Here is a 57,671-nt window from a genome sequence, read left to right as displayed (position 1 = left end):
TCTGTCTGCTGCTGCGGCGCAACCGTATTTCCAGACGGCCACCATCGACCGGCTCACGGTGCACGAGCAATCACGGCGGTGGCACTTCTTCTTGAAGTTACCAAGTTTGATGCCGTTCACGGCTTTCGTTGATTTTCACAATCATTTACAAATGGCCTTTAAGGATATTGCTAAGGTCGAGGCGACCTTGGAAGTGGACCAGCCGGAACTGACGAACCGGGCGCTCGGGGACTACTGGAAGTGGGTCGTGGAAAACAGCGGCTTGACCAGTAACCTGGTGCAGGAATTATGTCAGTCACAGGTTCCGGGGCTGGACGAAGATAACCGGGTGCTGTTATACGCGCAAAATGAGGTCGTCAAAGACTTTTTGACCAACCAGGCCCTCGGCCCGTTGGAAGCCACGTACCGGGATGCCGGGTTCCCTAAGTTTAATATCAAGGTCATGGTCGACGAGTCTAAGTCGCAGGCCAAGATTGATGAATTCAAAGCCCGTCAGGAAAAGAACGATGCCCAGCTGGCCCAACAGGCGGCTGCGGCGATTGAAAAGGCCAATCAGAAACGAGCCGCCCAGGGCGATACGCCAGCTGCGGAGGGTCCCACTCAGATTGGGAAGACCATCAAGGGTGACCAACCAATTACGCGGATGGTGGATATTACCCAAGAGGAACGCTCCGTGGTGGTTGAAGGTTACGTCTTCGACAAGGAAGTGCGGAAGTTACGGTCAGGTCGGCAACTGTTGACCCTAAAGATCACCGACTACACGTCCTCGTTTGCCGTGAAAAAATTCTCTCGGGGAGCGGAAGATGAAGCCCAATTTGCTGGGGTCGAAGAAGGTAGCTGGGTCAAGGTTCGCGGGAGCGTGCAGGAAGATACCTACATGCATGACCTGGCCTTGAACGCCTACGATATCAACCAAGTTAAGCACGCTATGCGCCAGGATACCGCGCCGGCGGATGAGAAACGGGTCGAACTCCATTTACACACGTCCATGAGCCAAATGGATGCGACGAACCCCATCACGGATTACGTGAGCCGGGCGAAAAAGTGGGGGATGCCAGCGCTGGCCATTACCGACCACGCCGACGTTCAGGGATTCCCGGCGGCCTTCAATTCGGGGTCTAAGGCAGGAATCAAGATGCTCTATGGGGTGGAAGCTAACCTGGTGGACGATGGGGTCCCAATCGGGTACAACAGCGCTCACGAGGCCTTAGACGGGGCCACGTACGTTGTTTTTGACGTGGAAACCACTGGGTTGTCTGCCATTTACGATAAAGTTATCGAACTCTCAGCGGTCAAGATGCAGCATAAAAACGTCATCGAACAGTTTGAAGAATTCATTGACCCGGGGTTCCCTCTGTCCGAGCAGACCACCAATTTGACCAGTATTACGGATGATATGGTTGCCGGTTCCAAGTCGGAAGAGGAAGTCTTTAAGCTCTTCCGCGAATTCTGTGGGGATGCCATCATCGTTGGGCATAACGTCACGTTTGACGTGGGGTTCATGAACACCGGATACCAACGTCACGGGATGCCCGAAATCAGTAACCCGATCATTGATACCTTAACGTTGGCACGGTTCCTGTACCCAACGTTGAAGAGTTACCGGTTAAACACCTTGGCTAAACGCTTCCATGTCAGCCTGGAGCACCATCACCGAGCCGTTTACGATGCGGAATCCACGGGACACTTGAACTATCTGTTCCTGAAGGATGCCGAGGACCGCTACAATATTCAGTATCATGATCAATTAAACGATCACATGACCGACAACGATGCCTATAAGCACGCACGGCCGAGCCATGCCATTTTGATTGCCAAGACCCAGGACGGGTTGAAGAACATGTTTAAGCTGGTTTCGGCCTCGAACGTGGACTACTTTTACCGGGTGCCACGGGTGCCACGCAGCTTGCTGGACAAGTACCGGGACGGCATCATTGTCGGTTCAGCTTGTTCGTCCGGTGAAGTCTTTACGGCCATGATGCAAAAGGGCCAGGTCGAGGCGGCAGCGAAGGCCAAGTACTATGATTACTTGGAAGTCCAACCCAAGGCGGCCTACAAACCCCTGATTGATTCCGGCTTGATTGCTGACGAGGCCAACCTGGAAGAGATTGTGGGCAACATGGTCAAGCTGGGGCATGACCTCAACAAGCCCGTTGTGGCGACCGGGGATGTGCATTACCTGGATCCGGAAGACTACATTTACCGAAAGATCCTGATTCACTCCCAGGGGGGCGCTAACCCGCTGAACCGTCACGAACTACCGGACGCGCATTTCATGACAACTAATGAAATGTTGGACGACTTTGCTTACCTGGGACCGGAAACGGCCAAGGAAATCGTGGTCACCAACACGCAGAAGATTGCCAACGACGTGGACGAGGTTCATCCGTTAAAGGATAAGCTGTACACACCACGGATGGAGGGTGCCGAGGATGAAATTCGGCAACGGACCATGGATACCGCGCACGCGTGGTATGGCGATCCGCTGCCCGAACTGGTGCAGCACCGGGTCGACCGGGAACTGAAGTCCATCATCGGCAACGGGTTCTCCGTGATTTATTTGATTGCCCAACGATTGGTAGCCAAATCCAATAAGGATGGATACTTAGTTGGGTCACGGGGGTCCGTTGGGTCCAGTGTGGTGGCCACGTTCACCGGAATTACCGAAGTGAATCCGTTGCCCCCACACTACCGGTGCCCGAACTGTCAGTATTCTCATTTCTATACCAAAGGGGAATACAGTTCTGGCTACGATTTACCCGAAAAGAATTGCCCCAACTGTGGCACGTTAATGATCGGTGACGGCCATAACATTCCTTTCGAAACTTTCTTAGGGTTTAAGGGAAACAAGGTCCCCGATATCGATTTGAACTTCTCCGGGGACTACCAACCGATTGCCCACAACTATACCAAAGTCTTGTTCGGTGAGAAAAATGTGTACCGGGCCGGCACAATTGGGACGGTGGCGGACAAGACCGGTTACGGGTACGTCAAGGCTTACGAACGAGACACCGAGCAGAACTTACGGGGCGCCGAGATTGACCGGCTAGCCAAGGGTGTGACCGGGGTCAAGCGAAACACGGGGCAACATCCCGCGGGAATCATTGTTGTGCCGGACTACATGGATATTTACGACTTTACGCCGATCCAGTACCCAGCCGATGACCAGAACGCGGCTTGGCAAACGACCCACTTCGATTTCCATTCGATCCATGATAATATTTTGAAAATTGATATTCTGGGACATGATGATCCCACGATGATCCGGACGCTCCAAGATTTATCTGGGGTCGATCCGCAGACCATTCCAATGGATGATCCCGGGGTCATGGCGTTGTTCTCCGGGACGGATTCCTTAGGCGTGACGCCGGAAGAAATTCAATCCAAGACCGGGACGCTGGGTGTACCTGAATTTGGGACGCGGTTTGTCCGGGGGATGCTGGAAGAAACGCATCCGCAGAACTACTCGCAATTGCTCCAAATTTCTGGCCTCTCTCACGGGACCGATGTGTGGTTAGGAAACGCCGAGGAATTAATCAAGAACGGTACCGCCACCATTGCCAACGTGATTGGGTGTCGGGATAACATCATGACCGACTTGATCAACTTCGGTCTTGATTCCGAAACGTCCTTCCAGGTCATGGAACACGTACGGAAAGGCCGGGGTATCCCGGATGAATGGCAAGAGAAAATGAAGGAGACCGACTGTCCGGACTGGTACATTGATTCTTGTTTGAAGATCAAGTACATGTTCCCCCGGGCCCATGCTGCAGCCTACGTGCTGATGGCGTTACGGGTGGCCTACTTCAAGGTCTACTTCCCAATCATTTACTACGCGGCTTACTTCTCCGTGCGGGCCGATGACTTTGACGTCGTCGCCATGTCGCAGGGGAAGACGGCGGTTAAGGCGGCTATGAAGGCCATCAACGACCAGGGGATGGATGCGTCCACCAAGGACAAAAACCTCCTGACCGTGTTGGAATTGGCCAACGAAATGCTCGAACGGGGCTTCAACTTTAAGATGATCGACTTGGAACGTTCCGACGCTGCCGACTGGATCATTGATGGTGACACGCTGATTGCGCCATTCCAAGCCGCACCTGGTTTGGGATTGAACGTCGCCAAGCAAATCGTGGCTGCCCGGAACGACCGGCCATTCATTTCCAAGGAAGATCTGGCCAAACGCGGGAAGGTCTCGAAGACCATCATCGACTTTATGACTGAGAACGGCGTGCTGAAGGGCTTGCCGGACGAGAACCAACTCAGCCTCTTCGACGACATGATGTAACCGCTCCTGCCGCAAAGTTGTGCGTTGGCCGCGCCTTGCCAGGCGAGAAAAATGGGCCGGAACGCTGGTTCAACTCTCGCGGTCACGGCGCCTTACCGGGCGGTGAAAATAAACCGGAACGCTGAGGGCGGACAGCCGAAGCCAGAGAGCAGTCTTCGGCTTCGCTTTGAGCCTCAAAGGACGAGTCTCAAAGACGCTAATTGCCTTGGCGAACCGCCAAGGCAATTCCCACAGCTGAGTTTATTTTCGCCGCCCTCACGGCTGACACTAGTTGAACCCGGTTCACGGCAACATCAGGTTACTTTGTATGATATTGTGTATGACTTTGTGTTAAGAAGGTGGAATTCCCAAGAGGGGTTCTGCCTTTTTGTTTACGCTTATTTTTGTTTTTTAAAGTCAGCACTGAAAGTTTTGAGAGAGCAATGATGACGGAAAAAGTTCCTGGTCAAATGAGTTAGTTCGATGACCGTTAGATTGCGCGTTAGAATTTGCTAAAGGTATTTCCAGTTTACGTGACTGCCTATATGGGTAGCTAATCGTGATCTTGGGCTAAGACAGTGTGAGCCGCAGGTCTGGTGAAAATGGGCTCAGCCGTGGGAATGCCCTTAGTGGCGCACTTTGCCGCTTAGGGCATTGCTGTCTTTGAGACGCGATTCTCAGCGACTCAAAGTAAGACCGGAGACCGTAATTTGGCTCCGGTCGTTCGCCCACCGCGTTCCGATTTATTTTCGCTTCCCGGTAAGTCGTAGACAAAGAGCAAATGCCTAAACAATCGAACTGTAAACGCTTACAAGACCCGCTAACTATGGTATAATTTACTTAAGGAAAACGTAAACCATTAATAAACTTTAGCGAAAGCGGGTGTTCACCATGTTACGGCGGTTCGTGAGATTACCAGATGGGTGGATTTTTCTGGCAGGTTATTGTTTGCTTGGCTTAGGTTACATTTTGTTCGGTATCATGGCGAGCGTGGGTGAGGCCACGTTCTTGGCGATGGTGTTAGCCTACTTCGTGGTGGCTTTCATCCTCACGTTAATTAAGGCCATTAGTTTGAAATCGATGGCGACGACGCGTTTGAATTTCTTAGTCTTTGAATTTATCACGATTGTCGGTTTCATTTTGCTCCTGTTGACTTGTGAAGCGTAAGGGGCACCACGGTTGCAATCACGCGGTAGCTGTAGTAAACTAGCTCTTGTAGTTAAACTCGTTTTTTAAATGAGTGAGCAGTCATTGCTCACTCTTTTTAATGGAAAAATATAGGAGGCGGAATTCTTTGAGTACTGTCGTCGAGACCGTGACGGCCTTAGCCCAGCCAATCGTGGCGCAGCATCAGTTTGAACTAGTTGACGTTGAATTTGTCAAAGAAGGTAAGAGTTGGTACCTGCGGCTCTACATCGATAAGCCGGGGGGCATCAACATTGAAGAATGTGCGATGGTCAGTGATGAGATATCCGAAAAAATGGATAGCTTAGATCCAGACCCCATTCCTCAAGCCTACTTCTTGGAGGTATCCTCACCGGGTGCCGAACGACCATTGAAGAAGCCGGCCGACTTTGAAAAGGCTGTGGGGGATTACATCCACGTGTCCCTTTACCAAAAGATCGGTAATAGCAAGGTTTATGAAGGAACTTTGGAATCATTAAGCGCAGATAGTCTGGCATTAACGGTTAATCTAAAAGGTCGCATCAAGACCTTAACGATTCCCCGCGATGCCATTGCGCAAGCCCGGTTAGCTATCAAGTTCTAACAATAAGGAGCGAAACAACACATGAGTAAAGAATTATTGGGTGCCTTAGATGTTCTGGAAACGGAAAAAGGCATCGACAAACAAATCGTGATTGACGCCCTCGAAGCCGCTTTGGTTTCGGCATACAAGCGTAATTACGACCAAGCCCAAAACGTTGAGGTCAACTTTGACCAACGGAAAGGGGACATTCACGTTTTTGCCGTTAAGAAAGTCGTTGACCAAGTCTACGATTCACGGTTGGAAGTTAGCCTGGATGAAGCCCTGACCATCAACAAGGGTTACGAAATTGGTGATGACATCAAGTTTGAGGTCACCCCTAAAAACTTCGGTCGAATCGCTGCGCAAACGGCCAAACAGGTTATCCTGCAACGGGTTCGTGAAGCCGAACGGAACATCATCTACAACCAATACAGCCAATACGAAAATGAAATCGTGACCGGGGAAGTTGAACGCCAGGATTCACGGTTCGTTTACGTCAGCTTGGGCAAGGTTGAAGCCGTGATGGGTCGTCAGGATCAAATGCCTAACGAAACCTACCGGATTCACGACCGCATCAAGGTTTACGTGACCCGTGTGGAAAACGCCACCAAGGGCCCACAAGTCTTTGTTAGCCGGACCCACGCCGATTTATTGAAGCGGTTATTTGAACAAGAAGTCCCAGAAGTTTACGATGGGACTGTGGAAATCATGGCGATTGCGCGTGAAGCCGGTGACCGGGCCAAGGTTGCGGTTCGCTCAAACAACCCTGATATCGACCCCGTGGGGACCAGTGTCGGCCCTCGTGGTCAACGGGTTCAGACCATCGTGAATGAACTCGGTGGTGAAAACATGGATATCGTTGAATGGACCGATGATGAAGCCAAGTTTATCGCTAACGCGTTGAACCCAGCCGAAGTCTTGGACGTTATCTTTGACCCGAACAACGAACGGGCTTGCCAAGTTATCGTGCCAGATTATCAATTATCCCTGGCCATTGGTAAGCGGGGCCAAAATGCCCGTTTAGCCGCTAAGTTGACCGGTTATAAGATCGATATCAAATCAGAATCCGAAGCATCTGCTATAATGGAAGCTGATCAGACTGCTAGCGACGACACGACTGACGCCAGTGATACTTCTGCCGCAGCGACGCCTGATGAAGACGCGGCTGCAACCACTGAAGCCACGACGGACGTTCCATCAGCTGAGACTGAAACGACTGAAGATGCCGCAACGGCAACCCCAGCTGATTCAGCAGCGGATACCGACGCCACTAGTGACGCTACCGACGACGGTGACGACGCCGAATAGCGCCATTTACAAGGAGGGTTAGGTCCATGAAACAACGGAAGATCCCTATGCGCAAGGATATTGTGACTGGGGAAATGGCACCAAAGAAACAATTGGTGCGGGTCGTCCGCAACCAAGAACAAGCGGTCAGCATTGATCCTACCGGCAAGCAATCCGGGCGTGGGGCTTACATCAGTTTGGATGTTGCCATTGCGCAACGGGCCAAGAAGGAACGGACCTTTGACCACGCTTTTGGTGTTAAGATCGATGATCAATTTTACGATGATTTAATTGCGTATGTTGATCATCAGCAAGCACGACGGGAATTATTCGACAATGACTAATCCCGAGCGTGCCTTACAATTATTAGGACTGGTCCGGCGAGCAGGTAAACTGGTTACCGGCGAGTCCTTTGTCCTAGCCGCCGTGCGGGATAGATCAGCTAAATTGGTACTCATGGCCAGTGACACCGGTAAGAGTAGCCAAAAGCAATTTCGCGATAAAACGACGAGCTATGGCGTCCCATTGAATGAATCATTTACTAAGGACCAACTGAGCACGGCCATTGGGTCGGCGCGCACGGTCATCGCAATTACTGATCCGGGATTTGTCCGGAAGTTACAACAATTACTTGAGTAGCCACCTGACGTTCTCGTGATCGGTAGAATATTAAGGAGTGTGAAGATATGGGGAAAAAGCGAATCTATGAACTCGCAAAAGAAATTAATGTCTCCAGTAAACAGATCATCGCGAAAGCCGAAGAAAAAGGCTTTCCGGTGAAAAACCACATGTCAACGCTCGGCGAGAACGAAGAACGTCAGTTACGGGCTGCTTTTAAGCCTCAAGGCAAGCCAGTAGCTAAACCAGCCGCTGGTAAGTCGCAGCCGGCTCGGCAATCTGCGTCAAGTACGCAGGCTGCCCGACCAGCACAATCCGGGAACCAAACCCGTGGCAACGCAACGACTCACCAGAACCATGGGAGTTCGCAGCAGTCCGGTAATCAGCAGAAGTCGTCTACGAACGGGAAACAACCACGTTCACAGCAAAATTCGGCTGGCGGGAACCGTAACCAACAGAACGGCAACAATGGCAACCGGAACCATAATAATGGTAATGGGGGCAACAATCAGAATCACCGTAACAACAATAAAAATAATGGCCAGACCGGGAGTACACACACTGAGCAACATAATTCCGGTACCGGCAGATTTGGTGGAAGCTTGAATAATAATACAAACAATAGTAACGGCCGGCGTAGCAACGGTGGCAACGGCAATAGCCGTGGGGGCCGTAATAACCGGAACAACCGCAATAACCGCCGTCGTAATAATAACAACAATCGTTATAAGAAGAACCAACGGATTAAGGACACGAACCAACACAAGGGCGCACCAGAACGGAAGAACAAGGCTTTACCAGAAGTTCTGGTCTACTCCGATGGGATGAACGCCCAAGACTTGGCAAAAATCTTACACCGTTCTTCAGCTGAAATCGTGAAGAAACTCTTCATGTTGGGCGTCATGGTCAACCAAAACCAATCCCTGGATAAGGATACGATTGAAATTTTGGCCGACGACTATGGCATCCAGGCCCAAGAAAAGGTTGAAGTCGACGTTTCTGATATCGATAAGGCCTTTGATGAAGAAATGGCTAACAAGGATCACCTGGTTTCTCGGGCACCAGTCGTTACCATCATGGGTCACGTTGACCATGGGAAGACGACGTTGCTGGACCACTTACGTCATTCTCACATTACTGAGGGTGAAGCCGGTGGGATCACGCAGGCCATTGGGGCTTACCAAGTCCACTACAATGACAAGCTGATTACCTTCTTGGATACCCCAGGACATGCGGCCTTTACTGAAATGCGGGCCCGTGGTGCCGAAATTACCGACATCACTGTCTTAGTGGTTGCTGCCGATGATGGGGTTATGCCACAAACCATCGAAGCCATTCACCATGCGAAGGCTGCTGGGACGCCAATTATCGTGGCTGTGAACAAGATCGATAAGCCAGGTGCTAACCCGAACCACGTTATGGAACAATTGACGGAATACGAATTGATTCCTGAAGACTGGGGTGGCGACACCATTTTCGTTGAAATTTCAGCGAAGTTTGGCAAGAATATCGACGAACTGCTCGACATGATCTTACTGCAGTCCGAAGTCTTGGAATTAAAGGCTAACCCTGAACAAAACGGTGCTGGGAACGTTATCGAAGCCCGTTTGGATCAAGGTCAAGGTTCTGTTGCGACCTTACTGGTTCAACAAGGGACCTTACACGTTGGGGACCCAATCGTTGTTGGGAACACGTTTGGTCGTGTCCGGACGATGGTCAACGAACGTGGTCGTCGGATCAAGGACGCCGTGCCATCAACCCCTGTTGAAATTACTGGGTTGAACGACGTGCCAGAAGCTGGGGACCGGTTCGTGGTCTTCAACGATGAAAAGACTGCGCGGGCAGCCGGTGAAGAACGGGCCAAGGAAGCCTTGGTCAAGGAACGCCGGAACACGAGTCATGTCACGTTGGACAACCTCTTCGATTCCCTTAAGGAAGGCGAAATGAAGGAAGTTGACGTCATCATCAAGGCCGACGTTCAAGGTTCCGTTGAAGCCTTGGCTGGGAGCTTGAAGAAGATCGACGTCTCTGGCGTGCGGGTCAACATCATTCACTCTGCCGTTGGTGCCATTAACGAAAGTGATGTCACTTTGGCGGAAGCCTCAGATGCCATCATTATCGGGTTCAACGTCCGGCCAACGCCGCAAGCACGGGCCCAAGCCGACAGCGACAAGGTCGACATCCGGCTGCACAACGTCATCTACAACGCTATCGATGAAATTGAGACGGCGATGAAGGGGCTGTTGGAACCAACCTACGAAGAAGAAATCACTGGTGAAATTGAAGTCAAGGATATCTTCCATGCCTCTAAGGTCGGCACAATTGTCGGTGGGATGGTGACTGAAGGTTACGTCAACGCTGACAGCGACGTCCGGTTGATTCGTGACGGCGTGGTCATTTACGAAGGTAAGTTGGGTAGCTTGAAGCGGTTCAAGGACGACGTCAAGCAAGTTAAGATGGGTTATGAATTAGGATTAACTATCGAGAACTACAACGACATCAAGGTGGGCGACGTGATCGAAGCCTACGTGATGAAGGAAGTTCCCGTTAAATAAATAATCGGAGGCAAACGTCATGGCACAATATCGAGTTGGCCGGTTGGAACAAGAAATCCAGCGGGAAGTTACGGATATTCTCCTAAAACGTGTCCGCGATCCGCGGGTCGAGGGCGTCACCGTTACCGGCGTGGAAGTCACAGGTGACTTGCAGCAGGCAACGATTTACTACAGCATTTTATCCGACAAGGCTTCTTCAGCGGAAAAGACGCAGCAAGGTCTGAACAAGGCCACTGGGTTGATCCGGTCCGAATTGGGGTCACGCTTGAGCATCTACAAGACGCCAGAGCTGACCTTCGAACAGGACTCTTCCGTCCGTTATGGGAGTCACATCGATGAACTGTTAAATGATTTACATCGCCGCGAGTAATCGCTGGTGCAAGAGGGCGTCGGTCGTTAATGACCGGGGTCCTTTTTCTGTGCGGTGGCGGTTAACGCGCGCGACGACAACGTAATTCTGGGGTTTCCATTAGCCAGCAACCTTTTGTCTGTGGTAAACTATATGAGCTATGCGTCTTAGGATTAGTTAAAATAAATTGATAGCCAAAAGAGACGGGTTATTGCATGAGTTTGATGCCAATTAGGCTGGACTGTGGAAATAGTGAAAATGGGTGGCTAATGTAAGCGACCAGAGGCGGGTCAAAATTCCTAGCTGTGTCGATGCTCTTAGCTGAGCGACTTTCTCAGTTTAGAGCATGGGACGACCTTGGAGACTGGGTTTCAGGCTGGAAGCGTTCCCCACAGCAGGGAGTTTTGAACCCGCCGCCGGAAGCGGATGGTTAGAGACCTTATTTTCACCAGTAAATAACACGTAGAAATGAAACGGAGGAACCAGCATGGATGGGATTATTCCCCTGTATAAAAAACGCGGCATGACCAGCTTCGACTGTGTGGCCAAGTTGCGGCACATTTTACACACCAAAAAGGTTGGCCACAGCGGCACCCTGGACCCTAGTGTCGACGGTGTCTTGCCAATTTGTATTGGCTCAGCGACCAAGGTCGTTCCGTACCTGATGGCCTCCGGTAAAATGTACCGGGGAACTGTCACGTTAGGCTTGGCGACCACGACCGAAGATTTGGATGGCGAGGTCGTGGAGAAGCAACCGTTGACCACGCCGTTCACCTTTGAACAATTAACGGCAGCGACGGCAAAGCTGACCGGGACCATTCAACAGACGCCACCGATGTTTTCCGCGGTCAAGGTCAACGGGCGCAAGCTGTACGAGTATGCGCGCGCTGGTGAAACGGTTGAACGGCCCACGCGGACGATTACCGTCGATCATTTTACGTTGACCGATGCTGGCACCTTTGATGCCGAAGCCGGAACCCAGACCGTGGCCTTTGAAGTGGCCTGTTCCAAGGGCACCTACGTCCGGACGCTGGCTGTTGACCTGGGTCGCCAACTCGGCGTGCCCGCGGTCATGGCCTCGTTGACCCGGCACAAGAGTGGGGGCTTCACCCTGGACCAGACGGTGACGTTGGACCAGGTGGCCGAAGCCATGGCCAATGAAGATCTGAGTCCCATTTTACGGCCAATCGACTATGCCTTGGCTGAATACCCGCACGTGGCCCTGAGCGACCGTGTCTGGGCTTTGGTGAAGAACGGGGTCTTCCTGACAACGGACGAGGTAGACGGCGCTACGGCACCGGAGATTGCCCTGACGTATCAAGGCGCGACCAAGTGTCTGTATCAGTGGTCTGAAGAAAAACAACAATACAAACCGCTAAAAATGTTTGCGGTGAACTAAGTTTTGAGAAGAGGAATTTCCAATGGAAGTTATTCACATACATCACCCCTTAGATGCACGTCAGATTCCCGATGAGCCGGTCGTTTTGGCCATGGGCTTTTTCGATGGCGTTCACCGGGGGCACCAGGCGGTCATCAACCGGGCAAAGGCGGTGGCGCAAGCTAAGGGCGTTAAGTTAGCCGTTTTAACCTATGACCACCATCCAGCCCTGGTTTACCGGCCGTTACAGGTGGATGATCAAAAGTATCTGAGTCCTATCAAACGGAAGCTCCAACAGCTGGACCGTTTGGGCGTTGACCGGGTCTTTCTGGTGAACTATACCGGTGATTTCGCTTCACAAAGTCCCCAGGAGTTCGTTGACAACTACCTGGTCGGTTTTCACACGGTGGCCGCGGTGGCGGGCTTTGATCACACCTATGGCAAGAAGGACGTGGCCAACATGGACCTGTTACCCGGCTACGCCCAGGGCCGTTTTGAGGTGATTACCGTGCCGGAAGAGGCGAATGGTACGCAGAAAGTGAGTTCCAGCCATATTCGTGAAGCCATGAAGGCGGGAGATATTGACCTGGTTAACCAATTGCTGGGCTATACCTACCGTTCGACCGGGCTGGTCGTTCACGGCGAGGCCCGGGGCCGGACGATTGGGTACCCAACAGCCAACGTATTGGCACCCCAAGACGAATGGATCCCTGGTATCGGTATCTACACGGCCCGGCTTAAGGTCGGCGCCATCTGGTACCCTGGGATGGTCTCTGTGGGTCGCAACGTGACCTTTGGGGATAACCGGCCCATCACGGTTGAAATGAACCTGTTGGACTTCCAGGGCGACCTGTACGGCGAACCCGTTGAGGTTGAATGGCATCACCGGCTCCGTGGCGAGGTCAAGTTTGACGACGCGGACGGGCTAGTGGCCCAGTTGAAGCAGGACGAGGACGATACGCGGGCCTACTTCCAGCAACTAGCAGCGCACGAATCGTAACGGGCTAAACTAGTCGTTGTTGGCGCCGCCTCCGGGCTGGTGAAAACTGGGCCGTGACGCTGTGGGCGCCCGTCTGAAGCCTGAGAAGCGGTCTTCAGACTTACTTTGAGCCTCATAACCCGAGTCTCAAAGATAGCAGTTGCCTAAGCGGGAAACCCGCTAAGGCAACTCCCACGGCTTAGCCCATTTTCACCAGCCCTGCGGCTGACACTAGTTTGGACCGTGATACATTCGCTTCTGAATGTGGTGTGTCACCGGCGAAACAATATCATGGTCGTGTCCGTTCCCGACGGCGGGCTCAAAGTGCCCTGCTGTGGGGCCGGTTCCAGCCAAAGGGCGGGCTTCCACCTCAACTTTGTGCCTGAGAAGCGGTCACAAAGGTTGTCCCATGGGCTAAGCTGAGAAAATCGCTCAGCTAAGGCCATCGACACAGCTGGTCACTTTGGCCCGCCTCTGGTCACTAACATTGACTGCGTGGCTCATTTTCACCAGTCCTGTGGCTGACACTGGTTTGGACCGTGACACATTCGTTTCTGAGAGTTGTGTATCACCGGTTGAAATAATGTTGGCTAGTCTAACGCAAAGCCTACTTAACCATATTTCAAAAAAATTGTGTCACGCACTTCCTGGAACTGGGTTGCCGCGTGGCATTTTTATTTAGGCTCGGTTATTTTGACAAATTAATTGGGTGACGGTCCGGGACGTGTTACCATCTGGCGTGGTGATTATGGTGGTGCCGGTCCTTATTGGTTCAGGGCCGGCAAACGTTAAAGATCACTGAAAATGGGTATTTTTCTCAGTAAATTCCCAAAATTAGCACTTAATAGCAACGATTGCTAAAAATTCTACCAGATTTCTTGACTTCAAAACCGGGTTTTGCTACATTATATATGTGTCTTAGCACTTGTGACGTTTGAGTGCTAAAAAAGGGGTGATTGTGATGCTTTCAGAAAGACAAATGATGATTCTGCGAGCCGTTGTCCGCGACTTTACTAACACTGGTGTGCCAGTGGGGTCCAAGACATTAGCCAAGCAGTTACCCATCCACGTAAGCTCAGCGACAATTCGTAATGAGCTGGCGGCGCTGGAGGAGCAGGGACTCATTGAGAAAACCCACTCGTCTTCCGGTCGAATTCCTTCTGGCGAAGGTTACCGGTACTACGTCGACCACCTGGTTAAACCAGATCCGTTACGGCCCAACGATATTGACGTGATTCAGTCTTCATTAGGCGGCGATTTCCATAAGATTGACGAAATTATTTCGCAATCGGCAACGATTTTGTCCAACCTGACTAGCTACACGGCCTTTACGTTGAAGCCAGAATTGAAAAACAGTCGTCTCAGTGGGTTCCGGTTAGTGCCACTCGGCAAGCGGCAAGTGATGGCCATCCTGGTCACCGATAGTGGTGATGTGGAGAACCAGACCTTCGACGTGAACGAGACGGTGACTGGGGATCAGCTTGAGGCGGTCGTCCGGTTGATTAACGATCAGCTGGTTGGTTTGACGTTGCCAGAAGTCTTACAGAAGTTGCAAGCAGATATTCCGATGAAGATCGCCAATTATTTACAAAGTCCCGAGGGCTTCCTAGATATTTTTGGCGACGTGCTCACCCGGGCCGCACAAGAGCGGTTCTACGTAGGCGGTCGGCTCAATCTGTTGAACTTCTCGCAGGACAGTGACGTGGATTCGCTGAAGTCGTTGTATTCATTGATCGATAAGACCGATGATATTGCCAACGTTTTGGGGCAACCGAGTGATAAGATTTCCGTGCAAATCGGAAATGAAATGACCAACGATGCGCTCCGTAACTTCAGTTTGATCACTGCCACCTATGACGTTAACCAGCACGGCAAGGGTATGATTGCCATTCTGGGACCGACCCGGATGCCATATTCACGGATGTTGGGAATTGTCGGTGCGTTTCGTGAAGAGCTCGCGAAAAAACTATTAGATTATTATCGGTTTTATGACGAGTAAAGAAAGGGAGGTTTTTTATCGTGGCTGACAAGCAACAACCATCCACTGATGATGAAACTGCGGCAAAGGCCGCCACTACTAAGCAAGACCCAGACAAGACTGAGCAAGGCACAGCGGCGGAACCAAAAGCCGCCGCTAAGCCGACCGTTACGGCTGAACAATTAGCCGCCGTGCAAAAGAAGGCGGATGACTTCGAAGACAAGTATCTTCGGGCCGAGGCGGAAGTGCAGAACATGCAGGCGCGTTACCAAAAGGAACAAGCGTCGCTCATCAAGTATGATGGTCAGCAACTCGCGAAGGATGTGCTCCCCGTGATTGATAATTTGGAGCGAGCTTTAGCGGTTGAAGCGACCGATGATGCCAGCAAGCAGATCAAGAAGGGTGTTCAGATGACCTACGACCACATGGAAGACGCTTTGAAGCGCAACCACGTGACCGAGATCGAAGCACTGGGCAAACCATTTGACCCAACGTTGCATCAGGCTGTACAATCCGTCCCCGTTAGTGACGGGCAAACGGCTGAAACGGTGGTTAACGTGCTGCAAAAGGGCTACCAATTGAAGGACCGGGTTCTCCGGCCAGCAATGGTTGTCGTGGCACAATAAATTTATAAATAAAAACTAAAAAAGAGGGAATTTTTGATGGCAAGTAACAAGATTATCGGAATTGACTTAGGGACGACGAACTCTGCTGTCGCCGTTCTTGAAGGTAGCACGCCTAAGATTATCGCGAACAAGGAAGGCGCCCGGACGACGCCATCCGTTGTCGCTTTTAAAGACGGCGAAACGCAAGTTGGTGAAGTGGCCAAGCGCCAAGCAATCACCAACCCGAACACCATTTCATCTATTAAGAGTCACATGGGTGAAGCCGGCTTCAAGGAAACGGTTGATGGCAAGGATTACACGCCAGAACAAGTTTCTGCAATGATTTTACAACACCTGAAATCATTCGCCGAAGATTACATTGGCGACACGGTTGACAAGGCCGTTATCACGGTCCCAGCTTACTTCAACGATGCCCAACGGCAAGCGACGAAGGATGCCGGTAAGATTGCTGGCTTGAACGTTGAACGGATCATCAACGAACCAACGGCCGCTGCTTTGGCTTACGGTTTGGACAAGCAAGACAAAGATGAAAAAGTTATGGTCTACGACCTTGGTGGTGGGACCTTTGATGTCTCCATCCTGGACTTAGGTGACGGTGTCTTCGATGTGCTCTCTACGAACGGGGATACCCATTTAGGTGGGGACGACTTTGACCAAAAGATCATGGACTGGTTGATTGCCGGCTTCAAGGACGAAAACGGTGTCGACTTATCCAAGGATAAGATGGCTGTTCAACGGTTAAAGGACGCTGCTGAAAAGGCCAAGAAGGACCTTTCTGGCGTGACTGAAGCCTCAATCAGCTTGCCATTTATCTCCGCTGGCGACAACGGCCCATTGCACTTGGAAAAGAGCTTGAGCCGGGCTAAGTTCAACGAATTGACCGCTGACCTGGTTGAAAAGACCCGGGTCCCAGTTGAAAATGCGTTGAAGGATGCTGACTTACAAGCTAGCGACGTCGATGTTGTGATCTTAAACGGTGGTTCTACGCGGATTCCAGCCGTGCAAGAAGCCGTACAAAAGTGGACGGGCAAGGAACCTAACCACTCCATCAACCCTGATGAAGCCGTTGCTTTAGGTGCCGCCGTTCAAGGTGGGGTCATCACCGGTGATGTGAAGGACGTTGTTTTACTTGATGTGACGCCATTATCCTTGGGTATCGAAACCATGGGTGGGGTCTTCACCAAGTTGATCGACCGGAACACGACCATTCCTACCAGCAAGTCACAAGTCTTCTCAACCGCTGCTGACAACCAACCAGCCGTTGATATCCACGTCTTACAAGGTGAACGGCCAATGGCTGCTGACAACAAGACGTTGGGTAACTTTCAGCTCGCTGACATTCCAGCTGCCCCTCGTGGTGTTCCTCAAATCCAAGTGACGTTCGATATCGACAAGAACGGGATCGTTAACGTTTCTGCCAAGGATATGGGAACGAACAAGGAACAAAAGATTACCATCAAGAGCTCCGACGGTCTGTCTGACGACGAAGTTGAAAAGATGATGAAGGAAGCTAAGGAAAACGAAGCTGCCGACAAGCAACGTAAGGAAGAAGTCGACACCAAGAACGAAGTCGACCAATTACTCTTCCAGACCGACAAGACGTTGAAAGACGTTAAGGGTAAGGTCTCTGACGACGAAATCAAGAAGGCTGAAGATGCCCGTGATGCTCTGAAGAAGGCCCAAGAAGCGAACAATTTGGACGACATGAAGAGCAAGAAGGACGACCTGAACAAGATCATCCAGGACCTCTCCGTCAAGTTATACCAACAAGCTCAACAGGCACAACAAGCACAAGGTGCTGACGGCGCCGCTGCTGGCCAAGCTAGTGGTGATGCTAAGAGCGATGGTAAGGATGACAATACCGTTGACGGTGACTTCCACGAAGTTAACGACGACGATAAGAAGTAATCATTACTGTCAGTGTGTAAGCAGAAAGTCAGAGTCCGTGGGGCTTTGGCTTTTTGTTTCGAGTATGCTATTCTTACTAGAGGATGTTTTAACAGCTGAATCGGTTGTACCGAGTCTAGCTAGCGAACAACGCTAGTAACGGAAATATCGGAATTGATTGGGAGGAAAAAGATGGCGGAAACGGACTTATATGGCGTACTGGGCGTCGCAAAGGATGCCAGCCAAGCAGAAATTAAAAAGGCCTATCGCAAATTGTCAAAGAAGTATCACCCGGACTTGAACAAGGCCCCCGACGCGGCGGAGAAATTCAAGGCCGTGCAGGATGCCTATGACGTTTTGGGTGACGAACAGAAGCGGTCAAACTATGATCAATATGGTTCCGCTGATGGCGCACAGGGCGGTTTCGGTGGCTTTGGCGGCGGTCAACAGGGTGGCTTCGGCGGCTTTGGTGGCGGCGGTGGTTTCGACGACATCTTTAACCAATTCTTTGGTGGCGGTGGCGGTCAGCGTAATCCGAACGCCCCACGGCCGGGTCGGGACCTGCAATACCAAATGGACTTGAAGTTTGAAGAAGCCATTTTTGGGAAGAAGACCAAGATCAAGTATACCCGTGAAGCCCAATGCCACACCTGTGGCGGGAACGGCGCTAAGCCAGGGACTTCACCCGTCACTTGTCACCAGTGTGGGGGTTCCGGTTATGTCACGACTGAGACCAACACGCCATTAGGCCGGATGCGGAGTCAACAACCTTGTCCTGTCTGCCACGGTACGGGCCAAGAAATCAAAGAAAAGTGCCCAACCTGTGGGGGTACCGGTCACACGGAAGACCAACACGAAGTTGAAGTCACCATCCCAGCTGGGGTCGATGACGGGCAACAAATGCGGTTGCAGGGCCAAGGCGAAGCCGGTCAAAACGGTGGTGGCTATGGTGACCTGTTCATCATCTTCCAAGTGGAACCTAGCAAGGACTTCCGGCGCGATGGCACGGAAATCTACTTTAACCAAGACGTCTCGTTTGTCCAGGCAACCCTGGGGGATGACGTCACGGTCAAGACGGTCCACGGTGACGTTAAGCTGAAGGTACCAGCTGGTACCCAAGGTGGCACGACCTTCCGTTTAAAGGGCAAGGGTGCGCCAAGACTGCGGGGCAATGGGAACGGTGACGAACACGTGACCGTGAATGTTGTCACGCCTAAGAACCTGAACAAGGGGCAACGCGATGCCTTACGTGACTTTGCTAAAGCCAGTGGCGAAAGTGTTACAGGTACTGGCAAAGGAAACTTATTTAACAAAATGCGCGACAAGTTCAACGAAAACTAAGCTAAAGTTAAGAATGCGTGAATAGTTGATATATCAAGGCTGCTGACGATTGTCAGTGGCCTTTTTTGATGGGCAAAATAACCGTGACCCCCCTGAAATGAAAAGAAAGGTTTAAGGTTGAGTGAGGTTGTTTGCAATCCGGGTGGGGCAATGATATTCTCAGAACATAAGGAGCGTGGTAGGGACCACATAAGCTCCAGGCTTAACCAGCGTCGATTCGTCGGGGAGTTACCGATCTGGTTAAGTGGTGTACGGACGTCGACTTTGGGGGCGAATCGGTCGACAAACTTTGGGGGTGAATTTCATGAGAGCAAAGTGGCTGGCTTTATGGCATCAGCCGGTGGTCGCTTTTATCGGCTGGACCTTATTCTACTTTGTGATTTTGATGGCGTTGGTTTATTTGTACGGGTATAGTGGTTTGAATAATTCAACGTTCATTTACAACGAGTTCTAGTTACGAGAACAACCAGCTCGTGGGAGTATGATTAATCTTTGGGGGGATCGAGTATGATTAGAAACATGATTACGGCCATGGATCAGTGGGCGCTTCAAGACCCGGAACGGTTAGCTTACGATGACCTTGGTCACACAAACACTTATGGGGAATTAAAACAACGTTCAGACGCCCTGGCGGCTCACCTGGATGGGATGGACCTACCGGCACACGCACCAATCATGGTGTACGGGGGCCAAACCTTTGACATGATGGCCACGTTCTTGGGAATCGTGAAGAGTGGTCACGCGTATGTCCCAATCGACACACACTCACCACTGGAACGAATTACCACAATCAATGAGATTGCGCAACCAGCGGCGGCGATTGCTGTCAGCGACTTGCCAACCACCTTGGGTGACACACCGGTGATTACCGCCGATGACTTAGCCACGATTTTTACCCAGTCCGTCGACTATCACGTGGACCATGGCGTTAGCGGGGATGACACCTACTACATCATCTTCACGTCGGGGACGACTGGCAAGCCTAAAGGGGTTCAGATTTCACACACCAATCTTTTAAGCTATGTGAACTGGATGCTGAGCGATGACTTCACGTTGCCAGCCAATGCCCGCACGTTATCACAAGCGCCATACTCGTTCGACCTGTCCGTCATGGATTGGGGACCGACCTTGGCAGCGGGGGGCACGTTGGTGGCGTTACCCAAGACCGTCACGGATAACTTCCGCGCCTTGTTTGAAACCTTACCGACGATGAACCTGAACGTCTGGGTCTCAACCCCATCCTTTGTGGACATTTGCTTAATGGAGCCCACATTTGATGCCACTCATTATCCACAGCTCACCCGGTTCCTGTTCTGCGGCGAGGAATTGACGCATGCCACGGCAGCGAACCTGCACCAGCGCTTCCCTAAGGCCCGGATCTTCAACACTTACGGACCAACGGAAACCACGGTGGCGGTGACCCAAGTGGAAATTACGGAACAGATCTTAGCGGACTACCCACGGTTGCCAATCGGCTACGCCAAGGATGATACGCAGATCACCGTGGTTGATGACCAGCTCCAGACGGTTCCAGCGGGAACTGAAGGCGAGCTGATGATCAGCGGGCCGTCCATGTCCAAAGGGTACCTGCACAATCCAGAGAAGACTGAAAAGGCCTTTGTTACAGTGGACGGGAAAACGGTTTACCGCTCTGGTGACTTAGGGGTTCAATTGGACAACGGCTTGATTATGTACCGTGGCCGGACTGATTTTCAAATCAAGCTTCACGGCTACCGTATCGAACTGGAAGAGGTTAACCACTACCTGTCTCAAGAGGACCATATCCAAGTGGGCGTTGCCGTACCACGGTACGACCGCAACCACAAGGTTAGCCAGTTGATTGCCTGGGTCGTCCCAAGCGAACCAGAAATTGCAAGTGAATTAGCCCTGACCAAGGCTATCAAACAGAATTTACAGGGCGGCGACATGATGGAATACATGATTCCACAGCGCTTCGTCTACAAGGAAAGCCTACCGATGACCCCCAACGGCAAGGTTGATATTAAATCGATTATCGCCGAGGTCAATCAGTAATGTTGTCATTTGAGCCTTACGGCAACCCAACGTACTTTGCCTTGTTGGGTGTGGCGTTACTGCCACTGATGATTGGTCTTCTGTACGGCAAACGGTCACGCCTGTACGAAACGTTGATCTCAATCTTCTTTCTGGTCTTAACCTTTGGTGGTCCCAAATGGACCCAAGGGGTGGCCTTGATCATCTACATTTTGTACGAAGTGGCGTTGACCTGGGGGTATGCCGTTTATCGTAAGCACCAAAATTCGGGGCCAATATTTTACCTGATGGTGATTCTCGCCATTATTCCGTTGACCATCGTGAAGGTCACACCCGCCGTGGAAAACGGTCAGGCTTCCCTGATTGGGTTCCTGGGGGTCAGTTACCTGACGTTCCGGGCGGTGCAAACCATGATGGAAACGCGGGATGGCACGTTAAAAGACTATCAGGTCATGACGTTCCTGCAGTTCATGCTGTTCTTCCCTACGATTTCATCCGGGCCCATTGACCGTTACCGGCGGTTTGAAGCCGATTACCGGTCAGTGCCCGACCGAGAGAAATATCTCGGGATGATTCAAAAGGGGATTCGTTACATCTTCGTTGGTTTCTTGTACAAGTTCATCTTGGCGTACTACTTCGGGACGATGCTGATGCCTAAGCTGCAAGTGATGGCAATGCATTCTCGGGGCGGCTTCATGGACTTGTCTTGGCCGGTGCTGGGGTACATGTATGCTTACAGTGCTGACTTGTTCTTTGACTTCGCGGGGTACTCGTTGTTTGCCGTCGGGACGTCCTATATCATGGGCATTGCGACGCCAATGAACTTCAATCAACCGTGGCGCTCACCGAACATCAAGGATTTCTGGAACCGGTGGCACATTACGTTGTCCTTCTGGTTCCGAGACTTTATCTACATGCGCCTGGTTTTCTGGTTCATGAAGCATAAGGTCTTCAAGAAGCCGACTACCACGGCTAACGTGACGTACATTATCAATATGTTAGTCATGGGGTTCTGGCACGGAGTCACCTGGTACTACATCACGTACGGGCTGTTTCATGGGTGTGCGTTGGTCATCAACGACACTTGGCTGCGGTACAAGAAGAAGCACCGAGCCAGTGTGCCACACAACGGCTTCACCCAAGTATTTGCCATCTTCTTAACGGCAAATATGGTCTGCTTCAGCTTCCTGATTTTCTCAGGGATGCTGGATAAATTATGGTTTCATTAAGTAGGGTTATAACTATTATTTAGGGGGAAATTATTATGGATATCAAAGAAACTGTTTTAGGGATTTTAAACGACTTAACTGGTAACGATGTTAGTGGCGCGATGGACGACAACTTGTTCGACAGTGGTCTGATGGACTCCATGGGGTCTGTCCAACTGTTATTGCAATTACAAGGGGACTTAGGCATCAACGTGCCCGTTTCTGAATTTGAGCGGTCAGAGTGGGACACGCCCAACAAAATCATTGCGAAAGTCGAAAGTCTGGCTTAGCCAATGGCAAAGCGATTACTACGGATCTTTGGTCCGTTAATTCTCGCGGCGATTCTGGTTTTTGCGGTGTTGGCGATGCCCGTTACCTGGGGCTTCAGTCACGTTAGCGCGGCTCGTGAACGGCAGGCGGCAGTTTCCTTGTCACCCAACGTTTTACGAGGGAAGCGCATAAAGGAACAGGCGTTAAAGGATGGCTACGTGCCATTCTTTGGCTCCTCCGAGTGGTCACGGTTTGACCCCATGCATCCGTCCGTTTTGGCGCAGAAGTACAAGCGGTCTTATCGACCATTTCTGCTAGGGGCGCGGGGCTCACAATCTCTGACCCAATACTTTGTGATGCAAAATATTCAGGGCGAATTGCGGAACAAGAAAGCCGTCTTCGTGATCTCACCACAATGGTTCGTGAAAAACGGGACGCGGAAAGACGCGTTTGGGTTCTACTACTCACAATTACAAACGGCGGAATGGTTGACCCATTTCCGGCACGATGCAATTGACCAGTACGCGGCCCAACGGTTGCTCCAAATGCCCGCTGCTAACTCGGACCACTTCATCTACGCTGCGCTACAACGCGTGGCCAAGGGTGAACGACTGACTGATTTCCAGCGGTTCTACCTGCAAACGCGCAAGAATATGCTGACACAAGAAGACCAGTTCTTCTCCGGCATTGATCTGCCATCGCAAAACCTCAATCGGGTGAACCAGCAAGCCAAGAAGTTACCCACTCATTATTCCTACTCGGCACTGGATCGCCTGGGTGGTCAGTTAGGGAAAGCAGCGACCGGTGATAACCGATTCCACATCAGCGATAAGTTCTATAAGCAAGGGCTGAAGAAGGAATTGAAGACGGGCAATCTGAAGAACTTCCAGAAGAACCTGTCGTACACCAAGTCGCCAGAATTCGCTGACTTCCAGCTGTGTCTGGATCAATTCTCACGGTTGAACACCAACGTGCTCTTCATCATTCCACCAATCAACGCGCGGTGGCAGAAGTACACGGGCTTATCGGCCACGATGCTCAAGCAGTTTGACCAAAAGATTCACTACCAATTACAATCACAAGGATTCAACAACATTGTTGACCTCAGCAACAAGGGGAACGTGCCGTACTTCATGACGGATACGATTCACCTGGGCTGGCGCGGTTGGTTGGCCGTCGATCAACGAGTCAATCCGTTTCTCAGTAAGCAACAACCGCAACCGCACTACGCGATTAACGACAAGTTCTACAGTAAGCAATGGCAGAACTTGGCGCCAAGCGATTTGAAGCAGTATGAGGCGGACAATAAATAGACGTTAACTGGCGGGTATCCTCTTTGGTGGGGTGCCCGTTTTTTTGTGATTTTTGAAAGGATGAAACGAATTTTCAGCATCGAATTCGTTTGGGTAAACTTTCGATTGCTTATCGGATTCGCTAGGGGTTAAAGGTAGGAAAATGCGATGGCTATGTTATAATTGTTGAGAATGGCGTTTAAGAAAGTAGGAAATCAACATGGATCTTGAGAAATTAAAGCAACATCAAAAATACATCCGTAACTTTTCCATCGTGGCCCATATCGACCACGGGAAGTCCACGATTGCGGACCGAATCTTGGAGTTAACGGATACCATTTCCAAGCGCGACATGCAAGATCAAGTGTTGGATAACATGGACCTTGAGCGTGAACGCGGAATTACGATTAAATTAAACGCGGTTGAATTGACGTATCACGCCAAGGACGGCCACGACTATGAATTTCACCTGATCGATACACCAGGGCACGTCGACTTCTCCTATGAGGTCTCACGGAGCTTGGCAGCCTGTGAAGGGGCCGTTCTGGTCGTGGATGCTGCCCAAGGGGTCGAAGCCCAGACGTTGGCCAACGTTTACTTAGCCTTGGACGATAACCTGGAAATCGTGCCGGTCGTTAACAAGATTGACTTGCCCGCCGCTGATCCAGAAAAGGTTAAAAAAGAAATTGAAGACGTGATTGGGTTGGATGCGTCCGACGCCGTCTTGGCCAGTGCCAAGCAGGGTATCGGGATTCCAGAACTGCTGGAACAAATCGTGGCCAAGGTGCCCGCACCTAGTGGCGACCTGGATGCGCCGTTGAAGGCCTTGGTCTTCGACTCCGTTTACGATGATTACCGGGGGGTTGTGCTGAGTGTTCGGGTATTTGAGGGCACGGTTCAACCCGGCGATAAGATTCGTCTGATGAACAGCGGTAGTGAGTATGAAGTGACTGAAGTCGGGGTCAACTCGCCTAAGCCGATTTCACGCGACTACCTGATTGCCGGTGACGTGGGTTACATCACGGCCAGCATCAAGGACATCACGGATACCCGAGTGGGTGATACCGTCACCAATGCGGCTAAGCCTGCCGACAAGGCCTTGCCTGGGTACCGGGAAATGAGTCCCATGGTTTACGCCGGGCTTTACCCGACCGACAACGCGAAGTTGAACGACCTGCGTGAGGCTTTGGAAAAATTGAAGCTGAACGATGCCGCGTTGGAATTTGAACCCGAAGCGTCGCAAGCGTTAGGATTTGGGTTCCGGTGTGGGTTCTTGGGGATGCTCCACATGGACGTCATCCAGGAACGTTTGGAACGGGAATTCAACCTGGACTTGATTACTACGGCACCATCCGTTACCTATCACGCGTACTTGACGGACGGTGGCATGAAGGAAGTTGAAAACCCTGCAGAAATGCCGGAAGCTTCCGCCATCAAGCGGATTGAAGAACCTATCGTGAAGGCCACCATCATGGCGCCTAACGAATACGTTGGGGCCGTCATGGACCTGTGCCAACACCGACGGGGCCAGTTCTTGACGATGGAATACCTGGATGATTACCGGGTCAACATTATCTATAACATGCCGTTGTCAGAAATCATTTTTGACTTCTTTGACAAGCTGAAATCCAGCACCCGGGGCTACGCTTCATTGGATTACGAGCGGGCCGGGTATCAAGAGGCCGACTTGGTCAAAATCGATATTCTCCTGAATGGCGACAAGGTCGATGCCCTGAGCTTTATCGCGCACCGCACCTTCGCCGCCCAACGGGGTCGTGAGATTGCGTCCCGCTTGAAGGGGATTATCCCCCGGCAAAACTTTGAAATCCCTGTGCAAGCAGCTATTGGGGCTAAGATCATTGCGAGAACCACGATCAAGGCCTACCGGAAGGACGTGACCGCCAAGCTTTATGGTGGTGACCGGACTCGACGGATGAAGCTGTTAGAGAAACAAAAAGTTGGGAAAAAGCGGATGAAGGCTGTTGGGAAAGTGGATATCCCTCAGGAAGCGTTCATGGCCGTTTTGAAGACTGACGAGGATGAAACCAAGTAGTGACGCGGGTTCTAGGGGACTGCCTTTTCGGTTGCCGCCCATTTGCCTACCATTTGCCGACGGAATTGTCGGCATGTCGACAAAATTAAATAATTTACTAAGATGGTGCACTGTCAGTTTTTCTGATGGAGCACCATTTTTTTGAATATGTCGGCGGTCTCGGAACTCACTTTTTTGGTGACGTGAGAGTAATATGCCCATGGCCTTGTAACATTTGCACCGTCTTCCAACAGCATAGTAGTGTGGGGAGATGGTCCTAGCAATGATGTTTTAGTTTAGTATGGTTCTGATATAATTAACATAACTATGGAGGTATCGAATATGAGCAAGGATGAAATTATTCAAAATCTTTTCGACCAAATACACGCAATTAATGACCATTACTTGTCTATAATTGCGATTGTTCTAGTACTGACTACTATTGCTTTTTCAGCACTAATGTGGCTACAGCTTAGAGCAAGTAGGGAGCAGTATGACAAAATGAAGGCTGAACTCGAAAATGAAATGGTTACCAAATATAACTTGAAGCAGATTTCAACATTGAGTGAAAGTGCTGATAGAAAAGTCAAAATGAGCCTTAGTCGTATCCTTATGGACCTTGCTTTGCATGAAGTCAACGGCAAGCACAAAGCTAGTGACGAGGTTCAACGAGATTGGGTCAATAGGTTAAGATCTATTGAGGACAGTTTAGGTAGTGATGTTCTTGAAGAAAATAGAGAGGATGTTGCACATGCTCTTTATGCTATCTCCAAGAAAATGGTAGGAGATGAATCGTTAAAAATTAACGATTACAATAGGCAAGAACTAAATTCAATAGCTGATAGAATGGACGGAAAATTTGAAAAATCCTTATAATGGGTGATATTAGTCGTATTTATGCATATAACCGCAAATTATTTTCGACAGCTGGTATTGTGGGGAGTATTGATTGAATGATCAGTTCGAACAAATGACGAATATAACAGTACCAAAAATTCTCCCCGTTCGTTTAGAAACTAAGCTTTCCAGACAAGTCATCCCCCATACATCACTAACCCAATCAATGGTAATCTACAGATATATTTAGCGACGTTAGACAGCTATAGAACGATTGAGGGGGAGTAGCGCATGACTAAGGGACTAGCATTTGCGTTTCATGGGGGACCGACCGCGTTTATTGATCGATTAGCCATTGTCATTGACGACCTGGATGATGAAGATTTGAAAATCTTAGAACAGGTTTGTGAGTGGTCATGGACGAATCACTGTGTCATTCCGGTGGAGAGCTTACAGTTATCGCCAACTGAGGTCGAATGGCGGTTAACTAAACTGGAACGGTTAGAACTGTTGGATCTTGGCGAACGCGTTTAAGTAGGGGGTCAACGACTGACATCAGGGATGTAGTCGTTGGCTTTTTGTAAATTAAAACACCCAGGCACGCGTCAATCGACGTGAACCTGGGTGTTTTGCATTGCTACTGGACAGGATAAAAGGCCAATCAAATTTTTAGTAGGCGGTATAGTTATAAATATGGTCAAAAGCTGATTTCGTGGTCCGCGTAGCAACTTTCTTTTTGCTGGCGAATGGGAATTGCCCAGAGAACTGCAGCTGCTTATGCGACAACTGGGTCAGCTTCATCGGCTTTTTGGAAAATTTGCGCATCAGGATTGAATAGTGATTACCAGTTTGCTTCACAGAGGTCACCTTGATGTGGAAGGAGCCCTTGCCAAAGGGGCCGACATCAAAGTAATGCCGGGTCAAATGGATGGCCTTGGCCTGGCCGTGCTTGTAGTAGCCACGCAGTTGCGTGGGCACCGCTTTGGTCGTTTTCGCCTCGGCCGATACCGGCAGTCCAGCAGAGCCCAACAACAGACCGGTTAACAGCGTGATTGAAAGTGTTAGACGTTTATTCATTGAAATCATCCTTTACACCAAAATTTATGTAGACACTAATACACAGATTAATATACAGCTGAAATTGGGTGGAAGAAAATGTATTCTTCGTTAGACTATGAAGGCGATTAATCATCACATCAAAAACCGGTTGCCATTTTCGACAACCGTTGCAGCTGTTTCGCTATTAATATTTGCGATACCAATGATGACCCTTGGCCGCAACCACAAAGAAGGTTCGTGAATTGTGGGTGTACTTGTGTGGCGACTTGATTACCCAGACACTACCGGCACTCATCAACCAGTGGGAAATCTTGACGTGCGCGCCCTTGTGAACGTACCCGGCATCCGTAAAGCGGTTGGCGGCTTCGTACTTGCCGGTCCGCACCCGGTAAACGTGAACGGTCCGGGTGATTTTGACACGGCGGGTAGCCATAGCGGCGTACGAATTACCGTTTAGATAACTGGCGTGGACGGGGACAGCGGGTAAGCCGACCACGACCAGGGCCAGTAACAACAATCCCCATTTTCTCAAATGCATGAAACTCCTCCTAGAAAGACAATCAGCTTTTAACGTCGTCAGTTTTGGACGTCACCGCAGACGAGCAAAAAACGGCTAGCTAGTCGCCAGTCGTTTCAGCAGTCTAATCAATAAGGGACTTAGCCATTTGCACTTACTCGCGTTCGGCATCCTCGGCCAGTTCCAGCCAAATCGTTAGGGGTGAGGGGATGTAGTCCGGCCACTTTTCCATTTTTTTAGCACAGCGGTCCAGCAGGTGGCTCTTGCCATCCGTGGCGAGGTCCTCAAAGACCGTCAGCGCTTCGGTATTGTCTTCTAAATCAACCTTCAGCGTCGGGGCACTGTGGCGCCATTCCTCAATCAAATCCTGGTAGATCACGATTCTGCGTGCTTGTAAGATGGTGTAGTCCACACCTTCTACGTGGAGCTGCTTGGTGAATAGGTCATACTCGTCAAAGACCGCCGTTTGGGCCCGTTGCCAATCAGTTTCGGTAAAATCTGCTTGTTGTTCTTTCATCTTCGTCGACCTCTAGATTCACATAAAATATGTAGAATAGTTAAATTTTATTTATTCGCTAAACAAATGACCCTTTCCACAGTATAGCATTTTCTCGCAAAATAGTAAGCGGCTGGTTAGACCAAACGGTGGCACGCAAAAAGGCTGGCAGGTGCGCCAGCCTTACAGGCTTTACTTTTCCCAGCCACACAGCGTGTAGTGGTGGGCCTTTGCCCATTTCTTCGTCACGTGTTTGAGTTTGCCCGCGTGGTTCAAGCCGCGGCAGGTTTTATCGAAGTGATAACGGTGGCCGTGGTTAGGGGCAATCCAGACTTTAACGCTCTTGGCTTCGGCGTTAGGAACGGGGGCGGTCAGGGGTTCGACGACGCCACCCAGCGTAAAGGTGATGGCAATCAGGGTTAAGGCCTTGCGTAATGTTTTCATCAAATTTTCCTCCCGGGGAATCAGTTCAGCTTTTCAAGTCTTCAGAGTTTGGACCACTGATTAACTGGCGTGACTGTAGCCGGTGGCGTAGTCAATCGTGTAACCAGGTTCGACGTTAAAAATGTAGACGTTGAAGTGAATATCGTTGGAGCCCAACGACTGAGCCCGCATCTGGACCCCACGGGCGACCAGTTCGTTGCCCCGGAAAATCGGGGTCACGGTGTAACGCACGTAATGGGCCTTGCTGGCGTGAAGGTAGGTGGCGACGTCCATTTCGTTGTGCAACATAAGTGGACTGTTCAGGGTTCGTGTCCCGGTCATCAGGTTCTTAGGATTGTTATTTTGACCGGTAAATTGGTAGCCGATTAAATGGCTACGGTTGTACAACCAGCCGTGATGCGTGCGCTTATTGTGCCAGCCGGTGGGATCGACGGTCAGAGCTTCCCGTTTGGCACTGGGCATCAGCGACTGATTCAGCAGGGCCGCGGCACCGGTGACCCGGTTTTGGCTATCGAGGGCGTGATACGTTTGCCAGGCACCGTGGGTCTTGGACAGCTGTTTGCGACTAAAGCCCGGATTGTTGTGGTTGACGGTGATTTCCTGTTGGCCCGTGTAGGTAAGGGCGGCGAGGTTCGTGGTGGCCGCCGACTTGGTAGACCGTGTGGCGGCTGGCTTCTTCTTGGCTGACTTTTTAAGTTTGGCCTTGCGGTGAGCCAACGATTTCTGCTCGCTGGCTAAGCGGGTACGCTCCGCGGAGTTGGCCCGTTCTAATTTTTTAGCCTGCTTTTGGGGCTGATGATCGTAAATGACCTTGGTACTGGTCACATTGGCCGCGGCCGACTGCTTGTTATGGGTGCAGCCGCTAAGCCCGATGAGTGTCAGACTCAATAATGTGGCCGTGATGGCGGTTAACTTTTTCATCTTATCGCAACGCCTTTCTGTAGCCGGCCGCCTTGGCTTGCGCTTCCGTTTGGAAGTAAACGGCGTTACTACTGTTCATGTGGTAGCCCGATTGCCCGGGCACGTGATAAATCTTGGAATTCTTGTTGCCGATAATCTGGCCGTCCTTGCCGGTGGTCAGGTCGCCTTGGGTGCGGCGGGCGTGGCTAGACTGCGTGGTCGCGCTAGAACTAGCGGCACGACTACTGGCCTTGGCCGCGGCTGCTTGACTGGCCGCTTCCCGTGAGGCACGTTTCGCACTCGCCCGACTTTCGGACTGGCTGGCAGCTTCACTGGCACTGGCGGCTTTACTAGCAGCGGCGGCCTGCGAACTGGACTGGGCATCAAGTGGGTCGCTGGTGGCGGTCTGTTGACTAGCAATCACAGCCAACCGGCGGGACTCGGCCTTGGCGCGGGATAAGCGTTTCGTGCCCACCAGAACGGTCTTGGTCTTGACGGTCGGTTGTGGGTTGTCAGCGGCCAGCCCGACCACGCCGCCAAAGAGGGCGAGAAAAATAAAGGCACTCCCCAAGATCTTGCGGCGGTGGGGTTTGCGCAGGACCCAGTAGGCCGCCCCGCCCCACAGGAGGATCCAAATAAGTGCAAAAGTCATGCGATAATCAGCTTCTTTCTCCTAGTTTGCCACTTTAGTGCTGTATGTATGCTACAAAGTAGTTGTGGTTCATCACCAATTCTACGGGCATGGACCGCCAGTCGCAAGACTTTTTTGTAATTAATTCTAAAGATTGCGAGGGTGAACAAAATTTTTCTGGTTAATGACGTCGCTAATAAAAATGGGGGCCAGTGGGGTAACCAAAAAAGCCATGTCTCCCGTAAATCACGGATAGACATGGCTAATCGAAAGGTTTGTGTAAGGGTGAGACGTGTTAGTAGAGCTGGCTTCACCTTGGTGAACTGAGCGGGTTACTTGTCCTTTTTAAGCAACTCGACGATTTCACGCAGGTACTTTTCCTCCTGCGTTGGCACGGGCTCGCTAGGCTCTTCCGCCGGCTTGGCCAGAATCTTGTTGAGCAACTTGATCAACAGGAAGACCACGAAGGCAATAATCAGGAAATTAATCACCGAGTTGATGAAGGCCCCGTAACGGAAATGGGCGCTGCCCACGGTGAGCACCAGGTTGGAGAAGTCAATGCTCCCCACAAAGATGCCCAGCAGGGGGTTGATTAGGTTGGTGACCAACGAGTTGACGATGGCGGTAAAGGCTGCCCCGACGATAACCCCGACGGCCAGGTCCATCACGTTGCCGCGGGCAATAAACTCTTTAAATTCTTTTAACACGAGCGATTCCTCCTAAAGGTTTTGTCTTCTATTTTTAATGATTTGGGTGAAAATTGCAACCAAAACGCTGGGGCTAAAACGTTTAGCGACTAATGACCTAGCGGAAACGAAGCGCTCGGTGGTGCGCGGTCGGTTGCGCTGCGGTAAAATGGACTTATAGAGTAAATAGATTCAAATTAAGGGGGATTTAAAATGGCCAGTATTCAATTAAGCGACTCACTGGTTGCGTTGCTGCAGCATAAGGGGTTGGCACAAAAGAATTTGATTTTATTGACGGATGATGGTGGCGGCAAGTATTCTCTGCAGGGTGGTGCCTGTACGATTGGCACCAACTTCACCCTGATTGTGATTGATGCGCCTGACAAGGATTATCCGGTTAAATTGCACAACGACCAGGGGATTCATCTCTGGACGTCCGACTACGATCTGATTTTTCTGGAAACGGGCGTAGCCATGGATTATCAAAACGGTCAGGTTTCCATCAAGGATGATGCGCATGCCATGCTGGACAACACGGTCCAAATTGCGAATGGCCAGGACGTATTGGCTGCCTTCGCCCAGGGAATCACGATGAAGGGTGAGTCTTGCTAAGTTTACATTAACGCGTCCCGAAAGTGAGCCGTGTTTTTTCAATTTAGTTAGTTCCAATGGTCTTGAAAGTATAGTACAATAAACAATGTAAGTGGTTTCAATCGGATTGCCAAATGTGTGAAATTTCCTGTAATCGACCGTGAAAAAAGTTTGGGAAGCCAGACATTTTGCTTGCAATCTAGTGAAAAATCAACTATTATCAATTATTGATACATTTTAAAACGGGTAGGCAACCGAACCGGCTTAAGAGTCGGTTAAAAGCTGAGTAGATTGTCATGAATTAGGAGGTGATTACCATGCTGAGTCGGACCAAAGAGTTCTTACGGCAACATAACTATCGTTACGAAAAGTCGTATATCCGGCCATTAATGGCGCCAGAGAGCGTCTACGTGTTTAAATTCGGTCAAGATTCGCTCAATAATCGGGTAATCATTCGTTATGGTCACACGTGGACCGGACGCCAGCGAATCAACGAGATTGATTTGCGGTTGCACAAACAAAAGCATCCACGCGTGTTTCAAAACGAGGCGGATATGTTAGATTACTTGGAAACGCAACTTGCCCAGCGCGAGCAACGTCACGCTGATCATCCGAGCGATACCGAGAAGGTCTAGGACCGTTTTGTTAATTATTTAATTTTAGCGGTGAGCCGCAGGCAATTAAATTTGCCCGCGGCTCTTTTCTTTGGCCTGAATTTTGGCAATTCACAGCCGACTCCTCTATAATTGAAGAGTCAGCTTCTTTCCGGTGACCAACCTGCGTGAAAATCGCGGGTGAAGTCCGCTCTCGATGGCGGGGTCAAGGTGATCCTGCTATGGGTTTTCCGTCGAAGGCTGATAACGCGTTTATCTCGCTAGGCGTAAGTCGTATTTGGCGCTTTGAGGTGACGGGCTATTGCATGACCGTTCGATAAAAATTGGCAGATTATAATTGCTGTCACGTCGGTTACGGCGCGATAAAATGAGACCACCATGTCAGTGACCAGAGGCGGGTCAAGGTGCCCAGCTGTGTCGATGGTCTTACCTGAGTGTTTTCTCAGGTTAGAGCATGGGACGGTCTTGGAGACTGGCGATTTTCCAGGCTTCAAGCCGAGGTGGAAGACCGTTTCACAGGCTGGAGCCGGGCCCCACAGCAGGGCACCTTGAACCCACCGTCGGGAACGGGCAGGTCGGCTCATTTTCACCCGCCCGGAAGCATAGTGAAAGATCATATATAGAAAATTAAACCCTCAAGGAGGATATTTACCCATGGAATGGACCGAAGTCAGTGTCATTACCACGAACGAAGCCGTTGAGGCCGTTAGCAATATTTTACAGGAAGCAGGGGCCAGTGGCGTGAAAATCGATGACGCCGCCGACTTTGCCAACCTGAAGCCCGGCAAGTACGGGGAAGTCGTCGATCTCGCGACGATTCCGCACCGGACGTCTGGCGCGGAAATCAGCGCTTACTATCCCGAAACCATCTTTGTGCCAGAAATTTTACCAACCATCAAGCAACGGGTCAGTGACCTGACCAAGTTTGGCTTGGACCCCACGCCCGGGACGGTTACGACCAAGGCCGTGGACGACGAAAGCTGGGCGACTGCCTGGCAGAAGTATTACCACCCGGTCCGGGTCACCCGTTATTTGACGGTCAGCCCTAGCTGGGAAAATTACCAACCGGTTCAGGCGGATGAACACGTGATTCGTTTGGACCCAGGGATGGCCTTTGGGACCGGGACGCACCCAACCACGCGGCTGTCACTGACGGCCCTAGAAATGGTGGTTCGCGGCGGCGAGACCATGTACGACGTGGGAACCGGCTCAGGCGTTCTGAGCATTGCGGCCAAGTACTTGGGCGTTAAGGACATCACGGCCTTTGACCTCGATGACGTGGCCGTTCGTTCCGCCAAGACCAACTTGGACCTCAACCCCGTCGCAACGGACATCGTGGCTAAGCCCAACGACCTGTTGAATGGGATTCATCAGCCAGTTGATCTAGTAGTGGCCAACATTCTGGCCGAAATCATCTTGCCACTGATTCCCCAAGCTTGGGAAAACCTGCATGATGGGGGTTACTTCCTGACGTCCGGCATCATCGCCGACAAGTTGGACGAAGTTGTGGCCGCCCAGAAGAAGCAGGGTTTCATCATCGACAACATCCTGCAAATGAAGGACTGGCGCGGGGTAATCGCCCATAAACCAACGGAGGATGACTAAGTATGCAACGGTATTTCTTGGAAGCAACTAGTCAGGATGGCGAACAAATTACCCTCTCACCGGCCATCTATCACCACTGGGTCACGGTCCTACGCGCTGAGGTTGGTGCCGAAGCGGAGTTCGTGGACGATACGGCCCACCTGTTTCACGGCCAACTCCTGGCGGTGACCGGGGATGCGGCGACGGTCAAATTGACTGCCGTCCCAACACCAGCGGTCGAACTGCCCGTGGGCGTCACGATTATCTGTGGCCTGCCCAAGCAGGAAAAGGCCGAATGGATCACCCAAAAGGCTACCGAATTGGGCGTGGACCACGTGATTTTCTATGCCGCGGACTGGTCGGTTGCCAAGTGGCAGCCCAACAAGGTCGCCAAAAAGTTAGCCCGCTTAACGAAGATTGCCCATGGCGCCGCGGAACAGGCACACCGGTTACGCCGGCCAGACGTCAGCTACGCCCCCAACCTGCGGACAGCCTTGGAAACACCACACGACGTGGCATTAGTGGCGTACGAGGAATCAGCTAAGCAGGGTGAACAGAGCGCGTTAAACCAGCAGCTCCAAGCCCTGACTTCCGGCCAACGCGTGGTCGCTGTCTTTGGCCCCGAGGGTGGCATCAGCCCAGCCGAAGTTGCCCAGGCGCAGGACCTAAACGCCACGCTGGTGGGCTTAGGCCCACGGATTCTTCGCACGGAAACGGCCCCGCTGTATTTCCTGTCGGCGGTTTCCATGGTCTTGGAGTTACAGCAAGGTAGTCACAGTTAATCGGACAAATTCACTCGGATAACGGGTAACAGGGTGAAATCTTCCCTGAAACATGCTAAAATAGTTGCAATTATTAAGAGAGATGGGTGAACGAGATGGCATTTTTAGAACGGATTGGCTGGCGTTACTGGCTGGTCGCCATCGTGATGGGGTTGGCGTTGCCAGCATTGGCCACGGGGATCGGGATTAGCCCCGTTATGCGCTTCGGCGGGTTACTGGTGATTATTAATGGCTGTTTGGCGATTATTTTAGGTCGCCTGATCTATCGCAAGACCCAACCAGGGTGGTGGCTGTTGATTTGGCCACTCATTTATTTAGCGGGCTCGCTGTGGTTCTTGCCACGCTACACCCGTTACTTTGCGATTGTTTACCTGTGCATCTCCTACTTGGCATACGGCTTAACGCAGGCCAAGACTGAATCGAAATAACTGAACCGTTCAAAATGACCTGTGACTGACCGCACAATGTCGTGTCAGCACAGACAATTTTATAAAACTAAGGGTGGTGGCGTCCATATGACCAAAGAACGTGTCTGGACGGCTAAAGAAGTAATTGCCAGAGTCGGTAAATATATGAATGCGGAACACGTTGAAATGGTGGTTAAAGCCTGCCAGTTTGCGACGGTTGCGCACAAGGATCAAACACGTCAGTCTGGCGAACCCTACATTATGCATCCCATTCAGGTTGCGGGAATTTTAGCCGACCTGAACATGGATCCCGAAACGGTTTCGGCCGGCTTCCTGCATGATGTTGTGGAAGACACCGGGGTCACCTTGAGTGACGTCCAGGAGCTATTTGGCGATGACGTGGCGTTGATCGTTGACGGCGTCACCAAGCTGGGGAAAATTAAATACAAGTCTAACCGAGAACAGTTGGCAGAAAATCACCGAAAACTCCTGTTGGCCATGTCCAAGGATATTCGGGTCATGATCGTCAAACTGGCCGATCGGCTGCATAACATGCGGACGCTGGAACACCTGCGCCCAGACAAGCAACGGCGAATCGCTAATGAAACGCTGGAAATTTACGCGCCACTGGCTGACCGGTTGGGGATCAGTACCATCAAGTGGGAGCTTGAAGATATCTCACTGCGGTACCTGAACCCGCAACAGTATTACCGCATCGTCCACCTGATGAATTCACGGCGGGACCAGCGGGAACAGTACATTGCTGGGGCCATCAAGGATATTCAGGACTCCATCAAGGATCTGAAAATGACGCCCGAAATCTACGGTCGACCGAAGCATATCTACTCCGTCTACCGGAAGATGAAGGACCAGCACAAGCAATTTAGCCAAATCTATGACTTGCTGGCCATTCGGGTCATCGTCGATACCATTAAGGACTGTTATGCCGTGCTGGGGGCCATTCACTCCCAGTGGAAGCCAATGCCCGGCCGGTTCAAGGACTACATTGCGATGCCTAAGGCCAACATGTACCAATCTCTGCATACCACGGTGATTGGGCCCGAGGGTAAGCCGCTGGAAGTCCAGATTCGGACTAAGGAAATGCACGCCGTGGCCGAATACGGGGTTGCGGCCCACTGGGCTTACAAGGAAGGGGTCACGGACAAGGTTCAAGAGACCAATTCTGGTGACAAACTGAACTTGTTCAAGCACATTATCGAACTGCAAGAAGATACCGATGACGCCTCCGACTTCATGGACAGTGTCAAGGGCGAACTCTTTGGCGACCACGTCTATGCGTTTACCCCTAAGGGCGACGTGTTGGAGCTGCCTAAGGGGGCGGGACCATTGGATATGGCCTACGCCATCCACACCGAGGTTGGGCACCACACGACCGGCGCCACCATCAACGGCAAGATTGTGCCTTTGAACTACGAAATTAAAAATGGGGACATCGTGGACATCCGCACGTCCAGCAGCTCGGCCGGTCCTAGCCGGGACTGGGTCAAGCTGGTCTCAACGCGGCGGGCCCGCAACAAGATCAAGCAGTTCTTCAGAGCCGCCGACCGGGAGCAAAATATTGTCTCCGGCCAGGACGCCGTGGAGCGGACGATTCGCGACCTGGGTTACGAGCCAAAGGGCTTGATGAGTAAGGAAAACCTGGACAAGGTTACCGCTAAGATGCACTACCAGCACGCGGATGACCTGTTAGCCGCCATTGGGTTTGGCGATTTACAACCTCGCGGGGTTGCCAACCGCTTGACTGAGGGCGTGCGGCAGGCAGAAGAAGACGAGCGGCGTCGGCAAGAGGAACGGGAATTGCTGGAGGAGCACCAGACCATTAAGAACGATCCTGATAGTGAAAAGAAGGATCGGAAGAAGGCCAAGGACTCCGACGGCGTGGTCATTGAAGGCGTGGATAACCTGTTGATTCGGTTGAGTCACTGTTGTTCTCCCGTGCCTGGCGACGACATTGTGGGGTACATCACTAAGGGCCGCGGGGTCTCCGTGCACCGGCAGGATTGCCCAAACGTCAAGAACGCTGAGCAGAATGGTGAACGGCTGGTCGACGTGCGCTGGGGCAACAAGGCCGGCGACAAGACCAATTACAACGCCGACATTGAAGTCCAAGGTTACAACCGTAACGGGCTGTTAAACGATGTGTTACGGACGATTAACAACAATACCAAGTACCTGACGTCCATCAACGGGAAGGTCGACCACAATAAGATGGCCACCATTTCCATCAGCTTGGGGACGCGAAACCAGCTTGAGCTTCAGCGAATCTTGGACAATATCAAAAATATTCCGGACGTCTACGTGGTCAAGCGGGCGTTCCACTAAGGAAGGGTCAAACGATGCGCGTTTTATTGCAACGAGTTAGACAGTCAAGTGTGTTAGTCGAAGGCGACGTGAAGGGGTCCATTGCTCAGGGATATCTGTTACTGGTGGGCGCAGAAGATAGCGACACCAGCGAACAGGTCGATTACCTGGTTCACAAGATCACTAAGCTACGGGTCTTCGAGGATGAAGACGGCAAGATGAACAAGAGCATCGAGGACGTGGATGGCAGCATCCTGTCCGTCTCCCAGTTCACGTTGTACGCCAACACCAAGAAGGGCAACCGGCCAAGCTTCGTCGACGCCGGCGACCCCGCCCACGCGGAAAAAATCTACGATGAATTCAATGAGAAACTCGCCGCAACGGGCCGTCACGTGGAGACGGGGGTCTTCGGCGCCAACATGCGCGTCGCCCTCATCAACGACGGACCAGTCACGATTTGGTTTGATACGGACGAGAAGTAGAGTGCGGAGCGAGCCGGTTAGACTCTGAGCATTAACGTGGCTAAGGGAATATCCCCGAATTTGGGATATTTTCTTAGCCGGGTTAAGCGCAGGAGTCTGGCTCGTGTAGCACGTTTCAGAGGCCGCCAGGACCAGGATTGTTCCGCGAAGAACAAATTGAATGGTCTAAAGCAAGCGGGGTTCAGTTAAATTTAACTGCCTCGCATATCACAGAAATATTTTCAAATCGACAAAACAAAATCAATAAAACACAAAAACGGCTAGCTTCTCAACAGAAACTAGCCGTTTTCTAAAGGAGGAACCGGCATGCGCTATCAACAATTATTTTGGGACTTCGATGGCACCCTCGTGGATACCTATCCGGGAATGGTCGCGGCGTTTTGTGACGCGTTGGAGGCTTGTGGCGTCAATAACTTTGAATTGGACGAGGATGAGATTTACAAGGCGATGCGCCAACACAGCCTGGGCAATGCCCTCCAACGGTTTACCGCCGAATTTCGGTTGAATCGTGAGCGCTTGGCAAAGGTTTACCAGCAAGAAGCGGCGCCACGACTGAAGGATGCGCCAGCGTTTGCTGGTGTCGCCGAGGTCTTAGCGGCCAACGTTGCTGCGGGCGGCCGGAACTTCTTGCTGACGCACCGGGATCATCACGCGATGGACCGGCTGTCACAGTTGAATTTGGCGCAATACTTTACCGGTGCCGTCACGGCCGACGATGATTATCCTAGGAAGCCAGACCCAACCAGTCTGATTGCCCTGTCCAAGCAGTACGACGTTCAGCGTGAGGATGCGCTGATGATTGGCGACCGTAACCTGGATGTCCAAGCGGGCCACCGCGCGGGGATGGCGGGCGCCTTATTTGACCCCGAGCACTTGATTGTTGATGAGAGCCAACCAGAGATTCGCGTGATTCGTTACGCTGAGCTGCAGGATTGGTTAACGGAAGAATAGCGACAAACAACCTTAAAATAGGTTAAGTCAAACGCTCATAGTGTATTCTCGCATGGGCTAGTTGGAAATTTCAGGAATCGTTTACGTTATCCTACAGCTATCAGGTAAAAAAGTTGTTCGTAGGGGGAAGAGCGTCCGATGAAAAAAGCAGTAACGATTGGATTAAGAATATTAGCTTCACTGATAACCATTTATTTGGGATTATGGTACCTGGTAAACGCCGATGCAGAAGTTAATACGGTTGAAACAGTTGAGCCATCATTTATTTGGGCGGATTTACTTCTGTGGTTAGAAGTCGTGCTGATGGTCCTTATATTAATTAACTTGTGGCTGGGTTTTCAAATATCTGAGAAAATAACTAATTGGTGTGTGCTAATGGCATTGGTCGTGTCTATTCTGATTCTTTTGATGGCACAGGGACTAGGAATTTTTATTCTACTGATATTATTTTTGGCATTAATTGTGTGGACCCTCAATTTCAAGCTAAAAGAATGACATCGACAATGAATCATCGTCAGTTACGCGTGGCGCTAGTTGTTTTTACATTTTGAATTCAGCAAGTTATGGACAAAAAACAGGAAGAAAATTCTCAAGTCGAGAATTTTCTTCCTGTTTTCGATAGAAACCGAGTGATGTCCCGGCCTCTTTATCCCCGTGAAAGAACTTCATCGACCGCGCCACCGTACGTTTCTCCAAACAAATTCAAATGTGCCAACAAGTAATACAGCTGGTAGTGTGCCAACCGGTCCGTATACCCCGGCGTAAACGGGTAGGCATCCGTGTAGCCGCGGTAGAAGTCGGCGGAGAAGCCACCAAAGATGGTGGTCATGGCGATATCAAACTCGCGGTCACCGTATAAAACGTCGGGGTCGATCAGCGTGGGGGTGCCATCGGCGGTAAACAGGTAGTTGCCCGACCACAAGTCGCCGTGTAACAGGGATGGCGTGATTTGCCGGTCCTGATTCTCGGTGATGATGTGTTGACGGACCCGGTCGTAAGCGACCTGGCGCTGGTCGTTCCACAGGTGATGGGTCTGTGCCCGTTTCACCAACGGATCGAGGCGTTGTTGGAGATAAAAGGTCGTCCAATCCGTTTGCCAATCATTGTGCTTGGGGAGCTTGCCGACGAGGTTGTCCTGGTCAAAGCCAAACTTCGGGGCCGTGACCCGGTGAACGCGGGCGACGGCTTGACCCAGTTCGTACTGGCTCCCGTGCCCGGTTTCCAGAAATTCTAAAACCAGGTAGGCGTCGCCGTCGATGTTGCCGGTGGCTAACACGTCGGGCACGTTCACGGCTTGACCGAGTGCCTTGAGTCCGGCAACCTCGTGGCTGTAAAAGCTGGCCGGCGTTTGCGGTTGAACTAACAAGAAGGCGGGACCCTCTGCCGTGGTTAGGCGGTAGGCCAAGTTGATGTCGCCACCGGAAACCGGCGTTGCTGCGCTAACGTTTGGCAGTGGTAGTTGGGCCAACCAAGCTGGTGTGAGTGTCATAGATGAAGATCTTCTTTCTAAAAATTAAGAGGCTGCTTGAAAATACTTGCTGAGGCCGGCAACCACGCGGGTGGCCACGGCCTTTTGGTAGCTGGTGCTACGGATGTAGCTGAAATCCTTCTTGGTGTTGATGTAACCCATTTCCAAGAGCAGCGATGGCCGGTTGTTATCCCGAATGACTTCAAAGTTGCCGTACTTGACGCCCCGGTTGGTGAGACCCAGGTCGTCCATTTGACTGTTGACGTCCGTGGCGAGTTCATACGAGGTATCGTGGTGATAATAGTAGGTCGTCGTCCCGGAACCGAGGTTGTCCGCCGGGGCCGAGTCGAAGTGAAAACTGATGAAGGCGCTGGCCTGATCCGTGTTGGCAAGGGCGGGCCGGTCGGCTAGGCTGACGGTCTTGTCGCTGTCACGGGTCATGATGACGTGGGCACCTCGGGCACGGAGCTGCTTGGCAACCTGTTGGGCCATGGCTAACGTGTACGTTTTCTCGTCGTGGTTCTGATCGATGGAGAGGGCGCCGGAATCGCTGCCCCCGTGACCGGGATCTAAGACGATAGTGGCTTCCGACAGGGCGGTGGCGCGCTTCAGGTTACCCGGGTGTTGGACCAGCCAGCTAGCGACCCAGCCAAAGTGGTTCTGACTGTCGCGCACGTGGTACCAGTTATCCTTTTCGCCTAAAATGGTCAAGCGACTGTCTTTTTTAACCTTGTGGGTGACAGAATAGGTCAGGCCGGGGCCGTTCCGCAGGTTAATATTGCTGACGGTCGCGATGACGGAATTGTGCTGGATAAAGGCAAAAATCAAGCCTCCAGCGACTAAGAGAATGATCAGTCCGGTGACCAACCCGGGCCAGTTGCGAGGTTTAAAATGCATGTGACGGTCTCCTTTAGTAAATTAGTTTTTATTATACCACGGCGAGTGAAAATGCTTGTTAGAATCCCGTTAAGATATGGCCACGACCGCTTTCATCAATCAGGTAAAAGTTTGGCAACCACCTTGACTTTTCCCCTAATTTTCAGTATTCTTAGGAAGAATAAAATAGATTGCCCATGAGAAAGATTAGTAAGAGAATGCCCGTTATCAGAGAGGTCGCGTTGCTGGGAGCGACTAACGGTGTAACTTTGAAGACACTTTTGAGGCTAATGACGCTCGTCGTCATTCGTTTGCAACGTTATCCTGCAGAGAAATTTAAAAGGTGGTACCGTGCATACCTGCGCCCTTGTCTATTGACAGGGGCGTTTTTTATTTTCTGTGGGTGCAGGAAGGGAGAATGCTCATGCGTTATCAACGACCAAAGGGAACGGCGGACATCTTACCAGGAGATTCAGAGACCTGGCAGTTCGTCGAGGCCACCGCGCGCCAGTTGTTTGCTAATTACCGCTTCAAGGAAATTCGGACGCCTATGTTTGAAAACTTTGAAGTCTTTTCACGAACTTCCGGGGATACCTCGGACATCGTGACCAAGGAAATGTATGACTTTAAGGATAAGGGGGATCGGCACTTATCCTTGCGGCCAGAAGGAACGGCCGGTGTGGTTCGGGCATTTGTTGAAAATAAACTTTACGGCCCCGAAACGCAGAAGCCTTACAAGGTCTACTACATGGGCCCGATGTTCCGTTACGAACGGCCCCAATCAGGTCGGCAACGGCAATTCCACCAAATCGGGGTGGAAGCCTTCGGTAGTGATGCGCCCGAACTGGACGTCGAAGTCATTGCTTTAGGGATGAACTTGTTGAGCAAGCTAGGTCTGAGCCACTTACGGTTAGCGTTGAACACGTTGGGTGACAAGCCTAGCCGAGACGCTTACCGTCAGGCTTTGATCGACTTCTTGGAACCCCACTTTGATGAACTGAGCGACGACTCCAAGGTTCGGTTACACAAGAATCCACTGCGGGTCCTCGACAGTAAGGACAAGCACGACCAAGAAATCGTGGCCGACGCACCGTCCATCCTGGACTTCTTGACGCCGGAAGCCACGGCCCATTTTGACCAAGTCAAGGCGAGCCTGGACGCTTTAGGCATCGACTATGACGTCGACGCCACCATGGTGCGGGGGTTGGATTACTACAACCACACCATCTTTGAAATCATGGCCGACTCACCAGCCTTAGGCGAAGGCTACACGACCGTCTTGGCCGGTGGCCGGTACAACGGGCTGGTCGCTGAGCTGGGTGGCCCTGACATGTCCGGTGTCGGCTTTGGCCTAGGGGTTGAACGCCTGGTCTTACTGATGCAGGCTGAAAAGGTTGCCATTCCAAATGATCACCCCTTAGACGTTTACGTCGTGGGTATCGGTGACCAGACGTCCTTAGAGACGTTGAAGCTGGTTCAGGCCATTCGCGCCGCTGGGTTGACCGCCGACCGCGATTACCTGAGCCGCAAGCCTAAGGCCCAGTTCAAGACGGCTAACCGGTTGGATGCCGCCTACACCTTGACCATTGGGGAGCAGGAATTAGCCGATCAAACGGCCAACCTGAAGTCCATGGCCACGGGTGAAGAAATCAGCGTGCCATTAGCTGACATTTATCAAGATTTTCAAAACGTCGTGGCAACCAAGTTCACGGCAAAATAAAAGAGGGAAAGACATGGAAAAGAATTTGAAACGCACCACGTATGCCGGTTTAGTCGACGAACAATACCTCGACCAAACCGTTGTCTTAAAGGGTTGGGTGCAAAAGCGCCGGAACCTGGGTGGCCTGATCTTTATCGATCTGCGCGACCGCGAAGGCATCGTCCAATTGGTCTTCAGTGAAGAATATGACAAGGACTCTCTGGAAGTCGCTGAACATTTACGGAGCGAATACGTCATCGAAGTGCAAGGTCAAGTCGTTGCACGGACGCCTAAAGAAGTTAACCCCGACATGAAGACGGGGAAGGTTGAAGTCCGGGTCACCGGCATCAACCTGTTGAACAAGTCCAAGGAATTGCCCTTTGAAATCAAGGACGGCGTGAACGCCTCTGATGACTTGCGGCTGCAATACCGTTACCTGGACTTACGTCGGCCAGAAATGCAAAAGGGCCTGTTACTGCGGAACCGGATCGTTCAATCCGTCCACAGCTACTTTGATCAAAACGGCTTCATCGACATTGAAACGCCAGATTTGACCAAGTCCACGCCAGAAGGGGCCCGGGACTACCTGGTTCCTTCACGGATCTACCCAGGTCACTTCTACGCCTTGCCACAATCCCCACAATTGTTTAAGCAATTGCTGATGGGTTCTGGCTTTGACCGCTACTACCAAATCGCCCGTTGCTTCCGTGACGAAGACTTGCGGGGGGACCGTCAACCTGAATTTACCCAGATTGACTTGGAAACGTCCTTCTTAACGGCTGAGGAAATCCAAGACCTGACTGAAGGCCTGATTGCGAAGGTCATGAAGGATACGTTAAACGTCGACGTCAAGCTGCCATTCGAACGGATGGACTGGGACGATTCCATGGCTCGCTTTGGGACCGACCAACCCGACGTTCGTTTCGGGATGGAATTAAAGGACCTGTCGGCTATCATGGCCAACACCGACTTTAAAGTCTTCTCTGGTGCCGTTGCTGACGGCGGCCAAGTTAAGGCGATCGCCGTTCCTGGTGGTGCTGACAAGTACAGCCGGAAGGACATCGACAAGTACGGCCAATACATCGAACGCTTCGGTGCTAAGGGCTTGGCTTGGATGAAGGTCACCGACGACGGCTTCAGCGGTCCTATCGCGAAGTTCTTCAAGGAAGGCGACTGGTTCAAGCAGATCACCGAAGCGACCGGTGCCAAGAGTGGCGACCTGTTGCTGTTCGCTGCTGACTCCAAGCGCGTCGTTGCCCAAACGTTGGGTTACCTGCGGGTCGCTATCGCCAAGGAACAAGACATGATCGACCAAAACAAGTGGGCCTTCCTCTGGATCGTCAACTGGCCATTGTTCGACTACGATGTCGACTTGAAGCGGTGGGTTCCTGCCCATCACCCATTCACGATGCCTGCTGAAGGGGATGCGCACTACCTGAACGACGGCGAAGACCCACACAAGGCCTACGCCCAAAGTTACGACATCATCTTAAACGGTTTGGAATTAGGTGGGGGCTCCATCCGGATCCACACCCGTGAACTCCAAATGAAGATGTTGAAGGCCTTAGGCTTTACGCCAGAACGTGCTGAAAAGCAATTTGGTTTCTTACTAAAGGCCTTGGATTACGGGTTCCCGCCTCATGGTGGTCTGGCCATTGGGTTGGATCGGTTTGCCCGCTTGCTGGCTAAGCGCGACAACATCCGCGACGTGATTGCCTTCCCTAAGAACTCGAAGGCCACGGAACCAATGACTGAAGCGCCATCCACGGTTGCTGACAAGCAATTGCTGGACCTGGACTTACTCGTCGCCAAAAAAGACGAAACGGAAGAATAAGCAATTAAGCTTTTTCGCCTACGGTCGACGGAAGACTCCGCCTGTGGGGACCGGTCGAAGCCGAAGAGCGGTCTTCAACCTCGCCCGGAAGCCTCCAAGAGCGAGTCTCCCAGACGTCCCGTGGGGTAAGCCGGCAAGAAACGCCGACTAACGCCACCGACACAGGTCTGCGTCTTCCGTCGACCTCCGGCTAAGCTGAAATTGATTTTCTACCGGTTTCTTCAAATTTTAAGCAACTTAATCACGGGACTCATCCTTACCTTTAAGGTAGGTGGTGGGTCCCGTTTTTTATTACTGATTGAATATACTGATGGAGAGGTAACACAAAATCTTATTTTTACAAAATAAAAAACGCCCCAAAGGACGTTAGTTGAATTCGACTACAAATAATCTGGAGCCTCCAGTATTGGCTGGACTGAGAGTAACATTAGTGGTTTTTAAATTTGGTGCCTGTAATTGGATTCGTTTGCCTGCTGCTAATGCCTGTATAACCGCGTTAGAGGGAACAACGCTATATGGATTCATTGGTTTAGCCGGCTTGAAGACAGTTGTTTTCTTATCGACAACTCCTTCAATTAAGATGTATGCTCGTGGATCTGCACCTTCATACCACATTTTAGCTTCATCAAATTCATCTAGATTCCAGTTGAGATTTTCAACATTGAATTTTGTATAATGAATATGATCACCGTAGCTGTGATAGTATCTGAGAGGGTCACAATTTCTTAGAATATCGGCGTTCCTTGCGAGTCCTAGACGATGCATATCATCTTTAACGCTATCTCGTAATACTCTGAAATGTGCCAAGGCCTCTTTTCGATCAGGCATATCATTAATTGTGTGAGCTAGTTCTGAAATCTTGTTTACGCGCTCGTCAATCTCTGACCACGTGACATCTGCTCGAATAATTAGTTCTTCCATTTGGGATACCTCCATAACATTTTATTCATAGAGGTAATTATACAGCATCCAATGAATGTCCGGCAACTTAAGGATTCCTACTGTAACAGCCTTTTAAGCACAAAATTAAAAGATGTAGTTTTGTCCATAAATAATTCATGTCAGTGATCGGAGGCGAATCAAGGTGACCAGTCGAGGTGGAGGACCGCTTCTCAGGCTGGAACCGGGCCCCACAGCAGGGCACCTTGAATCCGCCGCCGGGAACGTGAAGCTTCGCTAAGTAATTTTCAGGCCAAGGGGTTGACCCACTGATGAAAAAGCGGTGTAATTGATAACATTAGAAAATGGAGTGATTATGATGAGTAAAATTGAAACGGCAACATTTGCTGGCGGCTGTTTTTGGTGCATGGTCCGGCCATTTGATACCTTCCCAGGGATTCAAAAAGTTCTGTCCGGCTACACCGGTGGGACCGTCGCCAATCCAACCTATGAACAGGTGAAGAGCCAAACGACCGGGCACACCGAGGCCGTGAAAATCTGGTTTGACCCCAGCGTGGTGAGCTATCGGCAATTGGTTGAGTTGTATTGGCAACAAACTGATCCGACCGATGATGCCGGGCAGTTTCAGGACCGCGGTAGCAATTACCGGCCCGTGATTTTCGTCAATAGCGCCGAGCAGGCCCAAATCGCCCGCGATTCCCGCGACGCTTTACAACAACGTGAACAGTTCGACAAGCCTATTGTGACGCAGATTAAGGTCGTTCAGCCCTTCTATCCGGCGGAAGAACGACACCAACAATTCTATAAGAAAAACCCGGAACGCATGGCTCAAGAAGAAGCCGGCGGTCGTGAAGCATTTATCAAGCAACACTGGCAAGAAGATTAGAAGTCGCTAAAAGCTGGCTTTTGCCGTGGCCGGAACGCTAATTAAATGCTATACTAAGCCGAGCATAGTATGAAGTATGACAAAAAATAAGCGAGGTCGAGTATTTAATCATGGATGATGTGCAGCAGTTGTTTAAACGGCATACCTATACGGCCAAGTTCTCCGTCGCGTTCTTCTACGGGGTTCTGGTGTCGATTGCGGTGAACTTTTTCTGGACGCCGGGACATATTTATTCTTCCGGAGTTACCGGGTTAGCGCAGTTAGTCAACAGTTTAACGGCGGGGTTGGGGGCGTTTCACATCACGACGGCCCTCGGGCTGTTTCTGATCAACATTCCCATGTTTTTCCTAGCTTGGAAACAGATTGGTAAGTCTTTTACGGTCTTTACCTTTATTTGTGTTTTGTTTGCGTCCGTGATGATCCGGGTGATCCAACCGGTCCATTTGACCAGTGATCCCATCATCTGTGCCATCTTTGGTGGGGCCGTCAACGGATTTGGGACTGGATTTGCCCTAAAAAATGGCATCTCAACCGGTGGGCTGGATATCATTGGCATCGTGCTCCGGCGCAAGACGGGCCGCAGCATGGGGACCATCAACATTGCCTTTAACAGTTTGATCGTCATCAGTGCCGGATTCGTTTACGGCTGGCCATACGCGCTGTATTCTGCGCTGGGCCTGTTCGTGAACGCCAAGGTCATCGACATGACGTTTACCCGCCAACAGCGGATGCAGGTCATGGTCATTACCGACCGGCCGAAGACGGTGATCGACAGTATTCAAAATCACATGCGCCGAGGGATTACCATCGTCCACGGTGCTGAAGGGGCCTACCGTCACGACGAGAAGACCATCTTGTTCACGGTCATTACCCGTTACGAAATGGATGCACTGGAAACGGCGATGGAAGAGGCCGATCCAAAGGCCTTCGTCAGTATCTCGGATACGGTCAAGGTGTTGGGACACTTCTACGAGCCTAAGTGGTAGAGTTTACGGAAAGTCTGGACGAGGGTCCGGGCTTTTTTAATTCGTCAGCGCGGAACCGTTCCCCACAGCAGGCCCCCTTGAGCCCACCGCCGGGAACGAGTGGCCAGTAACTATTTTCAACGGCTGAAGGGGTAAAGTGTTAAAGGTTCGTAAAATTCTCTAGGTTATCCCGGTAGATGTGGTATAATTCTCGGTGTTATGGACAGCGAAATCTAGTGATATTGGTGATTAACGTGAAAGAGATTTATTTATGGTTAGTACGACTGATGTCGCTACTCTGGTCGGGGCGACGGCAACGTGACGTGGTCTACCTGATGAGTTTCGGTGACAACGTCCCGTTTATCAAGGCGTTAGCAGCGGGTATGCCGGCTGACCGACAACTGTTGGTCTTTTATCGACCCAGCTGTCAGACGGCCGCAGACGAGCTGGCAGCGACGGGTATCACGGTTCGACCGTTTACGGACGGCCTGGGCTTTGTGTTTACTGGCATTAGCCAAGTGATGCGGGCCCGGGTGTTGTTTTGTGACAACTATTATGCCTTCCTAGGCGGTTTACGGCATCCCCGACGGATGCGCATCGTTCAGATGTGGCACGCCGCGGGGGCTGTGAAGCGCTTTGGGTGGGATGATCCCACCACGGCGGACCGTTCGGCCAGTGATCAACGCCGCTTTCAAGCGGTTTACGACCACTTTGACGAGTACGTGGTCGGCGCACCGGCCATGGGACAGGTGTTTGCGAGCAGCTATCGGGCACCGCTGGACCGGATGCAGGTCCTGGGGTATCCCCGGTCTGATCGTTTACAAGACGCCAACTGGGTGGCACAGACCCAGCAGCGGGTTTGGCAAGAACTGCCAGCCTTAAAGGGGCACCGCGTGATCTTGTATGCACCAACTTATCGGGAGGGCGTGACCTTTACGCCGCCCGCGGGCTTGGCTCAAGCGCTCCGGCGTGATCCGGATGCCCGGGTCGTGCTCAGGTTACATCCGGCGTTGGCAACCAAAGCAGAGGATTTCCAGCGGCAATTGGGTGCGCAGGGGGTCGACGCGGCAGGCGTGTCCACGGCGGCACTGTTAACGGTGACCGAAACGTTGGTCACGGATTATTCATCGGTGGCGTTTGACTACAGTTTGTTAGCCAATGCCCACAGCTTACTGTTTTACCTATTTGATTTACCAGCCTACCAGCAGGACCCGGGTGTGCAACCGGACCTGATGGACTGGCTACCGGGCCCGGCCTTAGCGACCAATGCCCAACTGGCAGCGGCCATCCAGGCGGATGCCGCTACCGAGCTTACCCAATTCAATCAACATTGGAATAGTGCCAACGACGGCCACGCGACTGAACGTGTGGTTGCCCGTTACGTCGCGCTATTATCCGATTAAAGTTAAAGGAGTGCAGTGCCTTGAAAGAGGTCATGACCTTATTTAAAGAACAATTCTCGAGTATCGGAATCATTTTCCGAATTTCGCGCTACGAGGATCAAGCAAGTTATCAGAGTCACTACCTAGGTTTAGCCTGGGAATACCTATACCCGTTGATTCAGATCGCCATTTACTGGTTAGTCTTCGGTGTTGGGTTGAAGCATGGCCAACCGCTAAATGGGGTCGGTTACCTCCCTTGGATGGTTATCGGGATCACGCCATGGTTCTTCATGAACCGGGCCACGTTGGATGCGTCTAAGAGTATTTACCAACGGGTCAACATGGTGGCTAAGATGAAGTTCCCCGTGTCCGCACTGCCAACGATCAAGGTCGTCAGCAACCTGAGTTCCTTCTGGACCATGATGGTCTTCTCCATCTTTATTGGTCTGCTAAATGGGGTCTACCCAAGTGTTTCGTGGTTCCAATGGATCTACTACTTCTTCGCCATGATTTGCCTGCTGGTTGCCTTAGGGGTCCTGAACTCCTGCATTAGCTTGCTGGTCCGGGACTACCACATCCTGTTACAATCCGTGATGCGGATGTTATTCTACGTGTCTGGCGTACTGTTCAACTTCGTTACCACGTCATTCCCAGCACCATTCGTCCACTTATTGGAACTGAACCCGTACTATTACATCGTTAATGGGTTCCGGGAATCCTTTATTGGGACCGGTTGGTTCTGGCAACACCCGATGTTGACCTTGGAATTCTGGTTATTCGTCATCTTCGTTCTGCTGATTGGCTCTCACTTGCACTACAAGTTCCGGTCACGGTTCGTCGACTTAATTTAATCTGAAAGGAGCAACCGCAAATGGCTAAAGGTTCACACGGATTCGTCCAGTCATTGAAGCTTGTTGCTCGCTATGGGCTCATCGTCTTGAACGGTGGGCTTATTTGTTTACCCATCAAGCGACGACAAGTGATTTTTGAAAGTTTTAACGGCAAGGATATCAACGATAATCCGGCGGCAATCTACCGCGAATTGGTCAAGGAACATCCGGACTATGCGCGCACGACTTACTTTAGCGTCAAGCCGAGAGAATTTGCCAGCCTGCACGCGAAATACCCGGAGATCAATCTGGTCAAGCGTTTCACACCGCGGTGGGTCGCGCTGATGGCCCGGGCGGAGTTTTGGGTGTTGAATTCTCGGCTACCGAACTGGTGGCATCAGAACCGCCGGACGACCGTCATTCAGACCTGGCACGGCACGCCACTGAAAAAGTTGGGTGCGGACATTGCCCACGTGGCGATTCCCGGGACCAGCACGGCGGATTACCACCACGAATTTATCACGGCGGCCCATCGCTGGGACTATTTGATTGCACCGAACCAGTATTCGCAGGATATTTTCAAATCGGCCTTCGGGTTTAAAAACCAGTTTCTGTCGATTGGGTATCCCCGAAACGACGTGCTCTACACGACGAGTCAAGACGAGGTATTAGCCCTGAAGCAACGCCTGTTAGGTGCCGTGAGCGGACCCGTCGTGACCTATGCGCCGACCTGGCGCGATGATATGGCGGTACGGCCGGGCGTGTATCGCTTTGACCTGCCATTTGATCTGGGCGAGTTCTTTAACCACGTGCCGGCGGGGACGCATCTAATCATTCGGCCCCATTATCTGGTCAAGGACGCCATCGATATCCACGGCTATGAAGACCGGGTGACCGTGTTGGCCGAGACCGATATTGCCCAGCTTTACCTGATCTCCGACCTCTTGATTACGGACTACTCCTCGGTCATGTTTGACTTCGCTAACCTGAAACGACCAGAACTGTTCTTTGCCTATGACCTGGCGCATTATCGCGACCAGCTCCGCGGCTTTTACTTTGACTATGAACGGGAAATTCCGGGACCGCTGGTGACCACGGCTGCGGCTTTTTACCAGCAACTCGATGGCTGGCGGGAGACCGGCGCTTTTGCCGGCTATGAAGAACGCCAGGCCGCCTTTTATCACAAGTTTTGTGAGTGGGAAGATGGCACGGCCAGTCGGCGGGTCGTTGACGTCATCAGTCATTAAAAACTTAGCAGGAAACCTGCGATTTCAATCGCGGGATGAAGGCTAGAACTTAACGTTTTCTAAAACATATGTTCCCCTATTGAACGGTCAAACATGGTATACTAAGACCAATCTTCAGGGGAGGTAGTCATTGGTTAAGCTAGGTCGAACGATTAAATTACGACTCTATCCAGACACTAAACAGTCGACGGAATTTTTAGCAATGAGCCGGGAGTATCAACGATTAGCTAACATTGTCAGTCAATGGATCTTTGACCACGAGTTTCCGTTAAGTTGGTTAAAAATCAATCACCAGCTATACCAAGTTTTCAGACAAGAATCGCCGTTGAACAGTCAGATGATTCAGTCTGTCTTTCGAACGGTCACAGCGCGTTACAAAACTGTTCAGAAACAAATGGAGCAACATCCACGCCGTTATAAGAATGAAGACAACAAGTGGATTCAGGTTCCCAGGGACTTGACTTGGTTGGTGAAGCCCATCCATTTTCGTCGACCACAGGCAGATCTAGTTCGGCAAAAAAATTATTCCTTTGTGGATGAGATGAACCGAATCTCAATCACCACCCTGGGTAAGCGGACGAAACTGTGCTTTACCGACAAAGGCTTCGAAGACTATTTTCACGGAGATTGGAAATTTGGTACTGCCAAATTGGTCCACAATCGTGGTAAGTGGTTTCTCCATATTGGCATCACCAAAGAAGTTGATGACTTTGACAAACAGGGCTGTCCGAAGATTGTCGGCATCGACCGTGGTTTACGCTTTCTGGCAACAATCTATGATCACTTGGGCAAGACATTGTTCTTTGACGGCCAGAAAGTTTTACGCAAGCGAAAGAAGTTCCTAGAAATCCGGCGACAACTACAAAGTAAGGGTACCAAGTCTACCAAGAAAAAACTTAAGCAACTAGCTCAACGAGAGAACCGCTGGATGTCCGATGTGAATCACCGGATAGCCAAGACACTCGTTGCCCTATATGGTTCGCATACACTTTTTGTTTTGGAAGACTTAACCAACGTAACATTCAATACCGATGATTTACCTAAGTCTTTGCGTAATAGCCATCGTTCTTGGTCCTTTTTCCAGCTAGAGTCTTTTTTAACATACAAGGCTCAGGCTATTCAAAGTACCGTCGTGAAAGTGAACCCCGCATTTACCTCACAGAGATGCCCCAAGTGTGGGCTGGTTGAGAAAACTAATCGTCACCATGAAACGCATGAGTATTGGTGTGCTCAATGCCAGTATCGGAGTAATGATGACCGATTAGGGGCAATGAATATTGAAATGCTTGGTCAAGAGTGGCTGAGTGGTATCAAACGACCAAAAATCAAAAAACTAACAGCTATTGGGTAAATCCCGATAGTTAAACGGGTAACTGTCAATTACCCGATGATGTTGCCACTACGAGTAGGAGTGCCTAGCTGGCATGCTGGACTACTGTGTCGTCAGACACGTGAGCGACAAGCCTCTGAATTTATTCAGGGGCATTTGACGAAGGGAAGGGTAACTAATGGCAGAATTTTTAATCGGTTCACACGTGAGCATGAAGGGCAAGGACATGTTGTTGGGGTCCGCCCAGGAGGCCGCCAGCTTTGGTGAAAATGTGTTCATGATCTACACGGGCGCACCTCAGAACACGCGGCGCAAACCAATTGACGAGCTGAACATTGACGCGGGGAAGGCCTACATGGCGGACCACCAGCAACGGGCCGTCGTTGTGCACGCACCCTACGTGGTGAACTTGGGCAACACAACCAAGCCGCAGAACTATGGCTTTGCCGTGGAATTCCTGACGGCGGAGGTTCACCGCGCCGCCGCCCTGGGGGCCACCCAAATCGTCTTGCATCCGGGTGCGCACGTGGGCGCCGGTCCCGACGCGGCCATTGCCCAGATTGCCCAGGGACTCGATGAAATCCTGGCCGCGGCCACGGAACCCGTGCAGATTGCGCTGGAAACCATGGCGGGCAAGGGCACCGAGGTCGGTCGAACCTTTGAGCAATTGGCGGCCATCATGGATGCTACGAGCCATAACGACCGCTTGTCGGTGTGCTTTGACACCTGTCATACCAGCGATGCCGGTTACGACATTGACGGGGACTTCGACGGCGTGCTCAAGGAATTTGACCACGTCATCGGGCTGGACAAACTCAAGGTGATCCATTTGAACGACTCCAAGAATCCTCAGGGTAGTCACAAGGACCGCCACACCAACATCGGTTATGGGACGTTGGGCTTTGACGTCTTGAACGGCGTGGCCCACCATCCCCAACTGACGACGGTCCCCAAAATCATGGAGACGCCAGTCATTGGCCCGGACCGCAAGCACGGCGTCAATCCTCACGGTTATGAGGTGGCCATGCTCAAGGCCCAACGGTTCAATCCGGACCTGGAAGCCGATGCGTTGGCGGCCAAACCGGTCGATGAATTTCTAAAACGGTAATCAAAAAGCTGCGATTTCACTGCCACACTGAGTGGGAATGAAATCGCAGCTTTTATAATGACGTTAATCGGCCAGTGGGTGGGGAATCAAATCGTAATCCACACTTTCCATGATCAACGTGGCCGTTTCTTCGATTGACTTGTTGGAGACGTCAATCACGAGGCAGCCAATCTTTTTATAGAGCTTTTGGGCGTAATCCAATTCTTCAGTAATCTTATCCGCATCGGAATAGGCGCTGTCGGCGGGCAAGCCGTAAGAAATCATCCGTTCCTGACGAATTTTTCGCAGAATGTTGGGCTTGTTGGTCAGCCCGAAGATCCGCTTGGGGTCGACCTGCCAGAGCTCGTCGGGTAACTGCGTCTTAGGCGATAGGGGCAGGTTGGCGACACGGAGGTTCCGGTTGGCCAGGAAGAGGGACAGCGGGGTCTTAGACGTCCGGGAAACGCCGAGAATCACGATGTCCGCCTTCAGTAGGCCGGTCGGATCCTTCCCGTCGTCGTAGGTCACGGCAAATTCCATGGCCGCGATGCGATCAAAGTAGGTATCATTCAAGTTGTGGACCAGGCCAGGCACACCCTCTGGCTCCAAACCGGTGGCTTGATGCATGACAGCCATGGCCGGTTGGATGCAATCGAACTGTTGTAATAAATTTTTTGCAGCAAATTCGCGGACCCGCTGGCTTAATTTGGGACTGACTAACGTGTGAAAAATCATCGCGCGTTGCTTCTTGGCAAGGTTCAAAATACCATCCAAAATTGAGTCCGTTTGGATGAACGGGAAGCGTTGATAGCTGGCCTGAACCGCGGGGTACTGGGAAACAGCCGTCTGCGCAACGGTGAGGGCGGTTTCACCGGATGAGTCTGAGATAACGAAAATTGTAATCTGTTGCATGGGCGAGCAACTCCTCTGACGTTTTCTTCTAGTGTACCCCGGGAGATAAAACGGTTCAAATTTATTTGCTTGTGTTATTGACGCGGTTTGGGTGTTTATGTATAATAGTTAAGAACCGTTACGCCGGTGGAAGAAATTCTAACCGACGTTATTACTTGTGCTCGGAGGGAGGGAATTTTATATGGCAAAGACAGTCGTTCGCAAAAACGAGTCTTTTGACGACGCTCTTCGGCGCTTCAAACGTACGGTTTCCCGTAGCGGTACTTTACAAGAATACCGTAAACGTGAATTTTACGAAAAACCAAGTGTGAAGAAAAAGTTAAAATCAGAAGCTGCGCGTAAGCGTAAAGCCAAGAAGAAGCGTTTCTAAGCTCTTTTTGCAAAGTTAACAAAAAATCGTTGAACTTAAGGTTCAGCGATTTTTTTGTGCTGTTTTTGAATAGTTATTCAGCAAATGGATGAATACACGAAAATAGTTAGTCAGGCTCGCTTTCGTTGGTCAAGACGACCTTCCCAATCATGCGATTGGATTCGACCAGCTCGTGCGCGGTCCGCAAGTTAGCCGCGGTGATGGGGGCAAAGGTCTGCGTCAGTGTCGTCACGATTTGACCGTCGTCGACCAGCTGGGCCACCCGCGTCAGAATATCGTGTTGGCTCAGCATGTCCGGCGTGCCGAAGTAGGACTTGGTGAACATCCACTCCCAGGCGAAGGTCGCGCGCTTTTGTTTCAACGCACGCAGGTCAATTGGTGTGTCACTGCCCGTGATGGACACGATGGATCCGCTGGGCGCAATCAACGACACGATTTCCGGCCAGTGCTGATTCAGGTTGCTTAGCTCCAAGATGTAATCGACGGTCGGGTACCCGAGGGCCTGAACCTGGGGCACCAAGTCTTCGCGGTGGTTGACCACGTGATCCGCACCGTGGTTCTGGGTCCAGGCAATCGTCTCGGGTCGCGAGGCCGTGGCAATGACGGTCAGTCCGGCCAGGTGGGCGAACTGAGTGGCCATTGACCCGACGCCTCCCGCACCGTTGATGATCAGAATGGTTTTGCCAGCGTTGGCCTGCGGTGCGTCGACGTCGATGGGCATTTGTTCAAACGAGGCTTCCCACGCGGTTAGGGATGTCAGGGGCATCGCGGCCATTTCGGCGGGCGTTAATTTTTTCGGTGCGGGACCCACGATGCGTTCGTCCACTAAATGGTACTCACTGTCCGTCCCTGGCCGTTTGACCGACCCAGCGTACCAGACGCGGTCACCGGGCTGAAACAGGCTGACAGCGTCACCCACGGCGTCCACAATGCCGTAAGCATCAAAGCCGAGGACCTTGGGTGCTGGCAACACACCGGTCGTCCCGCGGCGCACGGCGGTGTCGACCGGGTTGACCGAGGTGGCCACGACCTTGACGAGTAAATCGTGGCCGGTCGGGGTGGGCTTGGGCGCGAAGAACTCGACCAAGCTGGTGTCGTCTGCGATGGGTAATTTCTGAGTAAAACCAATTGCCCGCATATCTGTCATATTAGAATCTTCCTTTCTGTTGTTAAGGCCAGAATACCATTTCGGCAGTGAAAGACAATCATGTTATCCCGGACCATCAGGTGCGCGCCGGCACACAAGCAAAAATTAGCAGCGAATACCTGACGTTCGTTGAAAATAGGTGTAGACTTAATAGTAATTACGACTTTTAGGAGGAAACACAATGAGTTTAGAAACCCAACTCAACACTGATTTAAAGACGGCCATGAAGGCCCACGATAAGCTTTCCTTGAACGTTATCCGAATGATGAAGGCCGCTTTGACCAACGAAAAGGTCAAGCAAGGCCACGACTTAAGCGAAGACGAAGAATTAACGATCGTTTCTCGCGAATTGAAGCAACGCAAGGAATCCATGGCAGAATTTGCCAAGGGTAACCGCGATGACTTGGTTGAAGGCGTGAAGGCTGAAATCGCCATCGTTGAAAAGTACGCACCTAAGCAATTGAGCGAAGACGACATTGCGAAGATCGTTGCCGACAGCATTGCCAAGGTCTCTGCCAGCGGCATGGGCGATTTCGGTAAGGTCATGGGCGTGGTGATGCCTCAAGTTAAGGGCAAAGCCGACGGTGCCATCGTCAACCAGACGGTTAAGGCACAGTTGAACAAGTAGGCGCTCGTTCCCGGCGGCGAATTCAAGCTACCCTGCTGTGGGGCACGGTTCCGGCCTGAGGAGCGGTCCTGCACCTCGCCTTGAAACCTCGCTGAGAATCGCGAGTTTCCAAGGTCGGCCCATGTTCTAAGTTGCGAAAATCACGCAACTTAGAACATCGACACAGCTGGGAAGCTTGATTCGCCTCTGGTCACTGAGACTGGCGCTGACAGTTCAACTGGCGGATCGGTCTTGGTTTATGCTGGCAAGGATTAATTTGTCGGTTAGCGAATGACGTAATCTACAAATAAATTAAATTGTTGTTGGTGGCGTTCGTTAAGGAATGCCATCAACGGGGCCGCTGCGAATTTTTCGTGGGGGCCTTTTTTCTAAGGAGGATGACGAGCGTGTTAACTTATGAACGCGTGACCGAGCCGACGCCTGAACAACTAAAGTTAGTGTTGCTGGCGGACCCCAACCAAACGTTAGTTGAGACGTATCTGCCGCAAAGTGCCGTTTATGCGGCCAATGATGTGACTGGGTTGGCGGGGATACTGGTGGTGAAACGGTTTGCACCTCGCGTGGTCGAGGTCATGGCGATTGCGGTGACCCCCGCTAAGCAACGCCATGGCTACGGACGGGCGCTCCTGACGTTTGCCTATCAGTGGGCGATTGAACACGGCTACCGAACGTTACGCATCGCGACCGGGACGACCAGCCTCACACAGCTGTATTTGTATCAGCAGCAGGGCTTTCGCGTGATTGCCGTGGAACCCGATTACTTTACGCAAAACTATCCGCAAACCATTGTGGAGAACGGGTTAATTTTACGTGATCGGTTGGTTCTGGAACGGCCCATCCACCTCCCCAAACTGCCGCATGAATGACCCGTCACGACTTTTCGCGCCGAATCCTTTTACAATCCCCGGTGGTATGCTAAAATTTGAGTATTAGAAGTCCGCGCTATGTTGGGGGACCGGTGCGCCATTGACCGCTAATGT

At 51.4% G+C, this 57,671-nt stretch carries 55 protein-coding genes (1 of these 55 running past the window's edge); 43 read left to right on the top strand and 12 right to left on the bottom strand.

What is annotated here, in order from left to right; translation table 11 throughout:
* From EKM84_RS01330 to EKM84_RS01225, 22 genes are all read left to right on the top strand, one after another.
* Positions 1-4,288 carry the 3' portion of a PolC-type DNA polymerase III gene (locus tag EKM84_RS01330; RefSeq protein ID WP_125762874.1) on the top strand. Its footprint begins 50 nt before the window's first position, so 4,288 of the gene's 4,338 nt are visible here — the last part of the coding sequence; its start codon lies off the left edge, out of view; its stop codon occupies positions 4,286-4,288.
* 927 nt (positions 4,289-5,215) lie between these two features.
* Positions 5,216-5,434, top strand: coding sequence for a hypothetical protein (locus EKM84_RS01325; protein ID WP_225418108.1), 219 nt, complete (start codon positions 5,216-5,218; stop codon positions 5,432-5,434).
* Between the two features lie 127 nt (positions 5,435-5,561).
* Positions 5,562-6,035, top strand: a complete 474-nt coding sequence (gene rimP / locus EKM84_RS01320; RefSeq protein WP_125762869.1) for a ribosome maturation factor RimP — start codon at positions 5,562-5,564, stop codon at positions 6,033-6,035.
* Positions 6,036-6,056: 21 nt separating this feature from the next.
* The gene (nusA, locus tag EKM84_RS01315) at positions 6,057-7,322 is read left to right on the top strand and encodes a transcription termination factor NusA (RefSeq protein ID WP_125762867.1); all 1,266 of its coding nucleotides are present in this window, start codon (positions 6,057-6,059) and stop codon (positions 7,320-7,322) included.
* A 26-nt stretch (positions 7,323-7,348) separates the two neighbouring features.
* Positions 7,349-7,645 (top strand): RNase P modulator RnpM, encoded by a 297-nt coding sequence (rnpM, locus tag EKM84_RS01310; protein ID WP_125579840.1) that lies wholly within the window; start codon positions 7,349-7,351, stop codon positions 7,643-7,645.
* Positions 7,638-7,940 carry a L7Ae/L30e/S12e/Gadd45 family ribosomal protein gene (locus EKM84_RS01305; RefSeq protein WP_125762865.1) on the top strand — a complete coding sequence of 101 codons (303 nt, stop codon included), beginning with the start codon at positions 7,638-7,640 and terminating at the stop codon, positions 7,938-7,940. Before rnpM ends, EKM84_RS01305 begins: the two co-directional genes overlap by 8 nt.
* A 47-nt stretch (positions 7,941-7,987) precedes the next feature.
* Complete coding sequence (gene infB, locus EKM84_RS01300) at positions 7,988-10,474, top strand: translation initiation factor IF-2 (protein WP_125762863.1); 2,487 nt, start codon at positions 7,988-7,990, stop codon at positions 10,472-10,474.
* Between the two features lie 19 nt (positions 10,475-10,493).
* On the top strand, positions 10,494-10,844 hold the full coding sequence (gene rbfA / locus EKM84_RS01295) for a 30S ribosome-binding factor RbfA (RefSeq protein ID WP_125762861.1): 351 nt from the start codon (positions 10,494-10,496) through the stop codon (positions 10,842-10,844).
* Positions 10,845-11,310: 466 nt separating this feature from the next.
* Positions 11,311-12,222 carry a tRNA pseudouridine(55) synthase TruB gene (gene truB, locus EKM84_RS01290; protein ID WP_125762859.1) on the top strand — a complete coding sequence of 304 codons (912 nt, stop codon included), beginning with the start codon at positions 11,311-11,313 and terminating at the stop codon, positions 12,220-12,222.
* Between the two features lie 22 nt (positions 12,223-12,244).
* The gene (ribF, locus tag EKM84_RS01285; protein ID WP_125762857.1) at positions 12,245-13,201 is read left to right on the top strand and encodes a riboflavin biosynthesis protein RibF; all 957 of its coding nucleotides are present in this window, start codon (positions 12,245-12,247) and stop codon (positions 13,199-13,201) included.
* 940 nt (positions 13,202-14,141) lie between these two features.
* Complete coding sequence (hrcA, locus tag EKM84_RS01280; RefSeq protein ID WP_125762855.1) at positions 14,142-15,179, top strand: heat-inducible transcriptional repressor HrcA; 1,038 nt, start codon at positions 14,142-14,144, stop codon at positions 15,177-15,179.
* Between the two features lie 20 nt (positions 15,180-15,199).
* Positions 15,200-15,784 carry a nucleotide exchange factor GrpE gene (gene grpE / locus EKM84_RS01275; RefSeq protein WP_125762853.1) on the top strand — a complete coding sequence of 195 codons (585 nt, stop codon included), beginning with the start codon at positions 15,200-15,202 and terminating at the stop codon, positions 15,782-15,784.
* Positions 15,785-15,820: 36 nt separating this feature from the next.
* Positions 15,821-17,692, top strand: a complete 1,872-nt coding sequence (gene dnaK, locus EKM84_RS01270) for a molecular chaperone DnaK (protein ID WP_125762851.1) — start codon at positions 15,821-15,823, stop codon at positions 17,690-17,692.
* Positions 17,693-17,863: 171 nt separating this feature from the next.
* Entirely contained in the window at positions 17,864-19,012 is a 1,149-nt protein-coding gene (dnaJ, locus tag EKM84_RS01265) for a molecular chaperone DnaJ (protein WP_125762849.1), read from the top strand.
* 304 nt (positions 19,013-19,316) lie between these two features.
* Positions 19,317-19,466 carry a teichoic acid D-Ala incorporation-associated protein DltX gene (locus EKM84_RS01260; RefSeq protein ID WP_125762847.1) on the top strand — a complete coding sequence of 50 codons (150 nt, stop codon included), beginning with the start codon at positions 19,317-19,319 and terminating at the stop codon, positions 19,464-19,466.
* Positions 19,467-19,519: 53 nt separating this feature from the next.
* Positions 19,520-21,046, top strand: coding sequence for a D-alanine--poly(phosphoribitol) ligase subunit DltA (dltA, locus tag EKM84_RS01255; protein ID WP_125762845.1), 1,527 nt, complete (start codon positions 19,520-19,522; stop codon positions 21,044-21,046).
* On the top strand, positions 21,046-22,254 hold the full coding sequence (dltB, locus tag EKM84_RS01250; protein ID WP_125762843.1) for a D-alanyl-lipoteichoic acid biosynthesis protein DltB: 1,209 nt from the start codon (positions 21,046-21,048) through the stop codon (positions 22,252-22,254). Before dltA ends, dltB begins: the two co-directional genes overlap by 1 nt.
* Positions 22,255-22,289: 35 nt before the next feature.
* Positions 22,290-22,523, top strand: a complete 234-nt coding sequence (dltC, locus tag EKM84_RS01245) for a D-alanine--poly(phosphoribitol) ligase subunit DltC (RefSeq protein WP_125762841.1) — start codon at positions 22,290-22,292, stop codon at positions 22,521-22,523.
* Positions 22,524-22,526: 3 nt separating this feature from the next.
* Positions 22,527-23,816, top strand: a complete 1,290-nt coding sequence (gene dltD, locus EKM84_RS01240) for a D-alanyl-lipoteichoic acid biosynthesis protein DltD (RefSeq protein ID WP_125762839.1) — start codon at positions 22,527-22,529, stop codon at positions 23,814-23,816.
* A gap of 199 nt (positions 23,817-24,015) precedes the next feature.
* Positions 24,016-25,848, top strand: a complete 1,833-nt coding sequence (gene lepA / locus EKM84_RS01235) for a translation elongation factor 4 (RefSeq protein ID WP_125762837.1) — start codon at positions 24,016-24,018, stop codon at positions 25,846-25,848.
* Positions 25,849-26,169: 321 nt separating this feature from the next.
* Complete coding sequence (locus tag EKM84_RS01230; RefSeq protein ID WP_125762835.1) at positions 26,170-26,703, top strand: hypothetical protein; 534 nt, start codon at positions 26,170-26,172, stop codon at positions 26,701-26,703.
* Between the two features lie 252 nt (positions 26,704-26,955).
* On the top strand, positions 26,956-27,198 hold the full coding sequence (locus EKM84_RS01225) for a hypothetical protein (protein ID WP_125762833.1): 243 nt from the start codon (positions 26,956-26,958) through the stop codon (positions 27,196-27,198).
* Between the two features lie 135 nt (positions 27,199-27,333).
* Here EKM84_RS01225 and EKM84_RS01220 read toward each other — a convergent pair whose 3' ends face one another.
* The 7 genes from EKM84_RS01220 to mscL all read right to left on the bottom strand — a co-directional run bounded on the left by EKM84_RS01220 (position 27,334) and on the right by mscL (position 31,418).
* Positions 27,334-27,741 (bottom strand): hypothetical protein, encoded by a 408-nt coding sequence (locus EKM84_RS01220; protein ID WP_125762831.1) that lies wholly within the window; start codon positions 27,739-27,741, stop codon positions 27,334-27,336.
* A gap of 166 nt (positions 27,742-27,907) precedes the next feature.
* Positions 27,908-28,261, bottom strand: a complete 354-nt coding sequence (locus EKM84_RS01215) for a hypothetical protein (RefSeq protein ID WP_125762829.1) — start codon at positions 28,259-28,261, stop codon at positions 27,908-27,910.
* A 133-nt stretch (positions 28,262-28,394) separates the two neighbouring features.
* Positions 28,395-28,757, bottom strand: coding sequence for a hypothetical protein (locus EKM84_RS01210; RefSeq protein ID WP_125762827.1), 363 nt, complete (start codon positions 28,755-28,757; stop codon positions 28,395-28,397).
* A 171-nt stretch (positions 28,758-28,928) separates the two neighbouring features.
* The gene (locus EKM84_RS01205; protein WP_191988055.1) at positions 28,929-29,180 is read right to left on the bottom strand and encodes a hypothetical protein; all 252 of its coding nucleotides are present in this window, start codon (positions 29,178-29,180) and stop codon (positions 28,929-28,931) included.
* 60 nt (positions 29,181-29,240) lie between these two features.
* Positions 29,241-30,101, bottom strand: coding sequence for a DNA/RNA non-specific endonuclease (locus EKM84_RS01200; protein WP_125762823.1), 861 nt, complete (start codon positions 30,099-30,101; stop codon positions 29,241-29,243).
* A gap of 1 nt (position 30,102) precedes the next feature.
* Entirely contained in the window at positions 30,103-30,732 is a 630-nt protein-coding gene (locus tag EKM84_RS01195) for a sunset domain-containing protein (protein WP_125762821.1), read from the bottom strand.
* 311 nt (positions 30,733-31,043) lie between these two features.
* Positions 31,044-31,418, bottom strand: coding sequence for a large-conductance mechanosensitive channel protein MscL (gene mscL / locus EKM84_RS01190; RefSeq protein ID WP_125762819.1), 375 nt, complete (start codon positions 31,416-31,418; stop codon positions 31,044-31,046).
* A 192-nt stretch (positions 31,419-31,610) separates the two neighbouring features.
* Here mscL and EKM84_RS01185 point away from each other — a divergent pair, with 192 nt between their 5' ends.
* The 9 genes from EKM84_RS01185 to EKM84_RS01145 all read left to right on the top strand — a co-directional run bounded on the left by EKM84_RS01185 (position 31,611) and on the right by EKM84_RS01145 (position 39,625).
* A complete protein-coding gene (locus EKM84_RS01185; RefSeq protein ID WP_125762817.1) occupies positions 31,611-32,009 on the top strand; it encodes an iron-sulfur cluster biosynthesis family protein in 399 nt (132 codons plus the stop codon).
* A gap of 296 nt (positions 32,010-32,305) precedes the next feature.
* Complete coding sequence (locus tag EKM84_RS01180) at positions 32,306-32,623, top strand: hypothetical protein (RefSeq protein ID WP_191988054.1); 318 nt, start codon at positions 32,306-32,308, stop codon at positions 32,621-32,623.
* A 633-nt stretch (positions 32,624-33,256) separates the two neighbouring features.
* Complete coding sequence (gene prmA, locus EKM84_RS01175; protein WP_125762813.1) at positions 33,257-34,207, top strand: 50S ribosomal protein L11 methyltransferase; 951 nt, start codon at positions 33,257-33,259, stop codon at positions 34,205-34,207.
* A gap of 2 nt (positions 34,208-34,209) precedes the next feature.
* Positions 34,210-34,968 (top strand): RsmE family RNA methyltransferase, encoded by a 759-nt coding sequence (locus EKM84_RS01170; protein WP_125762811.1) that lies wholly within the window; start codon positions 34,210-34,212, stop codon positions 34,966-34,968.
* Positions 34,969-35,063: 95 nt separating this feature from the next.
* Positions 35,064-35,396 carry a hypothetical protein gene (locus tag EKM84_RS01165; protein ID WP_125762809.1) on the top strand — a complete coding sequence of 111 codons (333 nt, stop codon included), beginning with the start codon at positions 35,064-35,066 and terminating at the stop codon, positions 35,394-35,396.
* Positions 35,397-35,483: 87 nt separating this feature from the next.
* Entirely contained in the window at positions 35,484-37,718 is a 2,235-nt protein-coding gene (locus tag EKM84_RS01160) for a RelA/SpoT family protein (RefSeq protein WP_125762807.1), read from the top strand.
* Positions 37,719-37,732: 14 nt separating this feature from the next.
* Positions 37,733-38,179 (top strand): D-aminoacyl-tRNA deacylase, encoded by a 447-nt coding sequence (gene dtd / locus EKM84_RS01155; protein ID WP_125762805.1) that lies wholly within the window; start codon positions 37,733-37,735, stop codon positions 38,177-38,179.
* Between the two features lie 306 nt (positions 38,180-38,485).
* Positions 38,486-39,130 carry an HAD-IA family hydrolase gene (locus EKM84_RS01150; RefSeq protein WP_125762803.1) on the top strand — a complete coding sequence of 215 codons (645 nt, stop codon included), beginning with the start codon at positions 38,486-38,488 and terminating at the stop codon, positions 39,128-39,130.
* A gap of 138 nt (positions 39,131-39,268) precedes the next feature.
* On the top strand, positions 39,269-39,625 hold the full coding sequence (locus tag EKM84_RS01145) for a hypothetical protein (protein WP_125762801.1): 357 nt from the start codon (positions 39,269-39,271) through the stop codon (positions 39,623-39,625).
* A 151-nt stretch (positions 39,626-39,776) separates the two neighbouring features.
* Here the strand turns inward: EKM84_RS01145 and EKM84_RS01140 are convergent, their stop codons facing one another.
* Positions 39,777-40,619, bottom strand: a complete 843-nt coding sequence (locus EKM84_RS01140) for a fructosamine kinase family protein (RefSeq protein ID WP_125762800.1) — start codon at positions 40,617-40,619, stop codon at positions 39,777-39,779.
* A 24-nt stretch (positions 40,620-40,643) separates the two neighbouring features.
* Positions 40,644-41,495, bottom strand: coding sequence for an N-acetylmuramoyl-L-alanine amidase (locus EKM84_RS01135; protein WP_125762798.1), 852 nt, complete (start codon positions 41,493-41,495; stop codon positions 40,644-40,646).
* A 403-nt stretch (positions 41,496-41,898) separates the two neighbouring features.
* Between EKM84_RS01135 and hisS the strand changes: the two genes are divergently transcribed.
* Both hisS and aspS read left to right on the top strand, forming a co-directional pair.
* A complete protein-coding gene (hisS, locus tag EKM84_RS01130; RefSeq protein WP_125762796.1) occupies positions 41,899-43,194 on the top strand; it encodes a histidine--tRNA ligase in 1,296 nt (431 codons plus the stop codon).
* Positions 43,195-43,219: 25 nt separating this feature from the next.
* A complete protein-coding gene (aspS, locus tag EKM84_RS01125; protein ID WP_125763258.1) occupies positions 43,220-45,007 on the top strand; it encodes an aspartate--tRNA ligase in 1,788 nt (595 codons plus the stop codon).
* Between the two features lie 366 nt (positions 45,008-45,373).
* Here the strand turns inward: aspS and EKM84_RS01120 are convergent, their stop codons facing one another.
* Positions 45,374-45,928: a hypothetical protein gene (locus EKM84_RS01120; protein WP_125762794.1), complete on the bottom strand. Its 555-nt coding sequence runs from the start codon at positions 45,926-45,928 to the stop codon at positions 45,374-45,376.
* Between the two features lie 337 nt (positions 45,929-46,265).
* Between EKM84_RS01120 and msrA the strand changes: the two genes are divergently transcribed.
* The 7 genes from msrA (at position 46,266) to EKM84_RS01085 (ending at position 53,655) form a co-directional block, all read left to right on the top strand.
* The gene (msrA, locus tag EKM84_RS01115; RefSeq protein WP_125762792.1) at positions 46,266-46,793 is read left to right on the top strand and encodes a peptide-methionine (S)-S-oxide reductase MsrA; all 528 of its coding nucleotides are present in this window, start codon (positions 46,266-46,268) and stop codon (positions 46,791-46,793) included.
* Between the two features lie 110 nt (positions 46,794-46,903).
* Positions 46,904-47,779, top strand: a complete 876-nt coding sequence (locus tag EKM84_RS01110) for a YitT family protein (protein ID WP_125762790.1) — start codon at positions 46,904-46,906, stop codon at positions 47,777-47,779.
* Positions 47,780-48,012: 233 nt separating this feature from the next.
* Positions 48,013-49,161, top strand: coding sequence for a CDP-glycerol glycerophosphotransferase family protein (locus EKM84_RS01105; RefSeq protein ID WP_225418107.1), 1,149 nt, complete (start codon positions 48,013-48,015; stop codon positions 49,159-49,161).
* A 20-nt stretch (positions 49,162-49,181) separates the two neighbouring features.
* The gene (locus tag EKM84_RS01100) at positions 49,182-49,991 is read left to right on the top strand and encodes an ABC transporter permease (protein WP_125762786.1); all 810 of its coding nucleotides are present in this window, start codon (positions 49,182-49,184) and stop codon (positions 49,989-49,991) included.
* A gap of 20 nt (positions 49,992-50,011) precedes the next feature.
* Positions 50,012-51,217 carry a CDP-glycerol glycerophosphotransferase family protein gene (locus tag EKM84_RS01095; protein ID WP_125762784.1) on the top strand — a complete coding sequence of 402 codons (1,206 nt, stop codon included), beginning with the start codon at positions 50,012-50,014 and terminating at the stop codon, positions 51,215-51,217.
* Positions 51,218-51,347: 130 nt separating this feature from the next.
* Positions 51,348-52,568, top strand: coding sequence for an RNA-guided endonuclease TnpB family protein (locus EKM84_RS01090; protein WP_125762782.1), 1,221 nt, complete (start codon positions 51,348-51,350; stop codon positions 52,566-52,568).
* Between the two features lie 157 nt (positions 52,569-52,725).
* Positions 52,726-53,655: a deoxyribonuclease IV gene (locus EKM84_RS01085; protein ID WP_125762778.1), complete on the top strand. Its 930-nt coding sequence runs from the start codon at positions 52,726-52,728 to the stop codon at positions 53,653-53,655.
* A gap of 63 nt (positions 53,656-53,718) precedes the next feature.
* Here EKM84_RS01085 and EKM84_RS01080 read toward each other — a convergent pair whose 3' ends face one another.
* Positions 53,719-54,546 carry a pyruvate, water dikinase regulatory protein gene (locus EKM84_RS01080; protein ID WP_125762776.1) on the bottom strand — a complete coding sequence of 276 codons (828 nt, stop codon included), beginning with the start codon at positions 54,544-54,546 and terminating at the stop codon, positions 53,719-53,721.
* A 181-nt stretch (positions 54,547-54,727) separates the two neighbouring features.
* On the opposite strand from EKM84_RS01080, the gene rpsU reads away from it, so the two are divergent.
* On the top strand, positions 54,728-54,916 hold the full coding sequence (gene rpsU, locus EKM84_RS01075; RefSeq protein ID WP_011667518.1) for a 30S ribosomal protein S21: 189 nt from the start codon (positions 54,728-54,730) through the stop codon (positions 54,914-54,916).
* A 106-nt stretch (positions 54,917-55,022) separates the two neighbouring features.
* Here rpsU and EKM84_RS01070 read toward each other — a convergent pair whose 3' ends face one another.
* Positions 55,023-56,054, bottom strand: coding sequence for a zinc-binding alcohol dehydrogenase family protein (locus EKM84_RS01070; protein ID WP_164511274.1), 1,032 nt, complete (start codon positions 56,052-56,054; stop codon positions 55,023-55,025).
* Between the two features lie 190 nt (positions 56,055-56,244).
* On the opposite strand from EKM84_RS01070, the gene EKM84_RS01065 reads away from it, so the two are divergent.
* On the top strand, positions 56,245-56,691 hold the full coding sequence (locus tag EKM84_RS01065) for a GatB/YqeY domain-containing protein (RefSeq protein ID WP_125762772.1): 447 nt from the start codon (positions 56,245-56,247) through the stop codon (positions 56,689-56,691).
* A gap of 386 nt (positions 56,692-57,077) precedes the next feature.
* Positions 57,078-57,557, top strand: coding sequence for a GNAT family N-acetyltransferase (locus EKM84_RS01060; RefSeq protein ID WP_164511267.1), 480 nt, complete (start codon positions 57,078-57,080; stop codon positions 57,555-57,557).
* Positions 57,558-57,671 lie beyond the last annotated feature (114 nt).

Source organism: Levilactobacillus mulengensis (genome assembly GCF_003946045.1).
GTDB classification, from domain to species: Bacteria; Bacillota; Bacilli; order Lactobacillales; family Lactobacillaceae; genus Levilactobacillus; species Levilactobacillus mulengensis.
The sequence above is the reverse complement of the archived record's forward strand: the minus strand, read 5'-3'. Positions and strand labels throughout refer to the sequence as shown.

What these genes read in the sequence shown, in the direction of transcription:
- nusA (WP_125762867.1), top strand. Translation starts at nt 6,057, where the DNA reads ATGAGTAAAGAATTATTGGGTGCCTTAGATGTTCTGGAAACGGAAAAA.
- rnpM (WP_125579840.1), top strand. Translation starts at nt 7,349, where the DNA reads ATGAAACAACGGAAGATCCCTATGCGCAAGGATATTGTGACTGGGGAA.
- EKM84_RS01305 (WP_125762865.1), top strand. Translation starts at nt 7,638, where the DNA reads ATGACTAATCCCGAGCGTGCCTTACAATTATTAGGACTGGTCCGGCGA.
- infB (WP_125762863.1), top strand. Translation starts at nt 7,988, where the DNA reads ATGGGGAAAAAGCGAATCTATGAACTCGCAAAAGAAATTAATGTCTCC.
- rbfA (WP_125762861.1), top strand. Translation starts at nt 10,494, where the DNA reads ATGGCACAATATCGAGTTGGCCGGTTGGAACAAGAAATCCAGCGGGAA.
- truB (WP_125762859.1), top strand. Translation starts at nt 11,311, where the DNA reads ATGGATGGGATTATTCCCCTGTATAAAAAACGCGGCATGACCAGCTTC.
- ribF (WP_125762857.1), top strand. Translation starts at nt 12,245, where the DNA reads ATGGAAGTTATTCACATACATCACCCCTTAGATGCACGTCAGATTCCC.
- hrcA (WP_125762855.1), top strand. Translation starts at nt 14,142, where the DNA reads ATGCTTTCAGAAAGACAAATGATGATTCTGCGAGCCGTTGTCCGCGAC.
- dnaK (WP_125762851.1), top strand. Translation starts at nt 15,821, where the DNA reads ATGGCAAGTAACAAGATTATCGGAATTGACTTAGGGACGACGAACTCT.
- dnaJ (WP_125762849.1), top strand. Translation starts at nt 17,864, where the DNA reads ATGGCGGAAACGGACTTATATGGCGTACTGGGCGTCGCAAAGGATGCC.
- EKM84_RS01260 (WP_125762847.1), top strand. Translation starts at nt 19,317, where the DNA reads ATGAGAGCAAAGTGGCTGGCTTTATGGCATCAGCCGGTGGTCGCTTTT.
- dltA (WP_125762845.1), top strand. Translation starts at nt 19,520, where the DNA reads ATGATTAGAAACATGATTACGGCCATGGATCAGTGGGCGCTTCAAGAC.
- dltB (WP_125762843.1), top strand. Translation starts at nt 21,046, where the DNA reads ATGTTGTCATTTGAGCCTTACGGCAACCCAACGTACTTTGCCTTGTTG.
- dltC (WP_125762841.1), top strand. Translation starts at nt 22,290, where the DNA reads ATGGATATCAAAGAAACTGTTTTAGGGATTTTAAACGACTTAACTGGT.
- dltD (WP_125762839.1), top strand. Translation starts at nt 22,527, where the DNA reads ATGGCAAAGCGATTACTACGGATCTTTGGTCCGTTAATTCTCGCGGCG.
- lepA (WP_125762837.1), top strand. Translation starts at nt 24,016, where the DNA reads ATGGATCTTGAGAAATTAAAGCAACATCAAAAATACATCCGTAACTTT.
- EKM84_RS01230 (WP_125762835.1), top strand. Translation starts at nt 26,170, where the DNA reads ATGAGCAAGGATGAAATTATTCAAAATCTTTTCGACCAAATACACGCA.
- EKM84_RS01225 (WP_125762833.1), top strand. Translation starts at nt 26,956, where the DNA reads ATGACTAAGGGACTAGCATTTGCGTTTCATGGGGGACCGACCGCGTTT.
- EKM84_RS01220 (WP_125762831.1), bottom strand. Translation starts at nt 27,741, where the DNA reads ATGAATAAACGTCTAACACTTTCAATCACGCTGTTAACCGGTCTGTTG.
- EKM84_RS01215 (WP_125762829.1), bottom strand. Translation starts at nt 28,261, where the DNA reads ATGCATTTGAGAAAATGGGGATTGTTGTTACTGGCCCTGGTCGTGGTC.
- EKM84_RS01210 (WP_125762827.1), bottom strand. Translation starts at nt 28,757, where the DNA reads ATGAAAGAACAACAAGCAGATTTTACCGAAACTGATTGGCAACGGGCC.
- EKM84_RS01205 (WP_191988055.1), bottom strand. Translation starts at nt 29,180, where the DNA reads ATGAAAACATTACGCAAGGCCTTAACCCTGATTGCCATCACCTTTACG.
- EKM84_RS01200 (WP_125762823.1), bottom strand. Translation starts at nt 30,101, where the DNA reads ATGAAAAAGTTAACCGCCATCACGGCCACATTATTGAGTCTGACACTC.
- EKM84_RS01195 (WP_125762821.1), bottom strand. Translation starts at nt 30,732, where the DNA reads ATGACTTTTGCACTTATTTGGATCCTCCTGTGGGGCGGGGCGGCCTAC.
- EKM84_RS01185 (WP_125762817.1), top strand. Translation starts at nt 31,611, where the DNA reads ATGGCCAGTATTCAATTAAGCGACTCACTGGTTGCGTTGCTGCAGCAT.
- EKM84_RS01180 (WP_191988054.1), top strand. Translation starts at nt 32,306, where the DNA reads ATGCTGAGTCGGACCAAAGAGTTCTTACGGCAACATAACTATCGTTAC.
- prmA (WP_125762813.1), top strand. Translation starts at nt 33,257, where the DNA reads ATGGAATGGACCGAAGTCAGTGTCATTACCACGAACGAAGCCGTTGAG.
- EKM84_RS01170 (WP_125762811.1), top strand. Translation starts at nt 34,210, where the DNA reads ATGCAACGGTATTTCTTGGAAGCAACTAGTCAGGATGGCGAACAAATT.
- EKM84_RS01165 (WP_125762809.1), top strand. Translation starts at nt 35,064, where the DNA reads ATGGCATTTTTAGAACGGATTGGCTGGCGTTACTGGCTGGTCGCCATC.
- EKM84_RS01160 (WP_125762807.1), top strand. Translation starts at nt 35,484, where the DNA reads ATGACCAAAGAACGTGTCTGGACGGCTAAAGAAGTAATTGCCAGAGTC.
- dtd (WP_125762805.1), top strand. Translation starts at nt 37,733, where the DNA reads ATGCGCGTTTTATTGCAACGAGTTAGACAGTCAAGTGTGTTAGTCGAA.
- EKM84_RS01150 (WP_125762803.1), top strand. Translation starts at nt 38,486, where the DNA reads ATGCGCTATCAACAATTATTTTGGGACTTCGATGGCACCCTCGTGGAT.
- EKM84_RS01145 (WP_125762801.1), top strand. Translation starts at nt 39,269, where the DNA reads ATGAAAAAAGCAGTAACGATTGGATTAAGAATATTAGCTTCACTGATA.
- EKM84_RS01140 (WP_125762800.1), bottom strand. Translation starts at nt 40,619, where the DNA reads ATGACACTCACACCAGCTTGGTTGGCCCAACTACCACTGCCAAACGTT.
- EKM84_RS01135 (WP_125762798.1), bottom strand. Translation starts at nt 41,495, where the DNA reads ATGCATTTTAAACCTCGCAACTGGCCCGGGTTGGTCACCGGACTGATC.
- hisS (WP_125762796.1), top strand. Translation starts at nt 41,899, where the DNA reads ATGCGTTATCAACGACCAAAGGGAACGGCGGACATCTTACCAGGAGAT.
- EKM84_RS01120 (WP_125762794.1), bottom strand. Translation starts at nt 45,928, where the DNA reads ATGGAAGAACTAATTATTCGAGCAGATGTCACGTGGTCAGAGATTGAC.
- msrA (WP_125762792.1), top strand. Translation starts at nt 46,266, where the DNA reads ATGAGTAAAATTGAAACGGCAACATTTGCTGGCGGCTGTTTTTGGTGC.
- EKM84_RS01110 (WP_125762790.1), top strand. Translation starts at nt 46,904, where the DNA reads ATGGATGATGTGCAGCAGTTGTTTAAACGGCATACCTATACGGCCAAG.
- EKM84_RS01095 (WP_125762784.1), top strand. Translation starts at nt 50,012, where the DNA reads ATGGCTAAAGGTTCACACGGATTCGTCCAGTCATTGAAGCTTGTTGCT.
- EKM84_RS01085 (WP_125762778.1), top strand. Translation starts at nt 52,726, where the DNA reads ATGGCAGAATTTTTAATCGGTTCACACGTGAGCATGAAGGGCAAGGAC.
- EKM84_RS01080 (WP_125762776.1), bottom strand. Translation starts at nt 54,546, where the DNA reads ATGCAACAGATTACAATTTTCGTTATCTCAGACTCATCCGGTGAAACC.
- rpsU (WP_011667518.1), top strand. Translation starts at nt 54,728, where the DNA reads ATGGCAAAGACAGTCGTTCGCAAAAACGAGTCTTTTGACGACGCTCTT.
- EKM84_RS01070 (WP_164511274.1), bottom strand. Translation starts at nt 56,054, where the DNA reads ATGCGGGCAATTGGTTTTACTCAGAAATTACCCATCGCAGACGACACC.
- EKM84_RS01065 (WP_125762772.1), top strand. Translation starts at nt 56,245, where the DNA reads ATGAGTTTAGAAACCCAACTCAACACTGATTTAAAGACGGCCATGAAG.